This is a genomic window from Escherichia sp. MOD1-EC6300 (assembly GCF_002965045.1).
In the GTDB taxonomy this organism is placed as follows: domain Bacteria; phylum Pseudomonadota; class Gammaproteobacteria; order Enterobacterales; family Enterobacteriaceae; genus Escherichia; species Escherichia coli_F.
The window spans coordinates 57,672-115,342 of the sequence record NZ_PTRH01000003.1; the positions used below are offsets into that span (position 1 = coordinate 57,672).

General features: G+C 49.9%; 50 protein-coding genes (2 of these 50 cut by a window edge). 22 read left to right on the forward strand and 28 right to left on the reverse strand.

Annotated features, from left to right (window positions below):
* A protein-coding gene (locus BGE37_RS25315; RefSeq protein WP_157944749.1) for a hypothetical protein crosses the window boundary here: on the reverse strand, positions 1–1,046 show its 5' portion. It extends 640 nt beyond the left edge of the window; 1,046 of the gene's 1,686 nt are visible here — the first part of the coding sequence; it begins with the start codon at positions 1,044–1,046; its stop codon lies off the left edge, out of view.
* Positions 1,047–1,350: 304 nt separating this feature from the next.
* On the opposite strand from BGE37_RS25315, the gene BGE37_RS05315 reads away from it, so the two are divergent.
* From BGE37_RS05315 to hcxB, 4 genes are all read left to right on the forward strand, one after another.
* Positions 1,351–3,363 (forward strand): type III effector, encoded by a 2,013-nt coding sequence (locus BGE37_RS05315; RefSeq protein WP_105287841.1) that lies wholly within the window; start codon positions 1,351–1,353, stop codon positions 3,361–3,363.
* Positions 3,364–3,646: 283 nt separating this feature from the next.
* The gene (gene dinG, locus BGE37_RS05325; protein WP_032183796.1) at positions 3,647–5,797 is read left to right on the forward strand and encodes an ATP-dependent DNA helicase DinG; all 2,151 of its coding nucleotides are present in this window, start codon (positions 3,647–3,649) and stop codon (positions 5,795–5,797) included.
* Positions 5,798–5,824: 27 nt separating this feature from the next.
* On the forward strand, positions 5,825–6,787 hold the full coding sequence (ybiB, locus tag BGE37_RS05330; RefSeq protein WP_032183798.1) for a DNA-binding protein YbiB: 963 nt from the start codon (positions 5,825–5,827) through the stop codon (positions 6,785–6,787).
* A 140-nt stretch (positions 6,788–6,927) separates the two neighbouring features.
* Complete coding sequence (hcxB, locus tag BGE37_RS05335) at positions 6,928–8,013, forward strand: hydroxycarboxylate dehydrogenase HcXB (RefSeq protein ID WP_105287842.1); 1,086 nt, start codon at positions 6,928–6,930, stop codon at positions 8,011–8,013.
* Between the two features lie 227 nt (positions 8,014–8,240).
* On the opposite strand, the gene ybiJ is transcribed toward hcxB, so the two are convergent.
* The 5 genes from ybiJ to mcbA form a co-directional block, all read right to left on the reverse strand.
* The gene (ybiJ, locus tag BGE37_RS05340; protein ID WP_000849301.1) at positions 8,241–8,501 is read right to left on the reverse strand and encodes a DUF1471 family protein YbiJ; all 261 of its coding nucleotides are present in this window, start codon (positions 8,499–8,501) and stop codon (positions 8,241–8,243) included.
* 264 nt (positions 8,502–8,765) lie between these two features.
* Positions 8,766–9,032: a C4-type zinc finger protein YbiI gene (gene ybiI / locus BGE37_RS05345; RefSeq protein ID WP_000146357.1), complete on the reverse strand. Its 267-nt coding sequence runs from the start codon at positions 9,030–9,032 to the stop codon at positions 8,766–8,768.
* A 73-nt stretch (positions 9,033–9,105) separates the two neighbouring features.
* On the reverse strand, positions 9,106–9,783 hold the full coding sequence (gene ybiX / locus BGE37_RS05350) for a PKHD-type hydroxylase YbiX (RefSeq protein WP_032183801.1): 678 nt from the start codon (positions 9,781–9,783) through the stop codon (positions 9,106–9,108).
* Positions 9,784–9,995: 212 nt separating this feature from the next.
* Positions 9,996–12,278: a catecholate siderophore receptor Fiu gene (locus BGE37_RS05355; protein ID WP_105277043.1), complete on the reverse strand. Its 2,283-nt coding sequence runs from the start codon at positions 12,276–12,278 to the stop codon at positions 9,996–9,998.
* A 264-nt stretch (positions 12,279–12,542) separates the two neighbouring features.
* Positions 12,543–12,803, reverse strand: coding sequence for a DUF1471 family periplasmic protein McbA (gene mcbA / locus BGE37_RS25070; protein ID WP_000710619.1), 261 nt, complete (start codon positions 12,801–12,803; stop codon positions 12,543–12,545).
* Between the two features lie 275 nt (positions 12,804–13,078).
* On the opposite strand from mcbA, the gene rlmF reads away from it, so the two are divergent.
* Positions 13,079–14,005: a 23S rRNA (adenine(1618)-N(6))-methyltransferase RlmF gene (rlmF, locus tag BGE37_RS05365; protein ID WP_157944750.1), complete on the forward strand. Its 927-nt coding sequence runs from the start codon at positions 13,079–13,081 to the stop codon at positions 14,003–14,005.
* Here the strand turns inward: rlmF and ybiO are convergent.
* The 6 genes from ybiO to rhtA form a co-directional block, all read right to left on the reverse strand.
* The gene (gene ybiO / locus BGE37_RS05370; RefSeq protein ID WP_105287844.1) at positions 14,002–16,227 is read right to left on the reverse strand and encodes a mechanosensitive channel protein; all 2,226 of its coding nucleotides are present in this window, start codon (positions 16,225–16,227) and stop codon (positions 14,002–14,004) included. The two genes, rlmF and ybiO, sit on opposite strands and share 4 nt — an antisense overlap.
* 116 nt (positions 16,228–16,343) lie before the next feature.
* Positions 16,344–17,066 (reverse strand): glutamine ABC transporter ATP-binding protein GlnQ, encoded by a 723-nt coding sequence (gene glnQ / locus BGE37_RS05375; protein WP_000569080.1) that lies wholly within the window; start codon positions 17,064–17,066, stop codon positions 16,344–16,346.
* Positions 17,063–17,722: a glutamine ABC transporter permease GlnP gene (glnP, locus tag BGE37_RS05380; protein ID WP_103253282.1), complete on the reverse strand. Its 660-nt coding sequence runs from the start codon at positions 17,720–17,722 to the stop codon at positions 17,063–17,065. Before glnP ends, glnQ begins: the two co-directional genes overlap by 4 nt.
* Before the next feature lie 138 nt (positions 17,723–17,860).
* Complete coding sequence (glnH, locus tag BGE37_RS05385) at positions 17,861–18,607, reverse strand: glutamine ABC transporter substrate-binding protein GlnH (protein ID WP_000843866.1); 747 nt, start codon at positions 18,605–18,607, stop codon at positions 17,861–17,863.
* Positions 18,608–19,010: 403 nt separating this feature from the next.
* The gene (gene dps / locus BGE37_RS05395; protein ID WP_000100800.1) at positions 19,011–19,514 is read right to left on the reverse strand and encodes a DNA starvation/stationary phase protection protein Dps; all 504 of its coding nucleotides are present in this window, start codon (positions 19,512–19,514) and stop codon (positions 19,011–19,013) included.
* 298 nt (positions 19,515–19,812) lie between these two features.
* A complete protein-coding gene (rhtA, locus tag BGE37_RS05405) occupies positions 19,813–20,700 on the reverse strand; it encodes a threonine/homoserine exporter RhtA (RefSeq protein WP_105287845.1) in 888 nt (295 codons plus the stop codon).
* 234 nt (positions 20,701–20,934) lie between these two features.
* Between rhtA and BGE37_RS25075 the strand changes: the two genes are divergently transcribed.
* Together BGE37_RS25075 and ompX are read left to right on the forward strand one after the other, a co-directional pair.
* Positions 20,935–21,000, forward strand: a complete 66-nt coding sequence (locus tag BGE37_RS25075) for a protein YliM (protein WP_120795379.1) — start codon at positions 20,935–20,937, stop codon at positions 20,998–21,000.
* A gap of 52 nt (positions 21,001–21,052) precedes the next feature.
* Entirely contained in the window at positions 21,053–21,568 is a 516-nt protein-coding gene (ompX, locus tag BGE37_RS05410) for an outer membrane protein OmpX (protein ID WP_001295296.1), read from the forward strand.
* A gap of 48 nt (positions 21,569–21,616) precedes the next feature.
* Here the strand turns inward: ompX and opgE are convergent, their stop codons facing one another.
* Positions 21,617–23,200, reverse strand: coding sequence for a phosphoethanolamine transferase (gene opgE / locus BGE37_RS05415; protein WP_105287846.1), 1,584 nt, complete (start codon positions 23,198–23,200; stop codon positions 21,617–21,619).
* 271 nt (positions 23,201–23,471) lie between these two features.
* A complete protein-coding gene (gene mntS, locus BGE37_RS05420; protein ID WP_001001761.1) occupies positions 23,472–23,600 on the reverse strand; it encodes a manganase accumulation protein MntS in 129 nt (42 codons plus the stop codon).
* A gap of 185 nt (positions 23,601–23,785) precedes the next feature.
* Between mntS and mntR the strand changes: the two genes are divergently transcribed.
* Complete coding sequence (gene mntR, locus BGE37_RS05425; RefSeq protein WP_000091016.1) at positions 23,786–24,253, forward strand: manganese-binding transcriptional regulator MntR; 468 nt, start codon at positions 23,786–23,788, stop codon at positions 24,251–24,253.
* Positions 24,250–25,368 carry an anion transporter gene (locus tag BGE37_RS05430; RefSeq protein ID WP_105287847.1) on the forward strand — a complete coding sequence of 373 codons (1,119 nt, stop codon included), beginning with the start codon at positions 24,250–24,252 and terminating at the stop codon, positions 25,366–25,368. Before mntR ends, BGE37_RS05430 begins: the two co-directional genes overlap by 4 nt.
* Before the next feature lie 57 nt (positions 25,369–25,425).
* On the opposite strand, the gene ldtB is transcribed toward BGE37_RS05430, so the two are convergent.
* Positions 25,426–26,346 (reverse strand): L,D-transpeptidase, encoded by a 921-nt coding sequence (ldtB, locus tag BGE37_RS05435; protein WP_105287848.1) that lies wholly within the window; start codon positions 26,344–26,346, stop codon positions 25,426–25,428.
* Positions 26,347–26,564: 218 nt separating this feature from the next.
* Here ldtB and BGE37_RS05440 point away from each other — a divergent pair, with 218 nt between their 5' ends.
* Entirely contained in the window at positions 26,565–28,157 is a 1,593-nt protein-coding gene (locus tag BGE37_RS05440) for an ABC-F family ATPase (RefSeq protein WP_074501063.1), read from the forward strand.
* 249 nt (positions 28,158–28,406) lie between these two features.
* Here BGE37_RS05440 and BGE37_RS05450 read toward each other — a convergent pair whose 3' ends face one another.
* The 4 genes from BGE37_RS05450 to BGE37_RS05465 form a co-directional block, all read right to left on the reverse strand.
* Positions 28,407–29,666, reverse strand: a complete 1,260-nt coding sequence (locus tag BGE37_RS05450) for a DUF1479 domain-containing protein (protein WP_105277049.1) — start codon at positions 29,664–29,666, stop codon at positions 28,407–28,409.
* A gap of 151 nt (positions 29,667–29,817) precedes the next feature.
* Positions 29,818–30,633, reverse strand: coding sequence for a sugar-phosphatase YbiV (ybiV, locus tag BGE37_RS05455; RefSeq protein WP_105277050.1), 816 nt, complete (start codon positions 30,631–30,633; stop codon positions 29,818–29,820).
* A gap of 139 nt (positions 30,634–30,772) precedes the next feature.
* Positions 30,773–33,205, reverse strand: coding sequence for a glycyl radical protein (locus BGE37_RS05460; RefSeq protein WP_105287849.1), 2,433 nt, complete (start codon positions 33,203–33,205; stop codon positions 30,773–30,775).
* Positions 33,206–33,210: 5 nt separating this feature from the next.
* A complete protein-coding gene (locus tag BGE37_RS05465; protein WP_105287850.1) occupies positions 33,211–34,110 on the reverse strand; it encodes a glycyl-radical enzyme activating protein in 900 nt (299 codons plus the stop codon).
* Positions 34,111–34,240: 130 nt separating this feature from the next.
* Between BGE37_RS05465 and fsa the strand changes: the two genes are divergently transcribed.
* Complete coding sequence (gene fsa / locus BGE37_RS05470; protein ID WP_105287851.1) at positions 34,241–34,903, forward strand: fructose-6-phosphate aldolase; 663 nt, start codon at positions 34,241–34,243, stop codon at positions 34,901–34,903.
* 178 nt (positions 34,904–35,081) lie between these two features.
* Here fsa and moeB read toward each other — a convergent pair whose 3' ends face one another.
* The gene (gene moeB, locus BGE37_RS05475; protein ID WP_105271712.1) at positions 35,082–35,831 is read right to left on the reverse strand and encodes a molybdopterin-synthase adenylyltransferase MoeB; all 750 of its coding nucleotides are present in this window, start codon (positions 35,829–35,831) and stop codon (positions 35,082–35,084) included.
* Complete coding sequence (gene moeA, locus BGE37_RS05480) at positions 35,831–37,066, reverse strand: molybdopterin molybdotransferase MoeA (RefSeq protein ID WP_001550883.1); 1,236 nt, start codon at positions 37,064–37,066, stop codon at positions 35,831–35,833. The genes moeB and moeA overlap by 1 nt, the downstream gene beginning before the upstream one ends.
* 203 nt (positions 37,067–37,269) lie before the next feature.
* Here moeA and iaaA point away from each other — a divergent pair, with 203 nt between their 5' ends.
* From iaaA to BGE37_RS05515, 7 genes are all read left to right on the forward strand, one after another.
* Entirely contained in the window at positions 37,270–38,235 is a 966-nt protein-coding gene (gene iaaA / locus BGE37_RS05485) for a beta-aspartyl-peptidase (protein ID WP_105287852.1), read from the forward strand.
* Positions 38,222–40,093 (forward strand): glutathione ABC transporter ATP-binding protein GsiA, encoded by a 1,872-nt coding sequence (gsiA, locus tag BGE37_RS05490; protein WP_105287853.1) that lies wholly within the window; start codon positions 38,222–38,224, stop codon positions 40,091–40,093. The genes iaaA and gsiA overlap by 14 nt, the downstream gene beginning before the upstream one ends.
* A 19-nt stretch (positions 40,094–40,112) precedes the next feature.
* Positions 40,113–41,651 (forward strand): glutathione ABC transporter substrate-binding protein GsiB, encoded by a 1,539-nt coding sequence (gene gsiB / locus BGE37_RS05495; protein WP_105277053.1) that lies wholly within the window; start codon positions 40,113–40,115, stop codon positions 41,649–41,651.
* Between the two features lie 17 nt (positions 41,652–41,668).
* On the forward strand, positions 41,669–42,589 hold the full coding sequence (gsiC, locus tag BGE37_RS05500; RefSeq protein WP_105277054.1) for a glutathione ABC transporter permease GsiC: 921 nt from the start codon (positions 41,669–41,671) through the stop codon (positions 42,587–42,589).
* A gap of 2 nt (positions 42,590–42,591) precedes the next feature.
* Complete coding sequence (gene gsiD / locus BGE37_RS05505; RefSeq protein WP_105287854.1) at positions 42,592–43,503, forward strand: glutathione ABC transporter permease GsiD; 912 nt, start codon at positions 42,592–42,594, stop codon at positions 43,501–43,503.
* A gap of 177 nt (positions 43,504–43,680) precedes the next feature.
* Positions 43,681–46,029 carry a sensor domain-containing phosphodiesterase gene (locus tag BGE37_RS05510; RefSeq protein WP_105287905.1) on the forward strand — a complete coding sequence of 783 codons (2,349 nt, stop codon included), beginning with the start codon at positions 43,681–43,683 and terminating at the stop codon, positions 46,027–46,029.
* 7 nt (positions 46,030–46,036) lie between these two features.
* Entirely contained in the window at positions 46,037–47,365 is a 1,329-nt protein-coding gene (locus BGE37_RS05515; RefSeq protein WP_000086878.1) for a GGDEF domain-containing protein, read from the forward strand.
* 46 nt (positions 47,366–47,411) lie between these two features.
* Here the strand turns inward: BGE37_RS05515 and rimO are convergent, their stop codons facing one another.
* Positions 47,412–48,737 carry a 30S ribosomal protein S12 methylthiotransferase RimO gene (gene rimO / locus BGE37_RS05520; RefSeq protein WP_000049367.1) on the reverse strand — a complete coding sequence of 442 codons (1,326 nt, stop codon included), beginning with the start codon at positions 48,735–48,737 and terminating at the stop codon, positions 47,412–47,414.
* A gap of 212 nt (positions 48,738–48,949) precedes the next feature.
* Here rimO and bssR point away from each other — a divergent pair, with 212 nt between their 5' ends.
* Both bssR and yliI read left to right on the forward strand, forming a co-directional pair.
* Positions 48,950–49,333 carry a biofilm formation regulator BssR gene (gene bssR / locus BGE37_RS05525; RefSeq protein WP_000497137.1) on the forward strand — a complete coding sequence of 128 codons (384 nt, stop codon included), beginning with the start codon at positions 48,950–48,952 and terminating at the stop codon, positions 49,331–49,333.
* Between the two features lie 110 nt (positions 49,334–49,443).
* Positions 49,444–50,559, forward strand: coding sequence for an aldose sugar dehydrogenase YliI (yliI, locus tag BGE37_RS05530; protein ID WP_105277055.1), 1,116 nt, complete (start codon positions 49,444–49,446; stop codon positions 50,557–50,559).
* Here the strand turns inward: yliI and gstB are convergent.
* On the reverse strand, positions 50,556–51,182 hold the full coding sequence (gene gstB, locus BGE37_RS05535; protein WP_000631897.1) for a glutathione S-transferase GstB: 627 nt from the start codon (positions 51,180–51,182) through the stop codon (positions 50,556–50,558). The two genes, yliI and gstB, sit on opposite strands and share 4 nt — an antisense overlap.
* Before the next feature lie 246 nt (positions 51,183–51,428).
* On the opposite strand from gstB, the gene dacC reads away from it, so the two are divergent.
* Positions 51,429–52,631 carry a serine-type D-Ala-D-Ala carboxypeptidase gene (dacC, locus tag BGE37_RS05540; protein ID WP_000195961.1) on the forward strand — a complete coding sequence of 401 codons (1,203 nt, stop codon included), beginning with the start codon at positions 51,429–51,431 and terminating at the stop codon, positions 52,629–52,631.
* 47 nt (positions 52,632–52,678) lie between these two features.
* Here dacC and deoR read toward each other — a convergent pair whose 3' ends face one another.
* Together deoR and ybjG are read right to left on the reverse strand one after the other, a co-directional pair.
* On the reverse strand, positions 52,679–53,437 hold the full coding sequence (deoR, locus tag BGE37_RS05545; protein ID WP_000450117.1) for a DNA-binding transcriptional repressor DeoR: 759 nt from the start codon (positions 53,435–53,437) through the stop codon (positions 52,679–52,681).
* A gap of 57 nt (positions 53,438–53,494) precedes the next feature.
* The gene (gene ybjG / locus BGE37_RS05550; protein WP_105277056.1) at positions 53,495–54,091 is read right to left on the reverse strand and encodes an undecaprenyl-diphosphate phosphatase; all 597 of its coding nucleotides are present in this window, start codon (positions 54,089–54,091) and stop codon (positions 53,495–53,497) included.
* 285 nt (positions 54,092–54,376) lie between these two features.
* On the opposite strand from ybjG, the gene mdfA reads away from it, so the two are divergent.
* Positions 54,377–55,609, forward strand: coding sequence for a multidrug efflux MFS transporter MdfA (mdfA, locus tag BGE37_RS05555; protein ID WP_088541635.1), 1,233 nt, complete (start codon positions 54,377–54,379; stop codon positions 55,607–55,609).
* A 40-nt stretch (positions 55,610–55,649) separates the two neighbouring features.
* Here the strand turns inward: mdfA and ybjH are convergent, their stop codons facing one another.
* The 3 genes from ybjH to BGE37_RS05570 form a co-directional block, all read right to left on the reverse strand.
* The gene (ybjH, locus tag BGE37_RS05560) at positions 55,650–55,934 is read right to left on the reverse strand and encodes a protein YbjH (protein WP_000605480.1); all 285 of its coding nucleotides are present in this window, start codon (positions 55,932–55,934) and stop codon (positions 55,650–55,652) included.
* A gap of 85 nt (positions 55,935–56,019) precedes the next feature.
* The gene (gene ybjI, locus BGE37_RS05565) at positions 56,020–56,835 is read right to left on the reverse strand and encodes a 5-amino-6-(5-phospho-D-ribitylamino)uracil phosphatase (protein WP_001353328.1); all 816 of its coding nucleotides are present in this window, start codon (positions 56,833–56,835) and stop codon (positions 56,020–56,022) included.
* Positions 56,835–57,671 carry the 3' portion of an MFS transporter gene (locus BGE37_RS05570; protein ID WP_105277057.1) on the reverse strand. The gene runs 372 nt beyond the window's last position, so only the last 837 of its 1,209 coding nucleotides appear in the window; its start codon lies off the right edge, out of view; its stop codon occupies positions 56,835–56,837. Before BGE37_RS05570 ends, ybjI begins: the two co-directional genes overlap by 1 nt.

Consider the following 57,671-nt stretch of genomic DNA (forward strand, 5'->3'; position numbering starts at 1 on the left):
TCATTATATTCAGTTATTAAATTTGGATAGCTATCAAAAAGTGTATAACACATCTCCATATAATTATGCAATTTTAATATTTGTGAAGAGGATTTAATTGTCGCATCGCTAATGCTAGTTGTTTTTATCGATTCAATAGCGAAAATCAGTGGGCTGATACATTTCGATAAATCATCATGTTGTAACTTCAACACTAAAACTATATCTTTTATCCATTTTATTTTTAAGTCAATGTCTGTTTGTTTTGAGATGATGTTAATCAGTGCGTGTTGGACGCAGCGATGCCTGATTAAACTATGTTGATTTAAATATCCTCTGTGAACAGAGTTATGTGCAATATCCAGTATGGCATCAAAGAGCAAACTATCAGGATTTGAATTTGTGGAGGTAAAGATGTTCGTTATAAGATAATTTAATATCAATATTTTATTTCCGTCGTTATTTATATGGCGTAGTGGTGCCAATAACTTGTTATAGAAAACTTTCTTTTCCTCAGTGTTGTATTTGCTATTTTTGTCATTAATATGATTAAGAATTTTAACCAAAAGGATGATTATTTTGTTCTTATAATCGAGTAAATCTGGCTGAACATGATACGTCGAGAGGTACCCCCGGGTATCAAAAATAGAAGATGCATCGGGGCTATCAAAAGTCATTAAATCTTCCAGACTATTTATATCAAAAAGTTTGATATTTTTTATAAATAATTGTGAAAAAAACAAAATACTTTCTTTATGAAATACGTCAGAATTATCATATAAAATATTAATTATTGGTAAGGCTATTTGCTCATTAGAAATTTTTTGCGGTTCTAAATGATAAGGGTTGTTTAATACCTTATTATTATATAAGGTTGATGTTAAATGCTGAATGAACATCTGCTTTTGTTCATGGTTCTTTGTTTTTTTAATAACATCTAGCAGTTTTTTGGCATTATTGTCAAACCAGAAAACCATATCTGTAATGGATAAGTTGTCAGGGAAATAGTTGGAGTTGCCTGGTGTGTTAGGTTTAAATAATGGCCACTGCTCAAACAAATTACGCATATTAACTCCTTTAATACGTCAAATTAAAATTGATAAAAATAATAAGTAATCATTATGTGCAAGCTATAGATTATGAAAGTATTACTATGAAATAATTTAAATTAACTATCAAAAATCGCTCATTTCTGCTTATTGATAGAAAGATTGATTGTCAGCCTGTTTAGATCCGTACAGCAGCAGACTTTCATAACCCGGTTGATCCTGAGTTTGCAGTACGAAAAGTTAAAAATGAGCGATTTCTGTAAGATTCCCTATTTTGCCAGGCTTATGATCCGCAGATCATTCATGTGCAAAGGAGCGGTGTATGGATTGTTCAAAATGCAATGGTTATGCGACGATGTTATTAAATATGGTGCAGGGTTCTGACCCGGTTAATTTACTGGAATTACATGGTTTCCTTGAACACTTCGCATATTATGTTTCATTTGGCAAATTTAATGCTGGCCACCAGCGCTATAATGCATTTAAAAAATTCGTCAGTGAGATTTCGGAGATCAGCGCAAATGATATCAATATGACGATTAAAACCGGGCAATCCAGACATGAAAATGTGATCTCTATAAATATGAATAATGCAATTCATCGTGATGAGAAAGGGATCACCGTCAGAATAGATAATATTAATGGAAAGAAAAATAACTCTAATTCATCAGATGTTTTTATTCCTTATGTAAATACATTTTCTGACCTCAAAAATAAAATACTCAGGATGAAAATTGAACTGACTGAAGGTAGTGGTTTTTCTAAAAGTCTTTTTGACAGTCAGATTGAGACGCATATTCTGAGGGATATTAATTCGCTTAACGTTGGTGAGAAATTGAATGATGATAATCTTGCATATCATTCTATATTCACTAACGAATTCTCTGTTATTATTCCGCCATCCTATTATGATGCGACTTCTGCAGTAAACGCTAATAATATTGTGAGAGAAAAACTATATGAAAGTGATAGTAAAGTTAAAGATATCGTCGATGATATGTCTAATCATGACGTGGAGAGCGAAAAAGATATATTTGTAATCGGGGGGATGATAGAAAAACTAGAGTCTCTGGCAGACGAATCTTTCAATGATAATACTGATAACATAAAAACAGTAAAAGATTTGCTAACGCAATTAACTGATGGCATGGAACTCTTCACGCTGCGGGACATGGTAGCATTCCCATCGTCCATAATAGCAAAACTATTAAAATCCCCACTTAATAGCGATCATGAACTTGTTATGCGCGCATTGGATACGTATCTGTGCTACTTCAGAAATAAAAATCTGAGTAACGATACGGAAATAATTAACTTTTTCCATGCTCTCTTTTTAAAGAGACCAGAGTTGATGGTTTCTGAAAATTATAGATTTATTCAATTTATTGATTTGCTTTTTGAAAACAGAAGTGTTGAAGAGAAAAACTTAGCATTTGACCTTTATCACAATTATCAGGTATTACCTGAAATAAAACAATTCGTTACTGAAGAAATAAAGTTGAATTTCAATCAGCTGCAAGGATTGTTAGATAAAGATAATAAATGTTATATCCTGTTATCATCCGATAACTCCGGGCGAGTAATGCGTTTATCGCACCAGGCGTTAATCTCAATGCTCGAGCCAAATGTTCAGAAAAAGACTATCTGGAATAGTTACTCTATTTATCCATCTTTGCAGGATACCCATGAAGTTGTCAGAGATGATCCAGAAACGATTTGTACGCGTGCATTTCCTTTATTTGCAAAAGGATGGGAATATGCGCAGAAAAATAAGAAACACCAATTGATTCTCAATGCTCTTGGATTGAAAGGTTATATTCGTGATGTATTTATGTCAGCAATAATGCGAAAAACAGACTTTGTGCCAGAATCGGATAATCAACCGACAGAATTTAAATCATTATTTTCCTCTTTGATGACCGATTCAGACCAATGGCAACAGCATACTTTGAAAGAAAAACATTACACTAATCTATTAATGATGCTGGATCTCAAAGAGGCCAGTGAAAGTGATAAGTCTAAAATATTTTTCTGTCTGTCTGCCGTATTTGCAAATATTTCTCATAGTAATGTCTTTTACGGTATTCCTGATGCGTCAAAAATTTTAAAACGTTATGCATTTGCTTTATTGGCTAAAGCTCACTCTTTAGATGAAAATATGATAAGCAGTCAAACTTTTAATACATACAAAGCGGTATTGCTTGATTTCAATAATCTGTCTAATGAAGAGGCCAACCAGCTGCGTATAAGTTCGTTATATCGTGATATGGTCCGCTACGCACAATATCGTTTTTCTAAAGTTTTATCCGAGTGGACGCCAGACGCATGGCTGTAAAGATCCCAACAGGATAATGGCATTGATGGCCCTGGCTCAGGCCAGGGCGGGCAATACCGGTTCCTGCGAAGCGATGACGGCGGCAAGTGTAACCACGAAATGAGGTATCACTTGCTGTTTTCTGCCCTGAAGACTGGCGCTCACCGTGCCGTCGAACTTTCAATCAAATATATTGTGTGAGGGCGTGTTTGCGAGCCGCTTTCCAGAAACAGAAAAACCATTACCGCTGAAAACCGAAAAATGCCACAATATTGGCTGTTTATACAGTATTTCAGGTTTTCTCATGGCATTAACCGCCGCGCTTAAAGCGCAAATTGCCGCCTGGTATAAGGCGCTTCAGGAACAGATCCCCGACTTTATTCCCCGTGCGCCGCAGCGGCAGATGATTGCGGACGTCGCCAAAACGCTGGCCGGAGAAGAAGGGCGGCATCTGGCGATTGAAGCACCCACCGGCGTTGGGAAAACGCTCTCCTATTTGATTCCCGGCATCGCCATTGCCCGCGAAGAGCAAAAAACGTTGGTGGTGAGTACCGCCAACGTGGCATTGCAGGATCAGATCTACAGCAAAGATTTGCCACTGCTGAAAAAGATCATTCCCGATCTTAAATTCACTGCCGCTTTTGGGCGTGGGCGCTACGTTTGCCCGCGTAATCTGACGGCGCTCGCCAGCACTGAACCCACGCAACAGGATCTGCTGGCGTTTCTTGACGACGAGCTGACACCGAACAATCAGGAAGAGCAAAAACGTTGTGCGAAGCTTAAGGGCGATCTCGATACTTATAAATGGGATGGTCTGCGCGATCATACGGATATCGCTATAGATGACGATCTCTGGCGTCGCTTGAGTACCGACAAAGCCAGCTGCCTCAACCGCAACTGTTACTACTATCGTGAATGCCCGTTTTTTGTTGCTCGTCGGGAGATTCAGGAAGCGGAAGTGGTGGTGGCAAACCATGCGCTGGTGATGGCGGCGATGGAAAGCGAAGCCGTATTGCCTGACCCGAAAAATTTACTGCTGGTGCTGGACGAAGGTCATCACCTGCCGGATGTGGCAAGGGATGCGCTCGAGATGAGCGCCGAAATTACCGCGCCCTGGTATCGGCTGCAGCTGGACTTGTTTACGAAGCTTGTTGCTACCTGTATGGAGCAGTTTCGCCCGAAGACGATCCCACCGCTGGCAATCCCTGAACGTTTGAATGCGCATTGTGAAGAGCTGTATGAGCTTATCGCCTCGTTAAACAACATTCTCAATCTCTACATGCCTGCCGGGCAGGAGGCAGAGCACCGTTTTGCGATGGGCGAACTGCCTGATGAAGTGCTGGAGATCTGCCAGCGGCTGGCAAAACTCACCGAGATGCTGCGTGGTCTGGCGGAGTTATTTCTTAACGATTTAAGCGAGAAAACCGGCAGTCACGACATTGTGCGTCTGCATCGGTTGATTTTGCAGATGAACCGCGCGTTGGGGATGTTCGAGGCGCAAAGCAAACTCTGGCGGCTGGCTTCTCTGGCGCAATCTTCCGGTGCACCCGTCACTAAATGGGCGACGCGGGAAGAGCGCGACGGGCAGTTACACCTTTGGTTTCACTGCGTGGGAATACGTGTCAGCGATCAGCTGGAAAGGCTGTTGTGGCGTAGTATTCCGCACATTATTGTTACCTCCGCAACCTTGCGTTCGCTGAACAGTTTTTCGCGTTTGCAGGAGATGAGCGGGCTGAAAGAGAAAGCGGGCGACCGTTTTGTGGCGCTGGATTCGCCCTTTAACCACTGCGAACAGGGCAAAATTGTTATTCCCCGGATGCGCTTTGAGCCTTCCATCGACAACGAAGAACAGCACATTGCCGAAATGGCGGCCTTTTTCCGTGAACAGGTGGAGAGCAAAAAACATCTCGGTATGTTGGTACTGTTTGCCAGCGGACGGGCGATGCAGCGGTTTCTCGACTATGTGACGGATTTACGTCTGATGCTGCTGGTGCAGGGCGATCAGCCGCGTTACCGTTTAGTTGAACTGCACCGCAAACGCGTTGCCAACGGTGAGCGCAGCGTGCTGGTGGGTTTACAGTCATTTGCCGAAGGGCTTGATTTGAAAGGTGATCTGTTAAGCCAGGTGCATATCCACAAAATCGCTTTTCCGCCCATCGACAGCCCAGTAGTGATCACCGAAGGTGAATGGCTGAAAAGCCTCAACCGCTATCCGTTTGAAGTACAAAGCCTGCCGAGCGCCTCGTTTAACCTGATTCAGCAGGTTGGGCGACTGATTCGAAGCCACGGTTGCTGGGGCGAAGTGGTGATTTACGATAAACGCTTGCTCACCAAAAACTACGGCAAGCGGCTACTGGATGCATTACCGGTATTTCCGATAGAGCAACCGGAAGTCCCTGAAGGTATAGTTAAAAAGAAAGAAAAAACGAAATCCCCACGCCGTCGGCGGCGTTAATGATGTGAGTCAGGTAAGGAGTCGTAAATGGACTATCGCAAAATCATTAAAGAGATCGGGCGCGGGAAAAACCACGCGCGTGATTTAGACCGGGATACTGCGCGCGGTCTGTATGCCCATATGCTCAATGGTGAAGTCCCTGACCTTGAGTTGGGCGGCGTATTGATTGCGCTGCGTATCAAAGGGGAAGGGGAAGCAGAGATGCTCGGCTTTTACGAAGCCATGCAAAATCACACCATCAAGCTGACGCCGCCTGTTGGCAAGCCGATGCCGATTGTCATCCCCAGTTACAACGGCGCGCGTAAACAGGCCAACCTGACGCCGTTGTTGGCGATTCTGCTGCACAAACTCGGTTTCCCTGTGGTGGTTCACGGGGTTAGCGAAGATCCAACTCGCGTGCTGACAGAAACCATTTTCGAACTGATGGGTATTACGCCAACGTTGCACGGCGGGCAGGCGCAGGCGAAGCTCGACGAACATCAACCGGTGTTTATGCCAGTCGGCGCGTTTTGCCCGCCGCTGGAAAAACAACTGGCGATGCGCTGGCGGATGGGCGTGCGTAACAGTGCACATACCCTGGCGAAACTGGCGACGCCATTTGCCGAAGGTGAGGCGCTGCGTCTTTCCAGCGTTTCGCATCCGGAATACATTGGACGCGTCGCGAAGTTCTTTAGCGATATCGGCGGGCGGGCGCTACTAATGCATGGTACTGAAGGTGAAGTGTATGCTAATCCGCAGCGCTGCCCGCAGATCAATCTCATTGACCGTGAAGGGATGCGGGTGCTGTATGAAAAACAGGACACTGCTGGTAGCGAGTTACTGCCACAAGCAAAAGATCCGGAAACCACGGCGCAGTGGATTGAGCGTTGCCTGGCTGGCAGCGAACCGATTCCCGAATCGCTGAAAATCCAGATGGCTTGCTGCCTGGTGGCTACGGGGGAAGCGGCAACTATCAGCGATGGCCTGGCGCGCGTTAATCAGGCATTTTAATTTTTATCTCAGCCGGATGAGCCACGTCATCCGGCTTTTACCCCACCGCAATATGAAATTCCTGCATCTTTATTGACCTTCCCGCGCCCGGCGTGCAGCATAAAAAAACAACAAACACATAACATAAACAGGAGTTAACCATGGAAAGTGGTCATCGCTTTGATGCTCAGACGTTGCACAGTTTTATTCAGGCTGTATTTCGTCAGATGGGTAGCGAGGAACAAGAAGCGAAATTAGTTGCCGATCATTTAATCGCGGCAAACCTGGCAGGGCATGATTCACATGGTATTGGCATGATCCCAAGCTATGTGCGCTCCTGGAGTCAGGGGCACCTGCAAATTAACCATCATGCCAAAATCGTTAAAGAGGCGGGGGCGGCGGTCACGCTCGATGGCGATCGCGCATTTGGTCAGGTCGCGGCACATGAAGCGATGGCGCTGGGGATTGAGAAAGCGCATCAGCACGGTATTGCTGCCGTGGCGCTACATAACTCGCATCATATCGGCCGTATCGGTTACTGGGCGGAGCAGTGTGCAGCGGCGGGGTTTGTCTCTATCCACTTTGTTAGCGTGGTCGGTATTCCAATGGTCGCGCCGTTCCACGGTCGCGACAGCCGCTTTGGCACCAACCCATTCTGTGTGGTTTTCCCACGTAAAGATAATTTCCCGCTGTTGCTCGATTACGCCACCAGCGCCATCGCATTTGGCAAAACTCGCGTCGCCTGGCATAAAGGCGTACCCGTGCCGCCAGGCTGTCTGATTGACGTTAACGGCGTACCGACGACAAATCCGGCGGTAATGCAGGAGTCGCCGTTGGGTTCGTTGTTGACCTTTGCCGAACATAAAGGCTACGCCCTCGCGGCGATGTGTGAAATTCTTGGCGGGGCGCTTTCTGGCGGTAAAACAACGCATCAGGAAACGTTACAAACCAGTCCCGATGCCATTATTAACTGCATGACCACCATCATCATCAACCCAGAACTGTTCGGCGCGCCGGATTGTAGTGCGCAGACCGAAGCCTTTGCCCAGTGGGTGAAAGCCTCGCCGCATGATGACGATAAGCCGATTTTGCTACCGGGTGAGTGGGAAGTGAACACGCGTCGCGAACGGCAGGAGTTGGGGATTCCACTGGATGCGGGAAGCTGGCAGGCCATTTGTGATGCGGCACGGCAGATTGGTATGCCGGAAGAGACGTTGCAGGCTTTCTGTCAGCAGTTAGCCAACTAAAAAAAGCCCGTCCAGTGACGGACGGGCAAACAAGGGTAACATAGGATCAATGAGGGTTAGAGCATATGCGTCTGTCGGCAAACAGACAGGGAAATACTTATGCTGGACGTAGCGTAAACGCCTTATCCGTCAAACGGTTCGGATTTTGTAGGCCTGATAAGATGCGGTAGCGTCGCATCAGGCACCTGTTGCCGGATGCGACGTGAACGCCTTATCCAGCCTACGAATTACTTATAGATAACCGCGGTACCGCTTAATTTATTGTTGTTGGTGGCGGAAGTGATGCTGTATCCACTAGCACCAGCAGCCGCAGCTTTCTCAGCCAGTTTCGCTTCCAGGGCATCGAGGGTGGATGCGCCATCGGCAGAAACCACGCCGATTTTATTCATGTTCTGTGCCTGGGATGCCGTTACCGGTTCCGCGGCAAACACGCCAAATGACAGAGTTGAAAGAGCCATAGCAGCAACAACAGTATTGATAGTTTTCATAATTAATCTCTCGCAGGTGATTTTTGTATAAGTGACGTTGTTTCGTCGATGTGATGAGTATCACGTTTTTTTTCGAGAGATAAAATCGAAGAGAATTGACCGCCTTGTTCAAATAAATTGATTGATATCTAACATACTGATAATCCATTTATTTGTTGAACTTATGGACGTGTTTTATGCAGCGTGGCAGTCACGACAGCGTTAAAGGCACGGAATGCCACGCAAAATACAAATTATACTCGCTATACATCCCGCCAGTTGTAGTTAACGTAACTGGCTGTCTTTCGAACCTCTGCGATTATATCCTGTATAAGCTGGTTTTTGTAAATCTTTCTCCTGTTGGCAGTGAATGCATAAGCGCACGCCAGGAATGGCTTCCCGACGGGCCTGCGGGATGGGGGCGCCGCACTCTTCACATTCATACAGGCTCTCGCCACGCGGAATTTCACCCCGGGCACGAGCAATCGCATCTTCAATTGTACTGTTGATCTGTTCGTTGACGGCGTCATCGTTAGCCCAACCGGATGCCATATCGTCCTCCCCATATCAATGCTTGTACAGTTAAGTGTAGCTAATATAGGGACGAACTCGGGCAGTTCAAGCGTCAGATCTCCGACCATTCCCGCAGCAGATTATGATAAAGATTGAGCAGCGACAGGATCTCTTCACTTTCGCCATGGCGGCTTTTCAGCGACTGAATATTGGTGTCCAGTTCGAACAGCATGGCGCGCTTTTTATCATCGCGGATCATCGACTGGATCCACATAAATGATGCCACCCGTACGCCACGGGTTACGGGGGTCACGCAGTGCAGGCTGCTGGAAGGGTACAACACCAGATCGCCTGCCGGGAGTTTTACCCGATGTTGTCCGAAGGTGTCATTAACGACCAGTTCGCCGCCGTCGTAGCTTTGTGGATCGCTTAAAAACAGCGTGGCAGAAAGGTCAGTGCGCATCCAGCCGTTTTGTGGGTGACTGCGTACCGCGCCATCCACATGAAAACCGTAAGTTTCATTGTTCTGATAACGATTAAACAGCGGCGTGGAAAGGGTACGCGGCAAGGCAGCGGCAAAGAACAATGCATGTTGGTTAACCGCGTTCAGCACCTCATTTTGCAGGGCGGCGTATAACGCGCTGTGGGTGTCGACCTGTTGATTGTTCTTAACTTGCGCGCCTTGTGCGCCGGTGGTGACGCGTCCATCAACCCATTCGGCTTGTTCCAGTTGTTCGCGAAACCGGGCGACGTCCTTTGGCGATAGCACGCCGGGAATGTGGTACATCATACAAGTTCTCCAAAAAGTGGGGCTTTTACCCTACACCGATTTTTAACAGCAGGTGCTTTGTTCATGCCGGATGCGGCGTGAACGCCTTATCCGGCCTACCAAATGATGTGAATTCAATGCATTGCACAACCTTGTAGGCCTGATAAGCGCAGCGCATCAGGCAGTCCTGTTCTCGCCATCAACATTAGTGAGCCCTGCGCCCCACATCTGAATCAGAAATGCATATTGGCGGTAAGCAGGAACGTTCTTGGCTCGCCCGGGTGATAACGGTAGCCGCTCTTGTTGATTGAGGCGACGTAATCGGTATCAAACAGGTTGTAGACGTTTAGCTGGAAGTCGAGATTGCGATTAACCCGATACCCCAGTTTAGCGTCGGCGACCCAATAACCTTCGGTAAACGCTGGCGTTCCCACCGCGCCGTCAGAACCTTTATGCATACTGCCGATATAGCGTGCGCCCGCACCAACGGAAATATCATCGGTTGCCTGGTACTGGCTCCATAAGGTAAAGGCGTGCTCCGGGGTATACGGCAGCGATGAGGAACCATCCTGGGCAACATCTTTGCCGTTTTTGATGGTTGCTTTTTGCTGGGTATAGCCGCCAATCACCTGCCACGCGGGAGTGATATTCCCGGCCACGGATATCTCATAGCCTTCGACGCGTTTCTTACCGTATTGCGAGTAAGTTCCGTCATCATTTTGCTCAACTTCATTTTCGATATCAGTACGGAACAGCGCGGCGGTGAGCAACAGGCGTTTATCCAGAACCTGCCATTTGGTGCCAATCTCGCTGGTGTTGGCTTTTTGCGGTTTAAAATCGGTACGGTTGGCACTGTTACCGCTGCCAGACTGCGCAAGGGCGAAGTTGTTTCCGCCCGGCGGCTGTTGGGAAACGGCATAGTTAATATAGACATTGCCGTTTTCCGTCAGGTGATACAGCGCCCCGGCTTTCCAGTTCACCAGATTGCCAGACTTGGCGGTGTCAACAGTGGTGACCGGAGAACCTTTCGCCACGCCAGCTGGGCAGGTAACGGCACCGCGTCCGCTGCCGCCGCAGGCGGTGGCACTGTCATATTCAGTATGATAATTATCCAGACGGATCCCGCCGTTCAGCTCAAAATCACGGGTGATTTGCAGCGTATCGAAGGCGTAAATTGCGAAGGTATCCGTCTGACCATTGGCGTTTGCGCCGTTGCGCGTCAGGCCGCCGGGATGAATGCTGCTGTCAGGATGATAAATATTCACCGCCGGTAACGTCACCGGATTAACGCCGTAGTTGGTCTGCGTCTCACGGGTAAATTCCACGCCGGTACTGACATCATGACCGATAGAGCCGGTATAGAACGTCGAGGTCAGGTTGGTCTGGTTGGTGAGAATTTTATTACTCACATCTTTGGTATTCGCCGTACGTGACCACGTCCAGCTATTCACATCGCTGGTGGGCTGGGTAATATTCGATGCCCCGCCCATAATCGCCGTCATCAGGTAATCCTGCTTTACGCGCGACCAACGGGTAGTGTTGCGAATGGTGGTGTTATCGTTGATGTCGTGCTCAAAACGCATGGTAGCGGTGTCGGTGGTCGAATCGTCGTAATCGGAATCCGTGCCGTAAAAGTTATGCGTATCAACTTTTCCGGAATGATTCAGGGCCGCCGTTCCCGCAGATGGGGCAGAATAGCCCGGCAAACCGATGGTTGGAATGCCGCCGTCTGGCGTGTTGTGCTGGGTGACATGCAGATAATTAAGATACAAACGATTCGCTGTACCAAGGCCAAAAGCGACAGAAGGGGCGACGCCGTAACGCTCATTTTTGACTTTGTCGCGTCCGGCATCGTGCGTTTTTTCGCCCATTACATTCAGGCGCACCGCGGTGGTATCACCAATGACCTGATTGACGTCCAGCGTGCCGCGGCGGAACCAGGCGCTGCCAATACTCGCGGAGGCGTCAATGCCCGAATCATTGCGCGGCTGCTTGCTGATCATATTGATCGAGCCCGTCGGTGCGCTGCGCCCGTAGTCGGTGCCGGACGGCCCTTTAATCACTTCGACCTGCTCGGTATTGAAGGTGTCGCGCGAGACGCTGCCGATATCGCGAATGCCATCAATATAAATACTGTTAGAGGTATCGGCACCACGCATATAAATGGCGTCGCCAGTGGTGGAGTTACCGTTCTCACCCGCAAAAAACGCACCCACGCCGGGGACGTTTTTGAGCGCGTCGGTAAGGTTGGTTGCGCCCTGATCTTTAATCACTTGTTCAGAAATCACCGTCATCGTGCGGGTAGTATTCGCTACCGGACGCGAGAATTTCGGATCGGCAGATTGTTGTGGTGCATAAAGCGAAGGCGTTGATGCTTCGACAACCAGCGTGTCATCCGCGTTAGTTTGCCCTTCGGCGGCGAGTGCCTGTGCCACAGGCGTAATACCAATACAAAGACCGGCAAAGAACGTGAGCGAATGAAATTGTCTGGCAGGGAAATTGCGATTGTTTTCCATTTTGCAGGTGACTTTTTCTTATATGTTGAAATTTTCACTGTCACGAGAAAGCCTCTCTGCGGATGCGATGCCACTGTTAATCCCGTGATAGTGTTCGTGCAAGTGATAATAATTTTGATAAGCATTATCACTTGGCGCGATTTTCTATCACCCATTGCGCGAAAAAGAAATACATTTATTTACATTGCGTTCATATTTGATGTTTTTTGATTACAAAACAGGCGAAAACTGCATCCAGAGGCGAATGCAGTTACGTTGGTGGGGTTATTTGTAGATGGTTGCAGTACCGAACATCTGGTCATTTCCGCCTGCGGAATTAATGACATAACCTTTCGCGCCTTGTTCGCGCGCTTTTTCTGCCAGTTTATCCTCCAGATCGCTTAGGTTTGATGCGCCAGTTGCCGAAACGGTACCGGCGGGCCGTAGCTGACCGCTGTCCAGGTTACTCATCGGTTGCGCGGCATAAGCCGTGAGAGAGATTCCGCTCAGGACGGTGGCAATCAGTAGTGTGAGGCACTTTTTCATAATGACATCCTCATAAATACAACGGGTAGTGCCTGATAAGTGTAGGTCGCCTGGACGATGAAAATGACGCAAAAAATTGACAGAGATGTGCTTGTTTTTTGAACGATATATTTTTACAAAATAAGACAAATCAATGACATGCATGATGCTGATTTTTATGATGAATTGCCATAAACCATAGCCATGTTAAGGCTTTGGGGAATGATAAACGCAGCCAGATATTTACCCTGTCGCGTTATGCGGGTATCTTACGCCGCTGCTTAAAGGAGAATGCTATGTCCGCCCAGAAACCGGGGTTGCATCCGCGCAACCGTCATCACAGCCGCTACGATCTTGCCACGCTTTGTCAGGTGAATCCTGAACTCGGGCAATTCCTCACGCTTACACCCGCCGGGGAGCAAAGCGTAGACTTTGCCAATCCGCTGGCGGTGAAGGCGCTCAATAAGGCGTTGCTGGCCCATTTTTACGCCGTAGCGAACTGGGATATCCCGGACGGTTTTCTCTGCCCGCCAGTACCGGGCCGGGCGGATTATATTCATCACCTTGCCGATTTACTGGCAGAAGCAACAGGATCAATTCCAGCTAATGCCAGCATTCTGGATATCGGCGTTGGTGCGAACTGTATTTATCCGCTGATTGGCGTACATGAATATGGCTGGCGTTTTACCGGTAGTGAAACCAGCAGCCAGGCGTTAAGCAGTGCGCAGGCGATCATCAGTGCTAATCCGGGGCTTAACCGCGCCATTCGTCTGCGTCGGCAAAAAGAGAGTGGGGCGATTTTTAACGGTATTATCCACAAAAACGAGCAATACGACGCGACCTTGTGTAACCCGCCATTCCACGATTCCGCCGCTGCGGCACGGGCGGGTAGTGAGCGTAAACGGCGTAACCTGGGGCTGAACAAAGACGATGCACTGAACTTTGGTGGTCAGCAACAGGAGCTGTGGTGTGACGGCGGTGAAGTCGCTTTTATCAAAAAGATGATTGAAGAGAGCAAAGGCTTCGCGAAGCAGGTGATTTGGTTTACCTCGTTGGTATCTCGTGGCGAAAACTTACCGCCGTTGTATCGTGCTCTGACGGACGTGGGCGCGGTGAAAGTGGTCAAAAAAGAGATGGCCCAGGGGCAAAAGCAGAGTCGCTTTATTGCCTGGACCTTTATGAACGACGAGCAGCGCCGTCGTTTTGTCAATCGCCAGCGTTAAAGTGTCGGTTCTCCCGGTGGCAGCGGTTCAGCCGGGGCCGCGCCCGGAGCGGGCAGCACCTGATAAGTCTGTACCGGCGCGCGAACGCCAGCCAGGTCGAAATGTTTTTTCACCTGGCTGTCGAGGGCAAAGCGTACCGTCCACTGTTTGAGTGGCAGCGTAGTGAACGAAACTCGCAGTGTAAATGCGGTATTGCTTAAGCCGACAATCCCGGCAAAGTTCGGTTCACCGATAATCAACCCGCGAATTTCTTCGTTTGCCATCAATTCCGCTACCGCATCTTTCAGCGCCTGATTGGCTTTATCAGCATCTTCATGGCGATCAACATCGTAATTTGCCACTACCGAACCAATGCCGCGGACGAAGTTAGCAAAGGTGGTAATCGAAGACCACGGAATGATGTGATACGCCCCGGTATCCTGACGCACTCCCACGGAGCGAATCGACATCCGTTCCACAGTGCCGGTCAACGGCCCGATAGTCACTAAATCACCGGTATTCATGCCGTTTTCAAACTGTATAAACACGCCGGTGATGATATCTTTCACCAGCGTTTGCGAACCAAATGAGATAGCCAGACCTAATGCCCCGGCACCTGCCAGCAATGGCGCGATATTGACGCCGATTTCTGACAACACAATCATGATGGTGATGGTACTGATAATCACCGCCAGCGCGTTGCGAAACAGCGTCAGCAGAGTACGCGTACGGGCGCTCGGTAGCGGGCGGCCATGAATATCCGAAGCCAGCCGGTTTTCGATCAAACTGGCGAGCACCGTCCAGCCAACCGCCGAGAAGAAAAGGATGAGTGCGATACGGATCAGGATATCTACGGTTTTCTGCCCCGCGCCGTTTTGCAGCCAGTTCCAGAAATCGAACAATCCCCATGCGCTCAACAGCAGCATTACCGCCACGCAGACTGTCAGAATACGCGCTGTTTTCAGTGCCGCCGAAAGCCATCCATTCAGCCGTTTTTGCAGTTCCGGATAATTACGCTGAGTATGTGGCGAGAGAGTGATGGTCTTCGCCAACCAGCGGGAAAACATACCGGAAACAAACGCGGCGATACCAATAATCGCCAGGCTGCGTACCGTTGCACCCATCATAAATTTCAGGCTGTTGCCCGGATCGAACAACGAAAAGAAAAACAGCACGATAAAATAGGCGCTTGCCAACCAGTGCCACACCAGCGCAAAAGCGCGAATAAACAGGCTGAAAAAGGCCAGCGAGTGTTCCGCGAAGTTGAGCAAATGCTGCGTAATCTCTTTTTTATTACGAAAGATCAGGTACAGCGCCCAGACGGTCATGCACAGCATAATGATGACGTTCGCTAGCGCACCGATTTGCACATTCACCTGATTAGAGATAATCGGCACAGCCACAATCAGACCATACCCAATCAGGCTGCTTAACCAGCTCAGGCGACGACTCCAGTAACGGGCGCTTTCGTCCTGAATCGTGAACGGGCGCAGCTCCGCCACATTGGGGCAAAAAATCAGGCGTAGTACGGCTTTGAAAAATTCAATCAGGGCAAAGGCATTGAGAAACAAACTTTGTTGGAAAGCGATGGTGCGACTGCCCGCATTCAGGTTGTCGCTTAAGACCTGGCCGACAAATAATGTCAGTGCCAGTAACAGCAGGTCGATAATAAACGCCCCGATAATCATCGCCGGAAGCTGCAACCAGTTACTGCGCTCACGATTTTTTTGCCGCGCCCACTGGCCCATTTTGCGATACAGCGGCAGTGCGCACAGGCGAATCAGCCAGTAAAAACCAAACACTAATACCGCTAACATTGAAAAATGGGTCAACGCATTGCTGAAGGTTTGTGGATTAAACGGCTTATGCGGGGAGCCGGTGATATTGCGATAAAGTTGTCCGAAGCGGGCAGAAAGGGCTTCACCATAATGGCGGCTGACTTCGGTGACTTTTTGCAGCACGGTTTGCTCTTCAACCAGCGTCGGCGGCACGATCTTCGGTACGGGTTCCGCAGGGGGCGTCGCGGCGACGGTGCGCAACTGGTCGATCAACTCTTTACGCGAGGTGTCATTATCCAGCACATCCGCCAGTGCGCCATAGGCCGCTTTTTTTTGTTCGATATCCGGTTCCGGGGCCGGTTCAGTCGTTGAGTCCGTTGTCGTTGTGGTTGTAACGCCGGGTATGGATACCGCGTGGGCAGGTGCGCCCAGCAGGCAGAAGAGGATGAACAGGATCCACCGCATGACTCCTCCAGTGAGAAAACAGAGCAAAAAGATAAGTATAGATGCTGGAGGAGGGGCGATTTTAAATGAGAGGAATCTGGTGTGCCTCCCTTTCGGGGGAAAGGGAGGCTGAGAAGTTAAGAGACGTGCTGCAAAAATTCCTGCAAGCGCTGGCTCGGTGGGTTCTTGATCAACACCTGCGGATCGCCATCTTCCGCAATCCGGCCTTTGTCGATAAAGATCAGGCGCGAAGCGACTTTCTCGGCAAAACCGATTTCGTGTGTCACGATCACCATCGTCATCCCTTCTTCAGCCAGATCCTGCATAACCTTCAGCACTTCATGGCGCAGTTCCGGGTCAAGAGCGGAAGTCGGTTCATCAAATAGCATCATTTTCGGCTTCACCGCCAGCGCGCGGGCAATCGCCACACGCTGCTGCTGACCACCAGAAAGTTCGGAAGGGTAGTGATGTGCACGTTCTGCCAGACCGACTTTCGCCAGCAGTTCACGCGCCAGTTTTTCCGCCTCTTCTTTGTTCGCGCCACGTACACGTAGCGGGCCAAACATGACGTTTTCCAGCGCCGTCAGATGCGGGAAAAGGTAAAACTGCTGGAACACCATACCCGCTTCCTGGCGAATCAGGCGCTCGTCAACTTTCGGATCGTTAACCTTCAGGCCATCGACAATCAGATCGCCGGAGGTGATTTCTTCCAGTTTGTTGATGCAACGCAGCAGGGTCGATTTACCGGAACCGGACGGCCCGATAATCACCACGACTTCGCCCTGAGCAATGTTCAAATCGATATTGTGCAGCACCTGGGTTGGACCAAAATGCTTGGAGACGTTTTTAAATTCAATCACAGGATTTTCATCCTTCTTTCCAGACGACGCAGAATAAAGCTCAGCACCAGGGTAATAATCAGATAGAACACCGCCACGGCGCTCCAGATCTCAAGGGCGCGGAAATTACCGGCAATAATTTCTTGCCCCTGACGGGTCAGTTCCGCCACGCCGATAACAATAAACAGCGAGGTGTCTTTAATGCTGATGATCCACTGGTTACCCAGCGGCGGCAGCATACGACGCAGTGCCAGCGGTAAAATGACGTAGCGAATGGTTTCCCAACGTGAAAGACCGAGCGCCAGTCCTGCTTCACGGAAACCTTTGTGGATAGACAGCACCGCACCACGCGTGATTTCCGCAATGTATGCGCCGGAGTTGATCATGATGGTGACCACCGCCGCAGTAAATGGGTCGATGCGTAAGTCGTTAAACGCCATCGGCAGGGCGAAGTAGATAAACATCACCTGGACGACGATAGGTGTGCCGCGGATCACTTCAATAAAGACCAGCGCGACGTGGTTGGATATCCAACCACCGAAGGTGCGTGCAAAACCTGCCAGCAATCCGATCACCAGGCCGCCAGCCAGACCGAGGACAGAAATCCACAGGGTCATTTTGGCACCTTCAATCAGAAGCGGAATGGCAGGCCAGATGGCACTCCAGTCAAACTGCATATGTTGTTCCTGTTACCGTGGTGTAAATAATCAAATTCAGGGTAATTAACGGCCCCGGAGCGGGTTTGCGCCCCTCACCCTAATCCTCTCCCCAGAGGGGAGAGGGAACTGCCAGTGCGCTTTACAGGCGTAGCATTATTATTTCGGTTCAGTACCGAACCATTTTTTGTAGATTTCGTTGTAAGTTCCGTTCTCGCGCAGGGTTTTCAATGCGCCGTTGACTTTGTCACGCAGCTCGTCGCTACCTTTCGGGAACGCAATACCGTATTGCTGTGCTTCCAGAGAGTCACCTACCGCTTTGAACTGACCGTTACCGGCGGTTTTGATGAAGTACAGAATGTTTGGCGTATCGTGCAGAACGGCATCTGCGCGGTTGGTGCCCAGTTCCATATAGGCGTTATCAATGTTCGGGAACTGACGCAGATCTTTAGTTTTGATGTTTGCTTTCGCGTAATCAACGGAGCCAGTGCCGCTCTTCACAGCAACCACTTTCCCGTCGAGATCTTTCACGCTTTTCACATCGTTATTGTTAGCTTTCACCATCACTAACAGGCCGCTTTTGTAGTAGCCGTCAGAGAAATCGATCGCTTTTTTACGCTCGTCGGTAATGGTGATGCCCGCCAGCGCCAGATCGACGTTTTTGGTTTGCAGTGCCGGAATGATCCCACTGAAATCCATCGGCTTCAGTTCGTAATCCAGCTTCAGCTCTTTAGCGATGGCAGCCCACAGATCAACGTCAAAGCCCACGTATTTATCGCCCTGTTTAAATTCAAACGGAACGAAGGCGGTATCCGTCGCGACAACTAATTTTTTATCCGCGGCATGAGAAGAAACCGCAAAAGCCAGGGTCAGTGCAGCCAGTGAAACTTTTAATACAGACTTCATAGCATTTCCTTTTTTCTATCCACGGGACGATCCCCTGCGTGACATTCACATATATGAAAAAATCGTGCCAGTTTTGCAACTCATTGATTTATCGAGATGCGGTAAAAACGTAATGCACGATTTATAGGGCAATACCCTGAAGATGCACCATTCTGGGGCACCAAACTGGTGCGCTAAAATTGTGCACTCAACACAGTGATTATTTAGCGTAAAACCTGATGAAAAAACAATCTTTATGTAACGATTGTGTGATGATGTGGATACAAAAAATTTACTTTGATGGTCGCGGACAGCGGATGGATGCACTAAATAAGTGCGTTGAGGCGGATTGCAAAACAAAACGGCCTCCTGTCAGGAAGCCGCTGTTATCGTTTACTAAATTTCTGCACCATCAGCGATGGATTTATTCGATGTTAGACTCGATAAACCACAGGAATTTATCCAGGTCGCGAGACGCGGCGGTCAGGATATCTGCGGTGTCGTCATCTTTCGCTTCGCCAATCGCTTTACGTACATCATTAGCGACAATCGCGTAACGGTCAGCCAGTTCTTTCAGGTGATCCTGAACGTTGTGGATGTCCAGCGGGTAACTTTTCAGCGGGGTTTTGCTGTTGATAACTTGAGTGGTCCCCAGAGCTACACCGCCCAGCTGCACTGCACGTTCTGCCATGGTATCCAGATGATCGATCAGTGCGGTGCGGAAGCCATCCAGCATTTCATGTACGGCAATGAAGTTAGCGCCGCGCATGTTCCAGTGCGCTTGTTTGGTAATCAAAGAAAGATCAATAAACTGGATAACCTGGCGATTCAGCAACTCTACTGTTGCTTTTTTCTCGCTGTCAGAGACATCGTTGCGGGTATAAAGCAGATTGGTCGCTTTTGATTTAACTAATTTAGCGGTACTCATAATTTCATATCCTCTTGATGTTATGTCCCAGTAATTAACGAGACTAAGTATAGCACCGGCTATGTGTTCCGCTATTCTGGCTGTTCCTATCACACTAATAGTGGTAACAAGCGTGAAAAACAAAACTAATAAAAATTCAATCAGTTAGATATATTGATAAGAACAATTCTTATTTATTGGCTCGCCAGGAATTTTCGGAATAAATATGCTTTTGCATAATTCGATATATAAAGACGGTGTGGAGGAAAAGTAGCGAGAAATTCTGCATGGTTATGCATAACCATGCAGAAATGTAAATTTAATTAATGTCTAATTCTTTTATTTTGCTCTCTTTGCGTACTGTCAGCGTAGAACCCATTGAAGCGGCGATGATAGCGCCGAGCGCCAGCAGCTGTATGGGTGTCAATGTTTCTCCGAGGAAAATCATCCCGGAAACGGCAGCCAGCGCCGGTTCCATGCTCATCAGCGTACCAAATGTCCGTGTTGGCAAATGGGTGAGGGCAATCATTTCCAGCGAATAAGGCAGAGCGGTCGAGAGAATAGCGACCGCCAGACCCAATGGAATAACCGACCAGTGCCAGAGTGCTTCACCAGCCTGAAGCGCTCCAATTGGCACGAAAATTAACGCTGCAATCAACGAACCAATTGCCACCGTCGCAGGGCCATGTTCCGCTCCTGCGCGTTGCCCACTTAAAATGTAAATAGCCCAACAAGCCCCTGCTCCCAGTGCCAGCGCACAGCCGGTTAAATCGACATGGGAAACGTCTTGCCCCAGCGGTAGCAGGAACCACAGACCAAGAACCGCCAGCACAACCCAGACGAAATCTACCGGGCGACGAGAAGAGAACAGCGCCACCGCCAGTGGTCCGGTGAACTCAAGCGCCACCGCAATACCCAGTGGGACCGTTTGAATAGAAAGATAAAAAAGATAATTCATCCCACCCAGCGAAACGCCGTAAAACAACAGCGGTAATCGTTGCTCTTTGGCAAAGCGCAGTCGCCATGGCTTAAAGAACGCGATGAGGATCAGCGTTCCTAATGCCAGACGCAGCGCAGTGACACCCGGTGCACCCACCAGAGGAAAAAGTGACTTAGCTAACGAGGCTCCACCCTGAATAGACGCCATGGCAACGAGCAATATGACTATTGGTAACCAGACCGGCATTTTACGTAATGAACCAGGCATCCTTTCTCCCACAAATATCTAAACCTAAGTAAAGCGTGGAGTGTACTGGATATACCCAATGCTGGTTGAGCATTTGTTGAAAAAATTTTCCCCCGTTTTGACTAAAATGCGCCAGGATTGATGGAATCATTAGTCTGGTGATTAGGAATAATCTGGATGAATGACAGGGAATACATGCGTAATACTTACGCAGTTCTCTGAAAAAGTGATTTAAATTTAGATGGATAGCGGTGTATGGAAACGTTCTGTTACATGAAATGGCCCGTTAGACATCATAAATCGCGAAGAGTTTCCCATTAATTTTTGATATATTTAAAACTTAGGACTTATTTGAATCACATTTGAGGTGGTTATGAAAAAAATTGCATGTCTTTCAGCACTGGCCGCAGTTCTGGCTTTCACCGCAGGTACTTCCGTAGCTGCGACTTCTACCGTAACTGGCGGTTACGCACAGAGCGACGCTCAGGGCCAAATGAACAAAATGGGCGGTTTCAACCTGAAATACCGCTATGAAGAAGACAACAGCCCGCTGGGTGTGATCGGTTCTTTCACTTACACCGAGAAAAGCCGTACTGCAAGCTCTGGTGACTACAACAAAAACCAGTACTACGGCATCACTGCTGGTCCGGCTTACCGCATTAACGACTGGGCAAGCATCTACGGTGTAGTGGGTGTGGGTTACGGTAAATTCCAGACCACTGAATACCCGACCTACAAACACGACACCAGCGACTACGGTTTCTCCTACGGTGCAGGTCTGCAGTTTAACCCGATGGAAAACGTTGCTCTGGACTTCTCTTACGAGCAGAGCCGTATTCGTAGCGTTGACGTAGGCACCTGGATTGCCGGTGTTGGTTACCGCTTCTAATCACTTCGGTGATATAAAAAATCCGCCTCTCGGGGCGGATTTTTGTTTTTAAGGTTTCGGGTCGAAAATATCGGTTCCGAGATGGTTGTAATCTACCTTCTGTAACTGGAAGTTGGTGATATATATCGGCCCGGCTTTCTTCTCAGAGATAAACGGGTATTTGATGTTAATTTCCTTCGCTTTAATTCCCGTCCACTGGGAGAAAAAGCCTAAGAAGTCATTGGCAGAGCGGCGGGCTTTAATCACCCGATGCGCTTTATCGTCGCTCGAAATGACCATAAAAGGCACCTGGAAATTCTGCTGATATTTATCATCATGGGCAAGGTATTGCACGTCTTTGCCGCGCTCTTTAAAGGCCAGACCGTGGTCAGAAAAGTAAACCAGCGAGAAGCTGCTGCCGCTGTTGCGTAACTGATCGTACAGCTTACGCAGTAAATCGTCCGTTTGCGTCATGGTATAGAGATAGCACGACGTTTCTTTCGATTGCACAAAGGTTTCGTATTTGCCTTGTGTCCGGTCGCAGGCCTGTGGATGTGAGCCCATCAGATGTAGAACAATCAGCTGCGGTTGCGAGTGCTCTTGTGCCAGCACTTGAGCGGTCATATCCAGTAACGCTTCGTCTTTCGTGTTTTTATCTGCTTCAAAATTACCTTCTTTCAGGAAGTACACTTCATCTGCCCGTTTGGCGATGCTGGCGATAGCGGTATCGTATTCGCCGATTTGACCCTGGTTGGAAAACCACCAGGTCTGGAAGCCCGCGCGATTTGCCAGGGTGACAAAGTTATCTTGAAACTGTGGTTTGCCATCGACTACGCGATTGAGTGTTAAGCCAAGCGATTTCTGCGTGGAGCCACTGGCGGCAATATAGTCAGCAAAAAGCAAACCGTTAACGCTGCTGGCAAACGGGGTATTATCCCAGTGACCGCCAAAGGCACCGAGGGCATCGCGACGCGCACTTTCACCGATCACCACCACATAGGTCTGATATTTCGGCTTAACGGCAGTGACCGTCCAGGTATCTTTCATTCCGGAAAGTTTTGCCATCCGTTCTTGCTCTTCAATCACCTCGTTATTATTGACGATGACATCCTTAGCAAAACGAAATACCGGATAGCCAGTATCTTTCAGTTTAAATACGCCGCCCCAGGCCAGATTTTGCACGGGAGCAACAAAAAATGTCGCCACACTGAATACCAGACACAGACTGTCGAAGGTATTCCAGCGCGCTTTTTCGCTCTCTTTTTTCCGCCTGATTGCTATTACGCCGAGCGCAAAAATAAATAAGCCGACCAGGTAGCTGTACCACGGAAAAATCGTCAGGATTTCGGTCGACTCTTCCATATTGGTGGAATGCAATGCCAGCAAGGTATTGAAGTTAGGCGCGCCGTAGGCCTGTGCAAAAGGGAAATAACAAGCGGCGACCAGTGAACTGACGCCGAGCAGAACTTTTTGCACGCGAGGCAATGTTCGCCATAGCAAAAGCAAAATAGCCGTAAATGCGGCGGTGTATAGCAAACTGAAGGGGTAACCTAAGCCGAGGTTAATTAATAGCGACTGTAAAAAGTAGAACGCAGTCCACGGGCTAAATACCCGGCTACGGGTAACAAGCGATTCTTTGAGGGTTAAATTCATATGCCACTATCGTAACAAACGCCATGTGCTTACCCTGGCGTCAAGGGTCAATACCTGCAAGAGTGCGTGAAGAGGGGAAAAGGGTCCGCATCCGCGAGCCGCAATATACGCAGGGCTGCAAGAAGATAGAGCGAGCTGCCGTTCAGGTCAACTACTGACGAACAAATCTTTTGCGAAGGGGATTGCAAATCCGACAAAAAGTGGGGTTTTTCAGAGCAAAACGCGTTGTGCCTGCATAAAAGCAGGAGTGAAGCGGCGTACCGCGACGCCGCTATTTATCGGAAGGTTTATCTTGCTGCGGTTTGTTGTTGACCATATCGCACAACATAGAGAGCAGCATTAACCGTACTTTAAAGGGAGAATGACTAAACACGCGCATACACCTCTTGAACTCATTCATAAGACCTCCTGACTTGCTAATCCCGTCGATCCTTGAGGGATGATTGCATTACATACAGATATAGCACAGGCTATATTATATAGCTATTGCTAAAACGTTAATTTTTTGTACCTTCGCAACTCTGGTTTACAATGTGCGCACGAAATGAGAACGCTATGTATGCGTCACCATAATGAGGAAGCACAATGAGTCGTCGCGCAGGTACGCCAACAGCAAAAAAAGTGACGCAGTTAGTGAATGTGGAAGAGCACGTTGAAGGGTTCCGCCAGGTCAGAGAGGCACACCGGCGCGAGCTTATTGATGATTACGTTGAGCTGATTTCTGACTTGATCAGGGAAGTGGGGGAAGCTCGTCAGGTGGACATGGCTGCTCGTCTGGGCGTTTCGCAACCGACGGTGGCTAAAATGCTCAAACGACTGGCAACCATGGGGCTGATTGAAATGATCCCCTGGCGTGGCGTGTTTTTAACGGCAGAAGGAGAGAAACTGGCGCAGGAAAGCCGCGAGCGACATCAGATAGTCGAAAATTTCTTGTTGGTGTTGGGCGTCAGTCCGGAAATCGCCCGTCGCGACGCGGAAGGCATGGAGCACCATGTTAGTGAAGAGACGCTGGATGCCTTTCGTTTGTTTACCCAGAAACACGGTGCCAAATGAGCCTGCCTTTTTTACGCACGCTGCAAGGCGATCGTTTTTTTCAGTTATTAATTCTTGTTGGCATCGGATTAAGTTTTTTTGTTCCCTTTGCACCGAAATCCTGGCCTGCTGCTATCGACTGGCACACCATCATCACCTTAAGCGGTCTGATGCTGCTGACCAAAGGTGTGGAGTTAAGCGGTTATTTTGATGTGCTGGGGCGCAAAATGGTGCGCCGCTTTGCTACGGAGCGACGGCTGGCGATGTTTATGGTGCTGGCGGCGGCGCTACTTTCTACCTTTCTGACCAACGATGTCGCGCTGTTTATAGTTGTTCCGCTGACCATCACGCTAAAAAGACTGTGTGAGATCCCGGTTAATCGACTGATTATTTTTGAGGCGCTGGCAGTCAATGCGGGTTCGCTACTGACGCCGATTGGCAACCCGCAAAATATTCTTATCTGGGGTCGTTCTGGTCTTTCGTTTGCCGGGTTTATTGCCCAAATGGCACCGCTGGCTGGCGCAATGATGCTGACACTCCTGCTACTGTGCTGGTGTTGTTTCCCTGGAAAGGCGCTGCAATATCATACGGGGGCGCAAACACCTGAGTGGAAACCGCGGCTGGTGTGGAGTTGTCTGGGGCTGTATATCGTCTTTCTGACGGCGCTGGAGTTAAAACAAGAGCTGTGGGGACTGGTGATTGTAGCGGCGGGCTTTGCGCTGCTGGCTCGTCGCGTGGTGATCAGCGTGGACTGGACGCTGCTGCTGGTATTTATGGCGATGTTTATCGACGTCCATTTGCTGACCCAACTGCCAGCTTTGCAGGGCGTGTTGAGCAATGTGAGCCATTTATCCGAACCCGGATTATGGTTAACGGCAATTGGTTTATCGCAGGTGATCAGTAATGTGCCGAGCACGATTTTGCTCCTCAATTATGTGCCACCGTCTTTATTACTGGCATGGGCGGTAAACGTCGGTGGCTTTGGTTTATTACCCGGATCGCTGGCAAATTTGATTGCATTACGGATGGCGAACGATCGCCGTATCTGGTGGCGTTTTCATCTTTATTCGATACCGATGCTGTTGTGGGCGGCGCTGGTGGGATACGTTTTATTCGTTATGCTCCCGGCCTGGTAGGGTCTGGCAAATAAAAAAGGCGGATGATGAGTCCGCCTCTGTTTTACGTTTTGACGATTAATTCAGACGAACCGGCATCCCGGAACGATTTTTGATCGCTTCATCCAGAACAACCTGGTCAACATCAGGCTGACCAGTTACTGTCTGCACGCTCTTGGTCAGGGTAATTGGCACAATTTCCTGACCTTCAAACTGGGCTTCGGTGGTAGACAGCGGGTTATGGACTTCAATATAACGGCTGCCGTCAGGCTCGGTGGTCGCTTTTACCGGCTCATCAATAAACTGTACGCGAGTACCGACCGGTACTTTCTCGAACAGGAATTTGATGTCTTCGTTACGCAGACGCACACAGCCATGACTTACACGCAGACCGATACCGAAGTTGGCGTTGGTGCCATGGATAGCGTACAGGCGACCGATGTAGAGTGCATACAGCCCCATCGGGTTATCCGGACCTGCCGGAACGACAGCCGGAAGCGGTTCGCCCGCAGCGCGGTACTCTGCGTGCATTTTTGCGGTCGGCGTCCAGGTCGGGCCTGCTTTCTTACGCTCAACTTTGGTGGTCCAGTTGATAGGCGTGTCTTTGCCTAACTGACCAATGCCGATGGGCAGCACGATAACGGTGTTGCTGCCTTTCGGATAGTAATAGAGACGCATCTCTGCGCTGTTAATGACAATGCCTTCATGAACGGTATCCGGCAGGATCAGCTGCTGCGGAATGTTCAGTACAGTACCGCCTTTCGGCAGGAAGGTATCCACACCCGGGTTAGCTTCCATCATGTTGGAAAGACCCATCTGGTACTCGGCGGCAAAATACTCCAGCGGCTGAGTGTTACCTTCAGGAATGGTGATCACCTGATTCTGACCAACCACGCGACTCCCGTCGGTTGGCAGAGGATAAGTTACCGCAGAGGCGGTACTGCAAAAGCCGACAACAGCGAAGGCCGCTGCGAATAATGTTTTCAATTTCATATTCATGTTAAGCGAGATTTAGTGCCTGGCAGGCCATTGGGTTGAGAATATTAGAGTATTGGAAGCGCATTATAAGTTCATTCCAGCTCACAGTGAAATCAGATGTGTACGAAATCACATTTTTTGCCTTTGGGAAGAGTGTAGACCTTAAGCGGGGGACGGGATCTTCTTTCAGACTTATGGCATAATACGCGGTTTGTCATATCTCTTTTCAGGATACGCCTGTGTTAGTTTCCAGTAACGTCACCATGCAGTTCGGCAGTAAGCCGTTGTTTGAAAACATTTCCGTCAAGTTTGGCGGCGGCAACCGTTACGGCCTGATTGGCGCGAACGGTAGTGGTAAATCCACCTTTATGAAGATCCTCGGCGGCGACTTAGAGCCGACGCTGGGTAACGTTTCCCTCGATCCCAACGAGCGCATTGGTAAATTGCGTCAGGATCAGTTTGCCTTTGAAGAGTTCACCGTGCTGGATACGGTGATCATGGGGCATAAAGAGTTGTGGGAAGTGAAGCAGGAGCGCGACCGCATCTATGCTTTGCCGGAAATGAGTGAAGAAGACGGCTATAAAGTGGCCGATCTGGAAGTGAAATACGGCGAAATGGACGGTTACTCTGCGGAAGCTCGCGCCGGTGAACTGTTGCTTGGCGTGGGAATTCCAGTGGAACAGCACTACGGCCCGATGAGTGAAGTTGCTCCTGGCTGGAAGCTGCGTGTGCTGCTGGCGCAGGCGCTGTTTGCTGATCCGGACATTCTCCTGCTCGACGAACCGACCAACAACCTCGACATCGACACCATTCGTTGGCTGGAACAGGTGCTGAACGAGCGTGACAGCACCATGATCATCATCTCGCACGACCGTCACTTCCTTAACATGGTTTGTACCCACATGGCGGATCTGGATTACGGTGAACTGCGCGTTTATCCGGGCAACTACGATGAGTACATGACGGCGGCGACTCAGGCGCGTGAACGTCTGCTGGCTGATAACGCCAAGAAGAAAGCGCAGATTGCTGAGTTGCAATCTTTCGTTAGCCGCTTTAGTGCCAACGCCTCGAAATCTCGCCAGGCAACTTCGCGCGCACGCCAGATTGATAAAATCAAACTTGAAGAGGTGAAAGCCTCCAGCCGTCAGAACCCGTTCATCCGTTTTGAACAGGATAAGAAACTGTTCCGTAACGCGCTGGAAGTGGAAGGTCTGACCAAAGGGTTTGATAACGGTCCCCTGTTTAAAAATCTCAACCTGCTGCTGGAAGTGGGTGAAAAACTGGCGGTACTGGGTACCAACGGCGTCGGTAAATCAACGCTGCTGAAAACGCTGGTGGGCGATCTGCAACCGGACAGCGGCACCGTAAAATGGTCTGAAAACGCGCGCATTGGTTACTACGCCCAGGACCACGAATATGAGTTCGAAAATGATCTGACCGTATTCGAATGGATGAGTCAGTGGAAGCAGGAAGGCGATGACGAGCAGGCGGTACGCAGCATTCTCGGTCGTTTGCTGTTCAGCCAGGACGACATCAAAAAACCAGCTAATGTGCTTTCCGGTGGGGAAAAAGGGCGGATGCTGTTTGGTAAGTTAATGATGCAGAAACCAAATATTCTAATCATGGACGAACCGACCAACCACCTGGATATGGAATCTATCGAGTCGCTGAACATGGCGCTGGAACTGTATCAGGGAACGCTGATCTTTGTTTCTCACGACCGTGAGTTTGTAAGCTCCCTGGCGACCCGCATTCTGGAAATCACCCCGGAACGCGTGATCGACTTTAGCGGTAATTACGAAGATTACCTGCGTAGTAAAGGGATCGAGTAAGTTATTATCAGTAGCCCTGATAGGGTCAGGGCTACTGAAACTGATGACAAATGCAAAATTGCCTGATGCGCTACGCTTATCAGGCCTGACAGCGTATCGCAATATATTGAATTTTCAGGACTTTGTAGACCGGATAAGGCGTTAACGCCGCATCCGTCATGAACAAAGCGCACTTTGTCAGCAATCAGAGCAACACCGAACCTGCTTTCTTAACCTCACATCAATTCACTTCTACTAATCCATCACCTCTCAAACATCCATGCCCAGCGCGCGCTTACCGTGAATGTTCAGATCATCCAGCGTAAATCGGCCATCCCAGTTTGCTTCATAATCTTCTCGAGGGAAATCGCCCGGTGATGCCCCTTTTTCCAGTGCTTTCCTGACGTTATGCGCATAAGCCCGGTTTTTCTCACACATCGGCGCGGCAGGGATATACATCACATTCCCCCAGCCTTGTTGATTATTTACCGGTGCGACGGAGTGGATCACGTCGCAGTGCCACCAGACGGAATCCCCCGCTGTAATAGCTGGAATGGAAGTGAGTGCTTTAATCAGTAGTGGATGCCATCTCTCTGAAATGGGCAGAACTTTGCCAGGAGCGACCCCACACAACTCATCGTCCGGTACGTCATCCAGCAGTGGGCGCAATAAAACATACGCCATCGCTTCCGGGATTGGCACCACATGCAATAATCCCTGTCCTGGTAACATATCGGAAAGCGCCGTCCAGCCTTGAAAAGTGCGGAACACCGAACATTTTGTGGTGTTATCTACCGTGTACTCTTCAACATCAGTACGGTATGCAGCATCCCACGGATCGTAATCGTCGACATTACCGTTGAAAACATGGGCAAAAACACGCTGATAAGCGGGTAATAACCAACGTTCCAGCGCCCCAGAATCAGTGTGTGCACCCAGACCTTTAGACGTCGTGCCTGGTGGGCGGCGGCGGATCCTGTCCGGATAGATCACGCTAATATCGGGATCAAACCACTGCCTGCCGTTGCTTTCAGACTTCCACAGGCGGTTAAGGAAAGATTGCAGCGCCGCCATATTGTCACTTTGTCGCGCCTGCATTTGTGCCTGCGACCAGTAAATAGGGTAGATTTCAGGACGAGATGCCTCCAGCGATCCAAAGAAGCTGTCGCCGGGACCTTTATAAACATCATCAAAATGATTGGCATCAAGATAGTCAAGCATTGCGCGATCCCATGCCAGTGCCTGTTCGCGGGGGAAATGGCCTTTAATTACTGCACAGCCGCGACGTTTAATTTCATTGCGCGTGGCTTCACTCACTGTACCTGCTGCAACGTCGCTATATGGGACTTCCGGCCAAACCGGTAATCCTTGCCCTTTGAGGGCGTCTATTTCTGCTACACGTGCTTCGATTTTTGCAGAGAGTTTATCGAAGACCTGTTGTACATCGCCGATCTGTTGTCGCAGCTCCGCTTTCATCTTACGGATAGCCGTTTTCGCATCTGTTGGCAGTGTCTCATAGGTAAAAGTCATATCAACCTCACAACTTTCGTTCGAAAGTGAAAATAGTTATGATTGATACTTTAAGTTAAAAATAAGTTAACGCAAGATGAAAATCTTGAGTAAGTGCACAAAGTGAGCAAAAAAGAGAGATGCCGGAACGATTGCTCCGGCCGGGAAAAGGTTACTTATTGAAAGGAGCGGTGTTATCCAGCACCGCCTGAATCACATTCAGCGCGCCTTCATGATTATTATCATCGGTAGCGTAACGGGAGATTTGTTTAATGTTTTCCGCAGCATTGCCCATCGCAAAGGAATAACGCGCCATTTTCAGCATCTCCGCATCGTTACCGCTGTCGCCAATCGCTACCACATTTTGCGGTGACAGATCCCAGCGTTTCAGTAACCGCGAAATACCATTCGCTTTATGCAGGCCAGGAATAATCAGGTCGATAAAGCCAAAACCACTGGTGACGGGCTTCATAATGCCATCGAGCGTAATATGCAGTTTGTCGATCACTAACGGGATTTGTTCGTCAGGCAGGTTGAGCGAAAACTTGAACAGTACATCATCAATATCCTGGTAATCTTTCACAGGTTTCAGACGATGGTAGTGTTTTGCCATTAGCGCGACGAATGCTTCTGGCGCATTCTCACTGACATACGCGCTTTGCAAACCGCAGGCAACAAAATTGAGCTGCTTGTCTTTCAGCAGTTCACCAATGACAACTCTTGATTCATGTCGGGTCAGTTCGCCGTGGAACAGTTGCTTGCCATGTTCGTAAACCAGTGCGCCGTTTTCCGCGACAAAAGAGATCTCATCCTTTAGCTCAGGAAAGAACGAAATAAGCTGGTAATACTGATTACCGCTGGCGACAACGAACTCAATGCCGCGCTTTTTAAGTTCCTGATATTGCACCATAAAACGCTCATTGTTGTACGTTTTGGCGTCGCTCAGAAAAGTACCGTCCATGTCTGTGACGATAACTTTTACGCTCATAGATGTGCTCCTGACAATGAATGCAAACCGCCACAGTGTAATGACAATGTGACGCGGAGCACAAATTTATTTCGGATTAAAATAATATCGATGGGATGAGTATTTTCGCCCGGCAACAACCGTTACCGGGCGAAGGAGATTACAGCATATGTTCAGTACGGGCGATGATATCGTCCTGTGCGTCTGGAGAGAGCGCAGTGAAGAAGGCGGAATAACCCGCTACGCGCACCACCAGATCGCGGTACTGATCCGGATGCTTTTTCGCTTCCAGCAGCGTTTCGCGGGAAACGATGTTGTACTGAATATGCCAGCCTTTATGCACCTCAAAGAAGGTACGTAGCAGGATCATCAGTTTCTGCTTGTCAGATTCGTTCTCCAGCGTTGCCGGATTCAGTTTCTGGTTGAGCAACACGCCGCCGAGAATCGCTGCCGTAGGCAGTTTACCCACCGAGCCAATGACCGCAGTAGGGCCAAGATGATCAGTACCGGAAGCCGGGCTTGCGCCTTCTGCCAGCGGGGTGTGGGCTTTACGCCCGTCCGGCGTTGCCATAGTTTGCGCGCCAAACGGTACGTTAGCGGAGATAGACGACGTACCCGCGTAATAGTTGCCGCCAATCGGACCACGACCGTAGCGCGGATTATGGTACTGCTTCAGTTCGTCGATATAGGTCTGATAAGCGCGAGCCAGCAGCGTATCGACAGTATCATCGTCGTTGCCGTACTTCGGCGCGCCGTTAATCAGCCGCTGACGCAGCTGCTCGTGCGTCAGGCCGTCGAAGTCATCCGCCAGTGCGGCAGCCAGTTGTTGCTGACCAATCGCGCCCTGTTCAAACACCAGTTTCTTCACTGCCGCCAGGCTGTTGCCGAGGTTAGCAATGCCGACCTGCAGGCCCGATACCCAGTCATATTTCGCGCCGCCTTGCTTGATACTTTTCGCTCGCTCAATGCAGTCATCCACCAGCGCCGAGCAGAGAATATCGTGCACGTTCTCTTCCAGCATGGTGTCGACGACATATTCGATTTCGATTGATTTACGGGTGTAATAACGGATTTGCGTGTCCCACGCGTCCATCACTTCATCGAAGTTGTTGAAGTTACCCGCTGACAACGCTTTTTCTTGTGGCAGGAACACTTTGCCGCTGGTGGCATCACGACCGCCTTCCAGCGCCGCCAGCATCACGCGGGCGAAGTTGATAAAGCTCATCCCGGTGCAGCGATAGCCCCATTTGCCACCGACGGCGGTTTCGATACAGCCAATCGCCGCGTAGTCGTAAGCGTCCTGCGGTTCAATACCGAGTTTAATAAATTCCGGGATGACGATTTCGTCGTTGTTGAACGCGGGCATCCCGAAGCCGCAGCGAATCACCTGTACGCAGGCATCGAGGAAATCGTTACTCATTCCCGCGTGGTAGCGCACGCTGAGGTTAGGCTGCGTCGAACGCAGGCGACCGCAGGATTCAAGGATCGCGTAAGAGAGTGGATTCACCGCGTCCATCGGCTGACCATCAACCAGATTTTGCCCGCCAATGGTGACGTTCTGATACAGCGGACTTCCCGCAGAGGCTTTTGAGTGCGAGCCGGAGCGGATCTTGTTCACTTCCAGCAGTTTCAGCCAGCAGCTATGCAGCATCTCGATGGCGTGTTCGCGATCCAGCGTCTGGTTCAGTTCAACGTCGCGGCGATAGTACGGGTAGAGATACTGGTCCATACGACCAAACGATACCGAGTGTCCGTTGGATTCGATCTGCAAAATCAACTGGATGAAGTAGCACAGTTGCAGCGCCTGCCAGAAAGTCTGCGGCGGCTGGTGGGCGATAAGGTCGCAGTTTTCGGCCATCGCCAGCAGTTCATCGCGACGGCTTTCGCGGGGTTCGGTAACGGCCATTTCACGCGCCAGGGCAGCGAAACGTTCAATATGTTCACTGACCGCCACCAGCACGATATCAATCGCTTTCAGGAACTGCTCGCCGTGCAGATCTTCCAGCACGGTCAGGTTAATACGCGAGCGGCGCTCCGCCACTTTCTCGCGCAAACCATCAAGCCCTTTTTCCAGCAACAGTGGGAAATTGACCGCCAGGTGCGCATCGCCGGAGGTCATATTACCTTCCGCTTTAATGATACCGGTCGCCAGCAGGCCTTTTTGCTCATCGGTAAACATGCCATAGCAGCGATCCTGTACCGTCTGACCGCGCCACCACGGGCACACTTCATGCAGAACGCGTTTGTTCTCTTCGCTCACCGCAAAACCTGCACCCGGACGATCCGCCAGATCATCAATCTCTTTTTCGATCCAGGAGACGGTATATTCCGGGAAGATCGGCGCGGCGCGAACTTTGCTTGCCTGGTTGCCGATGATCAACTCATCGTGCTTGATCCAAATAGTGCGATTCGCCAGGTGATGGGCCAGCGCCAGAGCGCGACGTACCGGGATCGGCTTATCGAGATGTTGTTGATACATCTCGGTATAGTGCTGCGCGCGCTCGGTACAGACCGGCGGTTTCACAATATTCACCAGCGCATTTTTGTGCGCTTTAATGCGGTCGCTGAGCGTGTCCAGTTTCAGTGTGGTCATGGTTGTTATCCTCGTAAGGTCGCGGTTAACCCTTTCTGGCAGGCATACTGCAGGGCAAAGTCGAGCAGTTCTGGCGCATCAAGCGGTTTTTCCGGGGCGTCATAGGGCAGATTAAGTAAGTGATATTTGTTGATGCCCAGCGTGTGGTAGGGCAGGAAATGAATTTCGCCGACGTGCAGCTCGTCGGCGGCAAAATCGGTAATGGCTTTCACAGAGGTTTCATCGGCATTAAAGCCCTGAATCAACGGCACGCGGATGATGATTTTTTTCCCCGCCGCTGCGAGTTTTTTCAGGTTATCCAGCACTCTGGCGGCGTTACCGTCGGTCCACTGTTTAAACGGCACGTCGGCAACGTGTTTTAAATCGGCAAGAAACAGATCGATATACGGCAGAGAAGGGGCGATGTATTTCCACGGCACATGCAGACAGGTTTCTACCGCAGTATGAATACCGGCTTCGTGGCTGGTTTGCAGTAGCCCCATCGCCATTTCCGGCTGCATAAACGGCTCACCACCGGAAAGCGTTAAGCCGCCGCCGCTGCGATCGTAAAACGGTTTGTCGCGCAGAACGGTCGCCATGATCTCCTCAACGCTTTTCACTTCACCACACACGGTTAACGCCTGTGTCGGGCAGCAGTCGGTTAACGCCGTCAGATGCTCCGGGGTTAACTTTTCCCGATGAATAAGCAAACCATTCAGCGCGCGCTCAATCACTTCCGGCGCGGTCTTAGCGCACAGCTCGCAGCCTTCCAGACACAGACGTGCGTCATACAGAAGATCCTGCGTGCGGGCGCGGCTTTCCGGGTTCTGACACCAGCGGCAGCCCAGTGAACAGCCTTTAAGAAAAACGACCGTGCGGATACCGGGGCCGTCATGGGTCGAGTAGCGCTGAATATTGAAAATCATAGTTGCCTCTCTGTTTCGTTCAAACATTAAAATACTTTCGAATGAAAGTTAGATTGATGTGCGTCAACTGTTCAGAGAGTTTTCCCGTGATAGTCTACATTCAGACAAAAAGTACATTTTGAGGATGGTTATGGAACTGTATCTGGATACTTCAGACGTTGTTGCGGTGAAGACACTGTCACGTATTTTTCCGCTGGCGGGTGTGACCACTAACCCAAGTATTATCGCCGCGGGTAAAAAACCGCTGGAGGTGGTACTTCCGGAGCTTCACGAAGCGATGGGCGGTCAGGGGCGTCTGTTTGCCCAGGTAATGGCTACCACTGCCGAAGGGATGGTGAATGATGCACGTAAACTGCGTTCTATTATTGCAGATATCGTGGTGAAAGTTCCGGTGACTGCCGAGGGGCTGGCTGCTATTAAAATGTTAAAAGCAGAAGGTATTCCGACGCTGGGTACGGCAGTGTATGGCGCGGCACAAGGGCTGCTGTCGGCGCTGGCAGGTGCGGAGTACGTTGCACCTTACGTCAACCGAATTGATGCTCAGGGCGGTAGCGGTATGCAAACTGTGACCGATTTACACCAGTTATTGAAAATGCATGCGCCGCAGGCGAAAGTGTTAGCCGCGAGTTTTAAAACCCCGCGTCAGGCGCTGGACTGCTTACTGGCAGGATGTGAATCAATTACTCTGCCACTGGATGTGGCGCAGCAGATGATTAGCTATCCGGCAGTTGACGCCGCCGTGGCGAAGTTTGAGCAGGACTGGCAGGGGGCTTTTGGCAGAACGTCGATTTAACAGGACGTTCTGCATCCTCATCAATTGCTGATAACGTGGTGGAGTGCACCAACGCTTGCCGCGCCTGGAAATCTGCGCCCGAACCGTAGGCCAGATAAGGCGTTCACGCCGCATCTGGCGTCTGGAGCAAATGCCTGATGCGACGCTTGTCGCAACTTATCAGGCCTGGGGCTGGCAATTACTGCCCGCACACCTCACACCCCGGGTTACGCATCAGTTTCATTTCGCGAAACTGGCAGGTCATCGCATCGTACATGACGATTTTCCCGCTGGCCGGTTTGCCATAACCTGCCAGCAGTTTGATCGCCTCCATTGCCTGCAACGAACCAATTACGCCGATCAACGGTGCCATCACGCCTGCTTCTACGCAGGTTAGCGCGTTCTCGCCAAACAAACGGCTAAGGCAGCGGTAGCACGGTTCGCCGTCCTGATAAGTGAAGACCGTGATTTGTCCTTCCATACGAATTGCCGCCCCGGAAACCAGCGGCACCTTTGCGGCAAAACAGCCAGCGTTCAATTGATTACGTACCGCAACGTTATCCGTGCAGTCGAGCACCAGATTGTGTTCAGCGATCAATGCAGCAAGCTCCACGTCATCAAGCAACGCATTTACCGGCGTAATCGCGATATGTGGATTGATCCGCGCCAGTGCGTCTCGGGCGGATTCCACCTTCGGTTGCCCGACCGTGGCATCACTGTGCAGAGTCTGGCGTTGCAGATTCGAGAGCGAAACCGTGTCGAAGTCGAGCAGCGTCAGGTTGCCGACACCGGAGCTTGCCAGATACTGCGAAGCTGCACAGCCGAGTCCACCGAGGCCGACGATCAGCACACGAGAATCTTTTAGCGCCTCCTGACCGTCAAAATCAAAACCGCGCAGAATGATTTGCCGGTTGTAGCGCAGCATCTCCTGATCGCTGAGTTCCGCCATTACAGGCCTCCGAATAACGCGTTAAACGGTTCTACTTCCACCCATTCGCCCGCTTCTACATTGCCGCGCTCGCGTTCCAGTACGATAAAGCAGTTGCCGAGGCTAAAAGAGCTAAATATATGTGAGCCCTGATGCCCGGTGGTGGTGACTTCCAGTTCACCGTCAGCATTACGTTGCAGCACACCACGTTGGAAATCAAGGCGACCAGGCGTTTTCTTGAGGCGAGAAGCCGTGCGTACGCGCTGACGCGCTGGCAGGCCGCTGGCGGTGTTGCCGCTCAATTTTGCCAGTAACGGCTGTACCAGTTGATAGAAGGTCAGCGTTGCTGAAACCGGATTACCCGGCAGGCCGCAGAACCAGCTATTGCTGAGTTTACCGAACGCGAACGGTTTACCTGGTTTAATCGCCAGCTTCCAGAAGGCGATCTCCCCCAGCTCTTCAAGAATGGTTTTGGTGTAATCCGCTTCACCCACTGAAACACCGCCGGAACTGATCACCACATCTGCCTGGCTATCGGCTTCAATAAAAGCGGCGCGCAGGGCATGGGGATCGTCGCGGATAATCCCTAAGTTGATTACCTCGCATCCCAGCTGTTCTAACATCAGGTGTACGGCGAGACGGTTGGTATCGTAGATTTGGCCGTCGCCCAGTGGCTGGCCTGGCAACTGGAGTTCATCACCGGTAGAAAACAGCGCTACACGCACTTTACGAATCACCGGAACTTCGGCAATCCCCAGTGAAGCAATTACTGGCAGCTCTGCGGTAGTCAGGCGTGTTCCCGCTGGGAAAACAACCGCACCCGCAGAGATATCTTCACCGCGACGGCGAATATTTTGCCCGCTACGCACTTCAGCAGTAAAACGCACGCCAGCGTCAGTCTGTTCGGTCTGTTCCTGCATCACCACCGCTTCGCAGCCTTCCGGCACCGGCGCACCGGTCATAATACGAATGCAGGTACCCGCAGGCCATTCACCATGGTACGGCTGACCGGCAAAGGATTTACCGGCAACGGGCAGCGGTTGCCCGGAGGCGATATCGGCTAAACGCACCGCGTAGCCGTCCATAGCGGAGTTATCAAACCCCGGGACATCCAGTGGCGAAACGACATCGCTCGCCAGAATACGACCAAAACACTGTACCAGTGGCAGCGTTTCCTGGGCGGTCAGTGGGGTAACGCGAGAAAGCATCTCATTAAGCGCGGTGTCGAGCGACATCAATCCGGTGGTAAATTCCATGAAAACACTCCTGCGGAGGCAAAATCGAATTTGCCTATTATGTCAGAAAAACGCCACAGACTGTATGCCACCTCGGGCGTAGCGCTGGCTCCTGCCTTTACATGCCATATCCATCTTTCTATATTCAAAAATTGAATGAGTAATTCATAAAAATTCTGATATTTATAGCAAAAGTGGCGAGCCATCCTTAATGGACGAATACTATGGGCAAAGCAGTCATTGCAATTCATGGTGGCGCAGGTGCAATTAGCCGCGCGCAGATGAGTCTGCAACAGGAATTACGCTACATTGAGGCGTTGTCTGCCATTGTTGAAACCGGGCAGAAAATGCTGGAAGCGGGCGAAAGTGCGCTGGATGTGGTGACGGAAACGGTGCGTCTGCTGGAAGAGTGTCCACTGTTTAACGCCGGAATTGGCGCAGTCTTTACGCGAGATGAAACGCATGAACTCGACGCCTGTGTGATGGATGGTAACACCCTGAAAGCCGGTGCGGTGGCGGGCGTGAGTCATCTGCGTAATCCGGTTCTTGCTGCCCGCCTGGTGATGGAGCAAAGCCCGCATGTGATGATGATTGGCGAAGGGGCAGAAAATTTTGCGTTTGCTCATGGCATGGAGCGCGTCTCGCCGGAGATTTTCTCCACGCCTTTGCGTTATGAACAACTCCTGGCAGCGCGCGAGGAAGGGGCAACGGTTCTCGACCATAGCGGTGCGCCACTGGATGAAAAACAGAAAATGGGCACCGTGGGTGCCGTGGCGTTGGATTTAGACGGCAATCTGGCGGCAGCCACGTCCACAGGCGGAATGACCAATAAATTACCCGGACGAGTTGGCGATAGTCCCTTAGTGGGCGCCGGATGCTACGCCAATAACGCCAGTGTGGCGGTTTCTTGTACCGGCACGGGCGAAGTCTTCATCCGCGCGCTGGCGGCATATGACATCGCCGCGTTAATGGATTACGGCGGATTAAGTCTCGCGGAAGCCTGCGAGCGGGTAGTAATGGAAAAACTCCCTGCGCTTGGTGGTAACGGTGGCTTAATCGCTATCGACCATGAAGGTAACGTCGCGCTACCGTTTAACACCGAAGGAATGTATCGCGCCTGGGGCTACGCAGGCGATACGCCAACCACCGGTATCTACCGTGAAAAAGGGGACACCGTTGCCACACAGTGATGAACTTGATGCCGGTGATGTGCTGGCGGTTGAAAATCTGAATATTGCCTTTAGGCAGGACCAGCAGAAAATAGCTGCGGTCCGCAATCTCTCTTTTAGCCTACAACGTGGTAAGACGCTGGCAATTGTTGGCGAATCCGGCTCTGGTAAGTCAGTGACTGCGCTGGCACTGATGCGCCTGTTGGAACAGGCGGGCGGTTTAGTGCAGTGCGATCAAATGCTGTTGCGGCGGCGCACTCGCGAAGTGATTGAACTTAGCGAGCAGAGCGCTGCACAAATGCGCCATGTGCGCGGTGCGGATATGGCAATGATATTTCAGGAGCCGATGACATCGCTGAACCCGGTATTTACTGTGGGTGAACAGATTGCCGAATCAATTCGTCTGCATCAAAACGCCAGTCGTGAAGAAGCAATGGTCGAGGCGAAGCGGATGCTGGATCAGGTACGCATTCCGGAGGCACAAACCATTCTTTCACGTTATCCGCATCAACTCTCTGGCGGGATGCGCCAGCGAGTGATGATTGCGATGGCACTGTCATGCCGCCCGGCGGTGCTGATTGCCGATGAGCCAACCACCGCGCTGGATGTCACTATTCAGGCGCAGATCCTGCAATTAATCAAAGTATTGCAAAAAGAGATGTCGATGGGCGTTATCTTTATCACTCACGATATGGGTGTGGTGGCAGAGATTGCCGATCGGGTACTGGTGATGTATCAGGGCGAGGCGGTGGAAACGGGTAGCGTCAAACAGATTTTTCATGCACCACAACATCCTTACACCCGTGCGCTGTTAGCTGCTGTCCCGCAGCTTGGTGCGATGAAAGGGAGAGATTATCCCCGACGTTTCCCATTGATATCGCTTGAACATCCAGTGAAACAGGAACCACCCATCGAGCAGAAGACGGTAGTGGATGGCGAACCTGTTTTACGGGTGCGTAATCTGGTTACCCGTTTCCCTTTGCGCAGTGGTTTGTTGAATCGCGTGACGCGGGAAGTGCATGCCGTTGAGAAAGTCAGTTTTGATCTCTGGCCTGGCGAAACGCTATCGCTGGTGGGTGAGTCTGGCAGCGGTAAATCCACTACCGGGCGGGCGTTGCTGCGCCTGGTCGAATCGCAGGGCGGCGAAATTATCTTTAACGGTCAGCGAATCGATACTTTGTCACCCGGCAAACTTCAGGCATTGCGTCGCGATATTCAGTTTATTTTTCAGGACCCTTACGCTTCGCTGGACCCACGTCAGACCATCGGTGATTCGATTATCGAACCGCTGCGCGTACACGGTTTATTGCCAGGTAAAGAAGCGGCTGCACGCGTTGCGTGGTTGCTGGAGCGCGTGGGCCTGTTACCTGAACATGCCTGGCGTTACCCGCATGAGTTTTCCGGCGGTCAGCGCCAGCGCATCTGCATTGCTCGCGCGTTGGCATTGAATCCAAAAGTGATCATTGCCGACGAAGCCGTCTCGGCGCTGGATGTATCTATTCGCGGGCAGATTATCAACTTGTTGCTCGATCTCCAGCGTGATTTCGGCATTGCGTATCTGTTTATCTCCCACGATATGGCCGTGGTAGAGCGGATTAGTCATCGTGTGGCGGTGATGTATCTCGGACAAATTGTTGAAATTGGTCCACGGCGCGCGGTCTTTGAAAACCCGCAGCATCCTTATACGCGTAAATTACTGGCGGCAGTTCCGGTCGCTGAACCGTCCCGACAACGACCGCAGCGTGTACTGCTGTCGGACGATCTTCCCAGCAATATTCATCTGCGTGGCGAAGAGGTTGCAGCCGTCTCGTTGCAATGCGTCGGGCCGGGGCATTACGTCGCACAACCACAATCAGAATACGCATTCATGCGTAGATAACATTCAGGCGGAGAATAAAATGGCAAGAGCTGTACACCGTAGTGGGTTAGTGGCGCTGGGCATTGCGACAGCGTTGATGGCATCTTGTGCATTCGCTGCCAAAGATGTGGTGGTGGCGGTAGGATCGAACTTCACCACGCTCGATCCATATGACGCGAATGACACGTTATCTCAGGCCGTAGCGAAATCGTTTTACCAGGGGCTGTTCGGTCTCGATAAAGAGATGAAACTGAAAAACGTGCTGGCGGAGAGTTATACCGTTTCCGATGACGGCCTTACTTACACCGTGAAACTGCGGGAAGGAATTAAATTCCAGGATGGCACCGATTTCAACGCAGCAGCGGTAAAAGCGAATCTGGACCGGGCCAGCGATCCGGCGAATCATCTTAAACGCTATAACCTGTATAAGAATATTGCCAAAACGGAAGCGATCGATCCGACAACGGTAAAGATTACCCTCAAACAGCCGTTTTCAGCGTTTATTAATATTCTTGCCCATCCGGCGACCGCGATGATTTCACCGGCAGCGCTGGAAAAATATGGCAAGGATATTGGTTTTCATCCGGTGGGAACCGGGCCGTATGAACTGGATACCTGGAATCAGACCGATTTTGTGAAAGTGAAAAAATTCGCGGGTTACTGGCAGCCAGGATTGCCCAAACTGGACAGCATAACCTGGCGTCCGGTGGCGGATAACAACACCCGCGCGGCAATGCTGCAAACCGGTGAAGCGCAGTTTGCTTTCCCCATTCCCTACGAGCAGGCCGCACTGCTGGAGAAAAACAAAAATATCGAGTTGATGGCCAGTCCGTCAATTATGCAGCGTTATATCAGTATGAACGTGACGCAAAAGCCGTTCGATAACCCGAAGGTCCGTGAGGCGCTGAATTACGCCATTAACCGCCCGGCGCTGGTGAAAGTAGCCTTCGCGGGCTATGCAACGCCAGCTACTGGTGTGGTACCGCCGAGTATCGCCTACGCGCAAAGTTATAAACCGTGGCCTTACGATCCAGTGAAAGCGCGCGAATTACTGAAAGAGGCGGGATATCCCAACGGTTTCAGCACCACGCTGTGGTCGTCACATAACCACAGCACCGCGCAGAAAGTGCTGCAATTTACCCAGCAGCAGTTAGCGCAGGTCGGGATTAAAGCCCAGGTGACTGCGATGGATGCCGGGCAGCGGGCGGCAGAAGTTGAAGGTAAAGGGCAAAAAGAGAGCGGCGTGAGAATGTTCTACACTGGCTGGTCGGCCTCGACTGGTGAAGCTGACTGGGCGCTATCGCCACTGTTCGCCTCGCAGAACTGGCCGCCGACGCTGTTTAATACTGCGTTTTACAGCAATAAGCAGGTGGATGACGAGCTTGCCCAGGCGCTGAAAACCAACGATCCGGCAGAAAAGACCCGTTTATATAAGGCGGTGCAGGATATCATCTGGCAAGAGTCGCCGTGGATCCCGCTGGTGGTAGAAAAACTGGTGTCGGCACACAGTAAAAACCTGACCGGTTTTTGGATCATGCCAGACACCGGTTTCAGCTTTGAAGACGCGGATTTGCAATAAGCAACGCAGGGAGTGGAATGCTTAATTACGTTATCAAACGCTTACTGGGGTTGATTCCGACGCTGTTTATCGTCTCGGTGCTGGTGTTTTTATTTGTCCATATGCTGCCCGGCGATCCGGCGCGATTGATTGCCGGGCCCGAAGCTGATGCGCAGGTTATAGAACTGGTGCGTCAGCAGCTGGGGTTGGATCAGCCGATGTATCACCAGTTCTGGCACTATATCAGCAATGCTGTGCAGGGGGATTTTGGCCTGTCGATGGTGTCGCGTCGTCCCGTTGCCAATGAGATTGCCAGCCGCTTTATGCCAACGCTGTGGCTGACCATAACCAGTATGGTCTGGGCAGTGATATTTGGTATGGCGGCGGGAATTATCGCCGCCGTCTGGCGTAACCGTTGGCCGGATCGATTAAGTATGACTATCGCGGTATCAGGGATTTCATTCCCGGCATTTGCGTTAGGAATACTGTTGATTCAGGTTTTCTCAGTTGAACTTGGCTGGTTACCCACCGTTGGTGCAGACAGTTGGCAGCACTACATTTTACCCTCCCTGACGCTCGGCGCGGCAGTGGCAGCCGTGATGGCGCGCTTTACCCGCGCATCGTTTGTCGACGTTTTAAGCGAAGATTATATGCGTACCGCGAGGGCGAAAGGGGTGAGCGAAACCTGGGTCATCCTCAAACACGGGTTACGCAATGCGATGATCCCGGTAGTGACCATGATGGGCTTACAGTTTGGCTTTTTACTCGGTGGTTCCATTGTGGTGGAGAAAGTCTTCAACTGGCCCGGACTTGGACGCTTACTCGTCGACTCCGTAGAAATGCGCGATTACCCGGTGATTCAGGCGGAAATTCTGCTTTTCTCGCTGGAATTTATTCTTATCAACTTAGTGGTGGATGTGCTTTATGCCGCCATTAACCCGGCTATCAGGTACAAGTAAGGATGCGAATATTTAACTGGCGACGTCAGGCGGTGTTAAACGCCATGCCATTGGTTAAACCTGACCAGGTACGTACACCGTGGCATGAATTCTGGCGACGATTTCGCCATCAGCATATGGCGATGGCCGCCGCATTATTCGTCATTTTATTGATTGTGGTGGCCATTTTTGCACGCTGGATCGCCCCCTATGACGCCGAAAATTTTTTCGATTATGACAATCTGAATAACGGACCTTCTTTGCAGCACTGGTTTGGCGTCGATTCACTGGGACGCGACATTTTCAGCCGTGTCCTGGTTGGTGCGCAAATCTCGCTGGCGGCGGGCGTGTTTGCCGTGTTTATCGGTGCGGCGATCGGGACGTTGCTGGGCTTGCTGGCGGGATATTATGAAGGCTGGTGGGATCGGCTGATCATGCGCATTTGCGATGTGCTGTTTGCCTTCCCGGGTATTTTACTGGCGATCGCTGTTGTTGCGGTGTTGGGAAGCGGCATCGCTAACGTGATTATCGCCGTTGCCATTTTTTCCATCCCCGCGTTTGCCCGACTGGTGCGCGGCAATACGCTGGTGTTGAAACAGCAAACCTTTATTGAGTCAGCACGCAGTATTGGTGCCAGCGATATGACCATTTTATTGTGTCATATTCTGCCTGGGACCGTCTCTTCTATCGTGGTGTTTTTCACCATGCGCATTGGCACCTCGATTATCTCTGCGGCCAGCCTGTCGTTTCTCGGCCTCGGCGCGCAGCCGCCGACACCAGAGTGGGGAGCGATGCTCAATGAGGCTCGAGCGGATATGGTTATCGCGCCGCATGTCGCTGTTTTTCCGGCCCTGGCTATTTTTCTGACTGTACTGGCGTTCAATTTGCTGGGGGATGGTTTACGCGATGCGCTGGATCCGAAAATTAAAGGATAGTTACGTTTGAATATTGCTTGAAAGGGTAATCACCTCACAGGAAATTATTGCCCTAAGCAAGTGTTGTAACTTTCTGCTGATTTTGTAGAATCGGGTAATTTGGTTAAAAAGCCGCAGCAAGGGACTGTTTTTGCAGCGGCACAGCGTTCAGACAGTTATTTTGTTAAATGTATTAACATGCTGAGTTTATACGAAAAGATAAAGATAAGGCTGATAATTTTATTTTTATTGGCAGCACTGTCATTTATTGGCCTTTTTTTCATCATTAACTATCAACTGGTATCGGAACGCGCGGTAAAACGTGCCGATAGCCGCTTTGAACTTATTCAGAAAAACGTTGGCTATTTCTTTAAAGATATTGAACGTTCGGCCCTGACATTAAAGGACTCACTGTATTTATTAAAAAATACAGAGGAGATTCAACGCGCTGTGATCCTTAAAATGGAAATGATGCCATTTTTAGACTCGGTGGGACTGGTACTTGATGATAATAAATATTATCTCTTTTCGCGGAGGGCAAATGATAAAATCGTTGTTTATCATCAGGAACAATTAAATGGACCGCTTGTCGACGAGTCAGGGCGGGTTATTTTTGCCGATTTTAACCCATCGAAACGACCGTGGTCTGTGGCTTCAGATGACTCTAACAACAGCTGGAATCCGGCATACAATTGCTTTGATCGTCCGGGTAAAAAATGTATCTCTTTTACGCTACGCATCAACGGCAAAGATCACGATTTGTTAGTGGTGGATAAAATTCATGTCGATTTAAACTGGCGATATCTGAACGAGTATCTTGATCAAATCAGCGCTAATGATGAAGTTCTATTTTTGAAACAAGGCCATGAGATCATTGCCAAGAATCAACTCGCTCGTGAAAAACTGATTATTTATAATAGCGAAGGCAATTATAATATTATTGATTCTGTCGATACTGAATATATCGAAAAAACATCAGCGGTGCCAAACAACGCATTATTCGAAATCTATTTTTATTATCCTGGCGGTAATTTATTGAACGCATCAGATAAACTTTTTTATCTGCCGTTTGCTTTCATTATTATCGTATTGCTGGTGGTTTATTTAATGACCACTCGTGTGTTCCGTCGGCAATTTTCTGAAATGACCGAGCTGGTTAATACGCTGGCATTTTTGCCCGACTCAACGGATCAAATCGAGGCTCTGAAAATTCGCGAAGGCGATGCGAAAGAGATTATCAGCATCAAAAATTCGATCGCGGAAATGAAAGATGCCGAAATTGAACGTTCGAATAAATTGCTCTCGCTGATCTCTTACGATCAAGAAAGCGGTTTTATTAAAAATATGGCGATTATTGAGTCCAACAATAATCAGTATCTGGCTGTGGGGATCATCAAACTGTGTGGCCTGGAAGCCGTTGAAGCGGTGTTTGGTGTCGATGAGCGTAATAAAATCGTCAGAAAACTGTGTCAGCGAATTGCCGAGAAATATGCACAATGCTGCGATATCGTGACATTCAATGCCGATCTTTATTTACTCCTGTGCCGGGAAAATGTCCAGACGTTTACCCGTAAGATAGCGACGATAAACGATTTTGACAGCAGCTTTGGCTACCGCAATCTGCGCATCCATAAGTCTGCTATTTGTGAACCTTTGCAGGGAGAAAACGCCTGGAGTTACGCAGAAAAACTGAAACTGGCGATTTCCAGCATCCGTGACCATATGTTCTCAGAGTTTATTTTCTGTGATGACGCGAAACTCAACGAAATAGAAGAGAATATTTGGATTGCGCGTAATATTCGCCATGCAATGGAAATTGGCGAACTATTCCTGGTCTATCAACCGATCGTTGATATTAACACCCGCGCCATTCTGGGCGCGGAGGCGTTGTGCCGTTGGGTGTCTGCGGAGCGGGGGATCATTTCACCGCTGAAGTTCATTACCATTGCTGAAGATATCGGGTTTATCAATGAGCTGGGTTATCAGATTATTAAAACGGCAATGGGTGAATTTAGACATTTTAGTCAGCGTGCGTCGCTGAAGGACGGTTTCTTACTGCATATTAATGTTTCGCCCTGGCAGTTAAACGAACCACACTTTCATGAGCGTTTTACCACCATCATGAAAGAAAATGGCCTGAAGGCGAACAGCCTCTGTGTTGAGATCACTGAAACTGTGATCGAGCGAATTAATGAACATTTTTATCTCAATATTGAACAACTGCGTAAACAAGGGGTACGGATATCGATTGATGACTTTGGCACCGGTTTGTCAAACCTGAAACGTTTTTATGAAATTAATCCAGATAGCATAAAAGTGGACTCACAATTTACCGGCGATATTTTCGGTACTGCGGGAAAAATTGTGCGCATTATTTTCGATCTGGCACGCTATAACCGGATCCCGGTGATTGCGGAAGGCGTAGAGAGCGAAGACGTTGCGCGCGAATTAATCAAATTAGGATGTGTTCAGGCTCAGGGGTATCTGTACCAGAAACCCATGCCGTTCTCCGCCTGGGATAAAAGTGGAAAATTAGTAAAAGAGTAGTTTACGTATGTCCAGAATCAATAAGTTCGTACTTACAGTCAGTCTGCTGATTTTTATCATGATTTCAGCAGTTGCCTGCGGGATCTACACTCAAATGGTAAAGGAACGGGTGTATGGCCTGAAACAGTCCGTTATTGATACTGCTTTTGCGGTGGCAAATATTGCTGAATATCGGCGTAGCGTGGCAATTGATCTCATCAACACGCTAAATCCCACGGAGGAACAGCTGTTGGTTGGCTTGCGCACAGCTTACGCCGACTCGGTTTCACCCTCTTATTTGTACGATGTCGGTCCTTATCTGATTTCCAGTGACGAATGTATTCAGGTAAAGGAGTTCGAGAAAAATTATTGTGCAGATATTATGCAGGTTGTTAAGTATCGACATGTCAAAAATACAGGGTTTATCTCTTTTGACGGTAAAACCTTCGTCTATTACCTCTATCCGGTAACTCACAATCGCAGTCTGATATTTTTGCTTGGTCTGGAGCGTTTTTCTTTACTGTCAAAATCGCTGGCGATGGATAGCGAGAACCTGATGTTCTCTCTGTTTAAGAACGGTAAACCGGTGACCGGTGATGAATATAATGCTAAAAACGCCATCTTCACCGTTTCGGAAGCAATGGAGCACTTCGCCTATTTGCCGACCGGATTGTACGTATTTTCGTATAAAAAAGACGTTTATTTTCAGGTATGTATGTTGATTATTTTCTTTGCTGCATTGGTGGCAGTGATATCGGGTGCTAGCTGCCTTTATCTGGTGCGCAGAGTGATTAATCGTGGCATTGTGGAGAAAGAAGCCATTATTAATAACCATTTTGAACGCGTCCTGGACGGTGGGCTTTTCTTCTCGGCTGCCGATGTCAAAAAACTCTACAGTATGTATAACTCGGCGTTTCTGGACGACCTGACCAAAGCAATGGGCAGAAAATCCTTTGATGAAGATTTAAAAGCCCTGCCGGAAAAAGGGGGCTATCTGTGTCTTTTTGATGTCGATAAATTCAAAAACATTAACGACACCTTCGGTCATTTGCTGGGCGATGAAGTGTTGATGAAAGTGGTGAAAATCCTTAAATCACAGATCCCGGTAGATAAAGGTAAAGTCTACCGCTTCGGCGGTGACGAATTTGCGGTGATTTATACTGGCGGAACGCTGGAGGAGTTGCTATCGATTCTAAAAGAAATCGTCCATTTCCAGGTGGGGAGTATTAACTTGAGCACCAGTATCGGCGTAGCGCATTCAAATGAATGTACCACCGTTGAACGTTTGAAAATGCTGGCGGATGAGCGGCTGTATAAGAGTAAGAAAAACGGCAGGGCGCAGATTAGCTGGCAGTAATCATTATTAGCAGGCAGGGCAAATGATGTTGCCCTGCCTGAATTAATTAAACCCGGCTACCCCACAAATCGTACTCATCGGCGTGCTCGACTTTCACTCGCAGGATATCACCCGGCTTAACGTTAGTTTCACCATTGAGATAAACCGCGCCGTCGATTTCTGGTGCATCTGCCATGCTGCGGCCAATCGCACCTTCTTCGTCCACTTCGTCGATAATCACCAGAATTTCACGGCCCACTTTCTCTTGCAGGCGCTCGGCGGAAATCTGCTGCTGTAGCTGCATGAAACGGTTCCAGCGTTCTTCTTTCACTTCTTCCGGAACCTGGTCAGGCAGGGCATTGGCATCTGCGCCTTCAACCGGGCTGTATTTAAAGCAGCCAACGCGATCCAGACGTGCTTCTTTCAGGAAATCGAGTAGCATCTGGAAATCTTCTTCCGTCTCGCCAGGGAAGCCGACAATAAAGGTTGAGCGCAGGGTCAGTTCCGGGCAGATTTCGCGCCACTGTTTGATGCGCGCCAGTTGGCGATCTACAGAACCCGGACGCTTCATCAGTTTGAGAATGCGCGGGCTGGCGTGTTGCAACGGGATATCCAGATACGGCAGGATTTTGCCTTCCGCCATCAGTGGGATGACGTCGTCCACGTGTGGATAAGGGTAAACGTAGTGCAGACGTGTCCAGATCCCCAGTTTCGATAACTGTTCACACAGGCTGACCATGCTGGTTTTTACCGGCTCGCCGTTGTGGAAGCCAGTACGATGTTTAACATCGACGCCATAGGCGGATGTATCCTGCGAGATCACCAGAATCTCTTTAACGCCCGCATCAACCAGACGTTTCGCTTCACTTAACACTTCGCCAATCGGACGGCTCACCAGATCGCCGCGCATAGACGGAATAATGCAGAAGGTGCAGCGGTGGTTACAGCCTTCAGAAATTTTCAGATAGGCATAATGACGCGGCGTCAGTTTCACACCTTGTTCTGGCACCAGGCTCAGGAATGGGTTGTGTTTCGGTTTTGGTACGTAGTGATGAACGTGCTCAAGAACCTGCTCATAGCTATGAGGCCCGGTGATTTCCAGCACTTTCGGGTGGACTTCGCGGATCTGATCTTCTTTCGCCCCCAGACAACCGGTCACAATTACCTTGCCGTTTTCATTCAACGCTTCGCCAATGGCTTCCAGTGATTCTTGTACCGCGCTGTCAATAAAGCCGCAGGTATTGACGATCACCATGTCCGCATCGTCATAGCTCGGTACCACGTCATAACCTTCGGTGCGTAGTTCGGTGAGAATTCGCTCTGAATCGACAAGGTTTTTCGGACAGCCAAGGGAAACAAAGCCGATTTTCGGCTGGGGAGTTACTTTGCTCATAGCTTAAAAAATATTCAGTTACAGGAAAGGTCAGGGCAGGGATTCTACAGAGTTCTGGATAAAATTTGTATCGCAATCTCATTCGCTGGCGGAGGCGAAGGAAATGTAAATTTTGTTAATTCGGCGTGAAGAATTGATCCTGGACAGCATTTTGCTCAATAAATAGCCATACTATTTAATTGCAACAAGGCTGGAAAGAGGAGGATCGAAGTATGTTCGTTGACAGACAGCGAATCGATCTGCTGAACCGGTTGATCGACGCACGCGTTGACCTCGCTGCATACGTGCAACTGAGGAAGGCAAAAGGATACATGTCCGTCAGCGAAAGCAATCATCTACGAGATAACTTTTTTAAACTGAATCGCGAACTGCACGATAAATCGCTGCGGTTGAATCTTCATCTGGATCAGGAAGAGTGGAGTGCTCTTCATCATGCTGAAGAAGCATTAGCGACAGCCGCAGTATGTTTGATGAGTGGGCACCATGATTGCCCGACTGTTATTACCGTCAACGCCGATAAGCTTGAAAATTGTCTGATGAGCTTAACGCTGAGTATCCAGAGCCTGCAGAAGCACGCCATGCTTGAGAAGGCCTGAAAACTAAGGGGGAGAAAGCGTCTCCCCCTTCATGTTTAAGTTTTTGTAAAAATGAATTTGTTATCTCCTCCACTGACTACGCTTTAAGCCAGAGTCAATCTGGAGGCGTTATGCAGAGACAATCCTTTTTCCTTGTGCCCCTTATCTGTCTTTCTTCTGCTCTCTGGGCAGCTCCTGCAACGGTAAATGTCGAAGTACTGCAAGACAAACTCGATCACCCCTGGGCGCTGGCCTTTTTACCCGATAATCACGGTATGTTAATCACTCTGCGCGGCGGCGAGTTGCGTCACTGGCAAGCAGGAAAAGGATTATCTGCGCCGCTTTCCGGAGTGCCGGAAGTTTGGGCGCACGGGCAGGGCGGTCTGCTGGACGTGGCTTTAGCGCCTGATTTTGCCCAGTCGCGCCGCATCTGGTTAAGTTATTCCGAAGTTGGCGATGATGGCAAAGCCGGAACTGCTGTGGGTTATGGCCGCTTAAGTGATGATCTCTCAAAAGTGACCGACTTCCGCACCGTCTTTCGCCAGATGCCAAAACTGTCTACCGGCAACCATTTTGGCGGGCGGCTGGTATTCGACGGTAAAGGTTATCTTTTTATTGCTCTGGGCGAAAACAATCAGCGCCCGACGGCGCAGGATCTGGATAAATTACAGGGCAAACTGGTGCGTCTTACTGACCAGGGCGAGATCCCGGATGATAATCCTTTTGCCAGGAGATCCGATGCACGCGCCGAGATCTGGTCTTATGGTATTCGTAACCCGCAAGGAATGGCGATGAATCCGTGGAGTAATGCACTGTGGCTGAATGAACATGGCCCACGCGGTGGTGATGAAATTAATATCCCGCAAAAAGGCAAAAACTACGGCTGGCCGCTGGCAACCTGGGGAATCAATTATTCAGGCTTTAAAATACCGGAAGCGAAAGGGGAGATCGTCGCCGGGACCGAGCAACCTATTTTTTACTGGAAAGATTCGCCCGCCGTGAGCGGCATGGCCTTCTATAACAGCGATAAATTCCCCCAGTGGCAGCAAAAATTATTTATTGGCGCGCTGAAAGATAAAGATGTCATTGTGATGAGCGTCAACGGCGACAAAGTGACAGAAGATGGCCGTATTTTAACGGACAGAGGGCAGCGAATTCGTGATGTTCGCACTGGACCCGACGGTTATTTATACGTTCTCACCGACGAGTCCAGTGGGGAATTACTTAAAGTTAGCCCACGCAATTAGCTAACGGGGATCATCACCACTTTGCGCACTGCGGGGCGTTCAGTGAGTTGCTGATACCAGCGTTGCAGATTTGGACGCGGTGTCCAGGTCAGGCCAACGTTAAATAAATTGTAGATGAACGGAGCGATAGCGATATCGCCCACACCAAACTCGTCGCCAGAGAACCATTTTACTTTTGCCAGTTCCGCATCGAGCAGGGCAAACAGGGCGTCGCACTCTTTGCAACTGGCATCAATGGCGGCCTGATCGCGCTCTTCCGGTGGTGTTCTGACTAATCCCATCAGGATCCCGCGATGGGCATTACTGAGCGTCTGGTTTGCCCAGTCCATCCATTTTTCCGCTTCTGCACGGCGTGCCGGTGAGTCGATCCACAGGCGGTTTTGCCCATACTGTGCCGCCAGATAGCGGACAATGGCGTTTGATTCCCAAAGAATGAGATCACTTTCGTCGTCACGCAATAACGGCACCAGCCCGTTAGGGTTCATCGCCAGAAAATCAGCATCGTGGTTTACCCCAAACTCACGGCCCGCGAGAATTTGCTCATAAGGTAGTTCCAGTTCTTCGAGCGTCAGCAATACTTTTTTTACGTTGGTTGAATTATTCCGACCCCACAGCGTAATCATACTTACTCCTTTTCCGACAGGCAGCCACAGGCTGAACAGGACTTTGATGGTGAAGTAAAGTTAACTTTTAAGCAACAGCTGGCAAAAAAATGACGGCAGAAGCAGCGAAGCGGCAGGATATTGCATAAACTTTAAAAACTTTACCAACTTACGGTTTCTTTAAGTTTGTGTGTGCGTTATTAATCACCGAACTTATCATACGGCGATATAACGTATTTTTTTTGAATGGATACTCGGGTGGCATTTATGACGCAATACTCCTCTCTCCTTCGTGGTCTTGCAGCGGGTTCTGCATTTTTATTCCTTTTTGCCCCAACGGCATTCGCGGCGGAACAAACCGTTGAAGCGCCGAGCGTGGATGCGCGTGCATGGATTTTAATGGATTACGCCAGCGGTAAAGTGCTGGCAGAAGGCAATGCGGATGAGAAACTGGACCCCGCGAGCCTGACTAAAATCATGACCAGCTATGTGGTTGGGCAGGCGCTTAAGGCCGATAAGATTAAACTCACCGATATGGTGACGGTCGGTAAAGATGCCTGGGCGACGGGAAACCCGGCACTGCGTGGTTCGTCGGTAATGTTCCTCAAACCAGGCGATCAGGTTTCGGTGGCAGACTTGAACAAAGGCGTGATTATCCAGTCCGGTAATGACGCCTGTATTGCGCTGGCTGATTACGTTGCCGGGAGCCAGGAGTCATTTATTGGTTTGATGAATGGTTATGCCAAAAAACTGGGGCTGACCAACACGACCTTCCAGACGGTGCACGGTCTGGATGCGCCGGGGCAGTTCAGTACCGCGCGCGATATGGCATTGCTGGGTAAAGCACTGATTCACGATGTGCCAGAAGAGTACGCCATTCATAAAGAGAAAGAGTTCACCTTCAACAAAATTCGTCAGCCTAACCGTAACCGTCTGCTATGGAGCAGCAATCTGAATGTTGATGGCATGAAGACAGGAACCACGGCAGGCGCGGGATATAATCTGGTTGCTTCGGCTACCCAGGGCGATATGCGTTTAATCTCCGTAGTGCTGGGGGCGAAAACTGACCGTATCCGTTTTAATGAGTCTGAGAAATTATTGACCTGGGGTTTCCGCTTCTTTGAAACCGTGACGCCAATTAAACCTGATGCCACCTTTGTGACTCAGCGCGTCTGGTTTGGTGATAAGAGCGAAGTGAATCTCGGGGCAGGCGAAGCGGGATCCGTGACCATACCGCGTGGGCAGCTGAAAAACCTGAAAGCGAGTTATACGTTAACGGAACCGCAGCTTACCGCACCGCTGAAAAAAGGTCAGGTTGTCGGCACCATTGATTTCCAGCTTAACGGTAAATCCATTGAACAGCGCCCGCTGATCGTGATGGAAAATGTGGAAGAGGGTGGATTCTTTGGTCGGATGTGGGATTTCGTGATGATGAAATTCCATCAGTGGTTCGGCAGCTGGTTCTCTTGATTTTGTGATAACCGGATGGCGTGGAAACGTCATCCGGTTATGCATCATTAATACATCAACTTAATACGCTGCGTCTGCGCGTACTTCACATACTCATCTTCCGGGCAACAATCGCTCACCACAATGTCAAAGCGTTTCAGGTCACCCATGCGCGCCGGACGCACCTTGCCAAATTTACTGTGGTCGACAACCAGCACATGCTTTTGCGCCATCGACATGGCCCAGTGTTTTACCGGCAACTCTTCAAGATTAAAACAGGTAGCGCCCTTACTGACATGCACCCCCGCCGCGGAATAAAAAGCGATATCCGGGCAAAAATTATTCAGCGTTTGCTGAAAATCGATGGGTTTGAAAATGGCGTTGCTGGCGTGAAATTCACCACCGCAAAGAAACGCGCGGCAATGAGGTTTCTCTTTCAGTGCCAGAAAGGTATTTAGCGAATAACAAATGGCGGTAAAAGGGATTTCATTATCAATCGCTTCAATAATCCACGGTGTGGTGGTGCCACAGTCAAAAAAGAGGGTCTGATCGGGTTCTACCAGCGTCGCAGCCAGTTTTGCCGCCCGGCGTTTTTCCTCTACCAGACGGGATTTTTGATCGCTTAACAGATAATGGCTGGCGCTGCGCGGTTCCAGAACAATATAGCCGCCAAGCAAAACGACGGGGGCGCTGTGGTTATTCAGATCGCGACGAATCGTCATCTCCGAAACCCCAAGCAGGGCGGCGGCGTCTTTAAGATGTAACTTATCGCTGCGTTTTAATTCTTGCAGCAGCTGCCCGATACGCTCTTCGCGACGTGTTTCCATAATCCCTCTGAATAGTTATTGAAGCGAGCCGCTCAATACTACACTTTTTAGCAGAGATCAGTCACGCACCCAGCCTTTGCGGATCGGTAATGCAAAACAGAAACGATACCACGATTGCAGACGTTGATAGAGTTTATGCCCCATCGCTTGCCAGATAATCTGGGCGCTAAGGCAGCCAATCATACCTGCCAGCAATCCACCGAGCATATCCAGCGGCCAGTGGACGCCAAGATAAACGCGCGACCAGGCAATGACGACGGCCAGCACCATTAAAAGTGAGCCGGACCACAGGCGATGCCAGCATAAAAATGCCAGTGCAAAGGTGAAAATCACCGTACCGTGATCGCTCGGGAATGAGTCATCCGCCGCATGATGCAGGAAGTTATAGCCGATATTCTCGACAAAGGGTCGGTCGTGTGGGAAAAGATGCCCCATCGTCCAGGACACTAACAGGCTGACGACTAGCGCGATTGCGATTTTTATCACCAGTTGCCGTTGTGCTGTAAGCCCCCACAACCAAAGTACTGCGGCCAGCAGCGGCACCACGGTAATCAAATCTTTAGCAATAAAAATCGCCAACGAGATCATCCACGGCGCAGAGTCTGGCGTCGCGTTAATAAGAGAGAATAGAGAGAGATTCAAATTTTCCAGCATAACTTCCCGACGCAAAGTGATTAAAAGGGAGCCAATACAGGCAAGTCGTTGAGAATAAAGTGCAGGTTAAACTGGGTAAAGCGGCATCGTCTTATTTCCCTCAAGCGGCCCTGTTTACGGTGGCTGATTGTAACGAGCATAGGTTAAATAAAACTTAAAGAAAGCGTAGCTATACTCGCAATAATGTAAGAATGTGCTTAACCGAAGTTTCAGCTACAAAATTCGCTTTCTCGTTAGCTGCGCTTTTATTAAACTTTGCGCGATTATTATTGGCGAAGAAATTGCATGCAAAATAGATTAGCTTCCGGTGCCAGGCTTGGACGTCAGGCGTTACTTTTCCCTCTCTGTCTGGTGCTTTACGAATTTTCAACCTATATCGGCAACGATATGATTCAACCCGGTATGTTGGCCGTGGTGGAACAATATCAGGCGGGCATTGATTGGGTTCCTACTTCGATGACCGCGTATCTGGCGGGCGGGATGTTTTTACAGTGGCTGCTGGGACCACTGTCGGATCGTATTGGTCGCCGTCCGGTGATGCTGGCGGGAGTAGTGTGGTTTATCATCACTTGTCTGGCGATATTACTGGCGCAAAACATTGAACAATTCACGCTGTTGCGCTTCTTGCAGGGCATAAGCCTCTGTTTCATTGGCGCTGTGGGTTACGCCGCAATTCAGGAGTCCTTCGAAGAGGCGGTTTGTATCAAGATCACCGCGCTGATGGCGAACGTGGCGCTGATTGCTCCGCTACTTGGTCCGCTGGTGGGCGCGGCGTGGATCCATGTGCTGCCCTGGGAGGGGATGTTTGTTTTGTTTGCCGCATTGGCAGCGATCTCCTTTTTCGGTCTGCAACGAGCCATGCCTGAAACCGCGACGCGTATAGGCGAGAAACTGTCGCTGAAAGAACTCGGTCGTGACTATAAGCTGGTGCTGAAGAACGGTCGCTTTGTGGCAGGGGCACTGGCGCTGGGATTCGTTAGCCTGCCGTTGCTGGCGTGGATCGCCCAGTCGCCGATTATCATCATTACCGGCGAGCAGTTGAGTAGCTATGAATATGGCTTGCTGCAAGTGCCTATTTTCGGGGCATTAATTGCGGGTAACTTGCTGCTAGCGCGTCTGACCTCGCGCCGCACCGTACGTTCATTGATTATTATGGGCGGCTGGCCGATTATGATTGGCCTGTTGGTCGCTGCTGCGGCAACGGTTATCTCATCGCACGCGTATTTGTGGATGACCGCCGGGTTAAGTATTTATGCTTTCGGTATTGGCCTGGCGAATGCGGGATTGGTGCGATTGACCCTGTTTGCCAGCGATATGAGTAAAGGTACGGTTTCTGCGGCGATGGGAATGTTGCAAATGCTTATTTTTACCGTCGGTATTGAAATCAGCAAACATGCCTGGCTGAATGGGGGCAACGGCCTGTTTAATCTCTTCAACCTTGCCAACGGGATTTTGTGGCTGCTGCTGATGGTTATCTTTTTAAAAGATAAACAGATGGGTAATTCGCACGAAGGGTAAAAAAATGCCTGGTTGCGCAAAGCAATCAGGCATTTTCAAATTAATGGTGATGGTCATCAATCTGGTGTTCGATAACCATCCCTTCACCTACGCTGGCAAGATGGCGAACATACGGATGCGGGCGGTAAGCCGGAGCTGGCGCAGGAGCCACATAGACGGTTTGCGGCACAGTCGCGACGCTGACTGCTTGTGGAACGCTGACTGAATCAGGAACCACAACCACTTTGTATCCACTCGGCACATCGACGGTGACACTTTGCGCCATCGCCACACCAGTAAAGCCCATTAAAAGCGCGCCCAACAGTAGACAATTTTTCATAATCATTTCGCCTGAAATAATGCAGCGGGTTAATTTCCGCGAATTATGCAGCCTGCATTCAGGCTTTGTGTTGCCGGGCGTGCTACCGTTTTTATTGATCAAAAGGCGCTTCGTGTTTAAGAACTTTATCGATCACATCCAGTACACCTTCATGATTATTGGAGCCTGCCCGGTATTTTGCCGCTGCGACGACCGCGCTGCCGGCATTTTCCATCGCAAAACTAAAGCCTGCCTGACGCAGCATCTCAATATCGTTACCACCATCGCCGAAGACCACCACTTCGCTGTCGTCTATTCCCCATAATTTCTGAAGTTGGCGCAGGCCATTCGCTTTATGTACGCCGGGGATAATCAGATCGATGCTGCCGTTGCCGGTGTGGACCGGCACCATAATATCGCCGATGGTCTCATGTAATGCTTTTTGCACTTGTGGAATCAGTTCATCGGAAAGATTCAGGCCAAACTTAAAGAAGATATCTTCTAAATTATCAAAGTTATCGACGTATTCCAGACGGTGATAATACATTTCCGCCACCGTTTTCATGGCATCGTCATATTTTTTGAGGGTATAGGCGCTATTTTTTCCGCAGGCAATAATTTCCACTTCCGGGCGCGTCAGCAAATGTTCCACGACAGTAGCAAACGCATCCTTCGACAGCTCGCCATTAAAAACATCTTTGCCTTCGCTCACTACCCAACCGCCGTTTTCTGCCACAAAGGCAATTTCATTAGCAATTTCAGGGAAGAAAGAGATCAACTGATAATATTGATTCCCGCTGGCGACCACAAAGCGAATGCCTTGTGCTTTCATCTGCTGATACTGAGCCATAAACCGCTCACGGTTATAGGTTTTTTGATCGCTTAAGAAAGTACCATCCATGTCTACCGCAATTAATTTAATGCTCATCAACTATTCTCCATCGCCGTCTGCGTTTGGGTATCGGGTTTGGCGACGGCTTTCGCGACAATAGCCGCAAGAATAACCAGCGCCAGTACAACCAACATTGCACTACGTAATCCATAATGTTCGCCGAGATAGCCCAGTAGCGGAGGCCCGACGAGGAAAGCCAGATAACCGGTCGTTGCCACTACGCTGACGCGGGTTGGTGCATCGGGTCCGGTATCGCTGGCGGCAGAAATGGTCAGCGGGAAGCCCAGCGAGGCACCCAGTCCCCAAAGTACAACAGACACCCCAGCGACCCAGGCGCTATCGACAAAAATAATCAGCCCAATACCCAACGCTCCCATCAGTGCACTGGCCCGAACCACGGCAACGCGACTATAACGGTCGATGAACCAACCGCCGGTAAAGCGTCCAACAGTCATCCCCAGGGTAAAACCGGCATAAATCAGCGAGCCGGAAGTAGGGCTAAAACCGTGACCGTCAACCATTAATAAGGGTAACCAGTCGTTGGCAGAACCTTCGGCAAAGGCCATCGCCAGTACCACAACACCAATCAGCAGCAACTGGATATCCCGATAAAAAGGTACGCCTTTTTCACCATGCTGGGTGCCATCGGCAGCATTTTTGCCCGTACCGTCAGGGATTGCCTGAATGGCGATATAAATAGGCGCGATGCCTACCAGCGCCGCCAATAAAATATGCACCGTTGCCGGAACGCCAAAGGCCGTCAGTGCCATCCCGACACCAGCGCCTGCCAGCGTGCCCAGGCTATAAAAACCGTGCATCATCGGTAAAACCGTTTTATTCATTTCTCGCTCAACGGCGGCACCCTCAACGTT

Excerpts from the sequence above, each read along its gene's own strand:
- BGE37_RS05315 (WP_105287841.1), top strand. The coding sequence starts at position 1,351 with ATGGATTGTTCAAAATGCAATGGTTATGCGACGATGTTATTAAATATG.
- dinG (WP_032183796.1), top strand. The coding sequence starts at position 3,647 with ATGGCATTAACCGCCGCGCTTAAAGCGCAAATTGCCGCCTGGTATAAG.
- ybiB (WP_032183798.1), top strand. The coding sequence starts at position 5,825 with ATGGACTATCGCAAAATCATTAAAGAGATCGGGCGCGGGAAAAACCAC.
- hcxB (WP_105287842.1), top strand. The coding sequence starts at position 6,928 with ATGGAAAGTGGTCATCGCTTTGATGCTCAGACGTTGCACAGTTTTATT.
- ybiJ (WP_000849301.1), bottom strand. The coding sequence starts at position 8,501 with ATGAAAACTATCAATACTGTTGTTGCTGCTATGGCTCTTTCAACTCTG.
- ybiI (WP_000146357.1), bottom strand. The coding sequence starts at position 9,032 with ATGGCATCCGGTTGGGCTAACGATGACGCCGTCAACGAACAGATCAAC.
- ybiX (WP_032183801.1), bottom strand. The coding sequence starts at position 9,783 with ATGATGTACCACATTCCCGGCGTGCTATCGCCAAAGGACGTCGCCCGG.
- BGE37_RS05355 (WP_105277043.1), bottom strand. The coding sequence starts at position 12,278 with ATGGAAAACAATCGCAATTTCCCTGCCAGACAATTTCATTCGCTCACG.
- mcbA (WP_000710619.1), bottom strand. The coding sequence starts at position 12,803 with ATGAAAAAGTGCCTCACACTACTGATTGCCACCGTCCTGAGCGGAATC.
- rlmF (WP_157944750.1), top strand. The coding sequence starts at position 13,079 with ATGTCCGCCCAGAAACCGGGGTTGCATCCGCGCAACCGTCATCACAGC.
- ybiO (WP_105287844.1), bottom strand. The coding sequence starts at position 16,227 with ATGCGGTGGATCCTGTTCATCCTCTTCTGCCTGCTGGGCGCACCTGCC.
- glnP (WP_103253282.1), bottom strand. The coding sequence starts at position 17,722 with ATGCAGTTTGACTGGAGTGCCATCTGGCCTGCCATTCCGCTTCTGATT.
- glnH (WP_000843866.1), bottom strand. The coding sequence starts at position 18,607 with ATGAAGTCTGTATTAAAAGTTTCACTGGCTGCACTGACCCTGGCTTTT.
- dps (WP_000100800.1), bottom strand. The coding sequence starts at position 19,514 with ATGAGTACCGCTAAATTAGTTAAATCAAAAGCGACCAATCTGCTTTAT.
- rhtA (WP_105287845.1), bottom strand. The coding sequence starts at position 20,700 with ATGCCTGGTTCATTACGTAAAATGCCGGTCTGGTTACCAATAGTCATA.
- ompX (WP_001295296.1), top strand. The coding sequence starts at position 21,053 with ATGAAAAAAATTGCATGTCTTTCAGCACTGGCCGCAGTTCTGGCTTTC.
- opgE (WP_105287846.1), bottom strand. The coding sequence starts at position 23,200 with ATGAATTTAACCCTCAAAGAATCGCTTGTTACCCGTAGCCGGGTATTT.
- mntS (WP_001001761.1), bottom strand. The coding sequence starts at position 23,600 with ATGAATGAGTTCAAGAGGTGTATGCGCGTGTTTAGTCATTCTCCCTTT.
- mntR (WP_000091016.1), top strand. The coding sequence starts at position 23,786 with ATGAGTCGTCGCGCAGGTACGCCAACAGCAAAAAAAGTGACGCAGTTA.
- BGE37_RS05430 (WP_105287847.1), top strand. The coding sequence starts at position 24,250 with ATGAGCCTGCCTTTTTTACGCACGCTGCAAGGCGATCGTTTTTTTCAG.
- ldtB (WP_105287848.1), bottom strand. The coding sequence starts at position 26,346 with ATGAATATGAAATTGAAAACATTATTCGCAGCGGCCTTCGCTGTTGTC.
- BGE37_RS05450 (WP_105277049.1), bottom strand. The coding sequence starts at position 29,666 with ATGACTTTTACCTATGAGACACTGCCAACAGATGCGAAAACGGCTATC.
- ybiV (WP_105277050.1), bottom strand. The coding sequence starts at position 30,633 with ATGAGCGTAAAAGTTATCGTCACAGACATGGACGGTACTTTTCTGAGC.
- BGE37_RS05460 (WP_105287849.1), bottom strand. The coding sequence starts at position 33,205 with ATGACCACACTGAAACTGGACACGCTCAGCGACCGCATTAAAGCGCAC.
- BGE37_RS05465 (WP_105287850.1), bottom strand. The coding sequence starts at position 34,110 with ATGATTTTCAATATTCAGCGCTACTCGACCCATGACGGCCCCGGTATC.
- fsa (WP_105287851.1), top strand. The coding sequence starts at position 34,241 with ATGGAACTGTATCTGGATACTTCAGACGTTGTTGCGGTGAAGACACTG.
- moeB (WP_105271712.1), bottom strand. The coding sequence starts at position 35,831 with ATGGCGGAACTCAGCGATCAGGAGATGCTGCGCTACAACCGGCAAATC.
- moeA (WP_001550883.1), bottom strand. The coding sequence starts at position 37,066 with ATGGAATTTACCACCGGATTGATGTCGCTCGACACCGCGCTTAATGAG.
- iaaA (WP_105287852.1), top strand. The coding sequence starts at position 37,270 with ATGGGCAAAGCAGTCATTGCAATTCATGGTGGCGCAGGTGCAATTAGC.
- gsiB (WP_105277053.1), top strand. The coding sequence starts at position 40,113 with ATGGCAAGAGCTGTACACCGTAGTGGGTTAGTGGCGCTGGGCATTGCG.
- gsiC (WP_105277054.1), top strand. The coding sequence starts at position 41,669 with ATGCTTAATTACGTTATCAAACGCTTACTGGGGTTGATTCCGACGCTG.
- gsiD (WP_105287854.1), top strand. The coding sequence starts at position 42,592 with ATGCGAATATTTAACTGGCGACGTCAGGCGGTGTTAAACGCCATGCCA.
- BGE37_RS05510 (WP_105287905.1), top strand. The coding sequence starts at position 43,681 with ATGCTGAGTTTATACGAAAAGATAAAGATAAGGCTGATAATTTTATTT.
- BGE37_RS05515 (WP_000086878.1), top strand. The coding sequence starts at position 46,037 with ATGTCCAGAATCAATAAGTTCGTACTTACAGTCAGTCTGCTGATTTTT.
- rimO (WP_000049367.1), bottom strand. The coding sequence starts at position 48,737 with ATGAGCAAAGTAACTCCCCAGCCGAAAATCGGCTTTGTTTCCCTTGGC.
- bssR (WP_000497137.1), top strand. The coding sequence starts at position 48,950 with ATGTTCGTTGACAGACAGCGAATCGATCTGCTGAACCGGTTGATCGAC.
- yliI (WP_105277055.1), top strand. The coding sequence starts at position 49,444 with ATGCAGAGACAATCCTTTTTCCTTGTGCCCCTTATCTGTCTTTCTTCT.
- gstB (WP_000631897.1), bottom strand. The coding sequence starts at position 51,182 with ATGATTACGCTGTGGGGTCGGAATAATTCAACCAACGTAAAAAAAGTA.
- dacC (WP_000195961.1), top strand. The coding sequence starts at position 51,429 with ATGACGCAATACTCCTCTCTCCTTCGTGGTCTTGCAGCGGGTTCTGCA.
- deoR (WP_000450117.1), bottom strand. The coding sequence starts at position 53,437 with ATGGAAACACGTCGCGAAGAGCGTATCGGGCAGCTGCTGCAAGAATTA.
- ybjG (WP_105277056.1), bottom strand. The coding sequence starts at position 54,091 with ATGCTGGAAAATTTGAATCTCTCTCTATTCTCTCTTATTAACGCGACG.
- mdfA (WP_088541635.1), top strand. The coding sequence starts at position 54,377 with ATGCAAAATAGATTAGCTTCCGGTGCCAGGCTTGGACGTCAGGCGTTA.
- ybjH (WP_000605480.1), bottom strand. The coding sequence starts at position 55,934 with ATGATTATGAAAAATTGTCTACTGTTGGGCGCGCTTTTAATGGGCTTT.
- ybjI (WP_001353328.1), bottom strand. The coding sequence starts at position 56,835 with ATGAGCATTAAATTAATTGCGGTAGACATGGATGGTACTTTCTTAAGC.